The 52,480-nt window shown below is 64.7% G+C and carries 65 protein-coding genes (2 of these 65 cut by a window edge); 54 read left to right on the top strand and 11 right to left on the bottom strand.

Annotation, left to right across the window (positions count from 1 at the left end):
• Positions 1-85, top strand: the end of a protein-coding gene (locus KTQ37_RS12655; RefSeq protein WP_218630883.1) for a 50S ribosomal protein L23. 212 nt of this gene lie to the left of the window's left edge; 85 of the gene's 297 nt are visible here — the last part of the coding sequence; its start codon lies off the left edge, out of view; it ends in the stop codon at positions 83-85.
• Here KTQ37_RS12655 and KTQ37_RS12650 read toward each other — a convergent pair.
• Positions 82-336: a hypothetical protein gene (locus tag KTQ37_RS12650; RefSeq protein ID WP_218630882.1), complete on the bottom strand. Its 255-nt coding sequence runs from the start codon at positions 334-336 to the stop codon at positions 82-84. The genes KTQ37_RS12655 and KTQ37_RS12650 overlap by 4 nt on opposite strands.
• 421 nt (positions 337-757) lie before the next feature.
• On the opposite strand from KTQ37_RS12650, the gene rplB reads away from it, so the two are divergent.
• The 38 genes from rplB (at position 758) to KTQ37_RS12465 (ending at position 25,320) form a co-directional block, all read left to right on the top strand.
• Complete coding sequence (rplB, locus tag KTQ37_RS12645; protein ID WP_218630881.1) at positions 758-1,594, top strand: 50S ribosomal protein L2; 837 nt, start codon at positions 758-760, stop codon at positions 1,592-1,594.
• 3 nt (positions 1,595-1,597) lie between these two features.
• A complete protein-coding gene (gene rpsS / locus KTQ37_RS12640) occupies positions 1,598-1,876 on the top strand; it encodes a 30S ribosomal protein S19 (RefSeq protein WP_218630880.1) in 279 nt (92 codons plus the stop codon).
• 5 nt (positions 1,877-1,881) lie between these two features.
• Positions 1,882-2,262, top strand: coding sequence for a 50S ribosomal protein L22 (gene rplV, locus KTQ37_RS12635; RefSeq protein ID WP_218630879.1), 381 nt, complete (start codon positions 1,882-1,884; stop codon positions 2,260-2,262).
• Positions 2,262-2,972 carry a 30S ribosomal protein S3 gene (rpsC, locus tag KTQ37_RS12630; protein ID WP_218630878.1) on the top strand — a complete coding sequence of 237 codons (711 nt, stop codon included), beginning with the start codon at positions 2,262-2,264 and terminating at the stop codon, positions 2,970-2,972. The genes rplV and rpsC overlap by 1 nt, the downstream gene beginning before the upstream one ends.
• A 12-nt stretch (positions 2,973-2,984) precedes the next feature.
• Positions 2,985-3,398 (top strand): 50S ribosomal protein L16, encoded by a 414-nt coding sequence (gene rplP, locus KTQ37_RS12625; RefSeq protein ID WP_218630877.1) that lies wholly within the window; start codon positions 2,985-2,987, stop codon positions 3,396-3,398.
• Between the two features lie 181 nt (positions 3,399-3,579).
• The gene (rpmC, locus tag KTQ37_RS12620; protein ID WP_038144431.1) at positions 3,580-3,780 is read left to right on the top strand and encodes a 50S ribosomal protein L29; all 201 of its coding nucleotides are present in this window, start codon (positions 3,580-3,582) and stop codon (positions 3,778-3,780) included.
• An 11-nt stretch (positions 3,781-3,791) separates the two neighbouring features.
• Positions 3,792-4,025: a 30S ribosomal protein S17 gene (gene rpsQ, locus KTQ37_RS12615; protein WP_218630876.1), complete on the top strand. Its 234-nt coding sequence runs from the start codon at positions 3,792-3,794 to the stop codon at positions 4,023-4,025.
• A gap of 91 nt (positions 4,026-4,116) precedes the next feature.
• A complete protein-coding gene (rplN, locus tag KTQ37_RS12610) occupies positions 4,117-4,485 on the top strand; it encodes a 50S ribosomal protein L14 (RefSeq protein WP_022705624.1) in 369 nt (122 codons plus the stop codon).
• Positions 4,485-4,790, top strand: a complete 306-nt coding sequence (gene rplX / locus KTQ37_RS12605) for a 50S ribosomal protein L24 (RefSeq protein WP_218630875.1) — start codon at positions 4,485-4,487, stop codon at positions 4,788-4,790. The genes rplN and rplX overlap by 1 nt, the downstream gene beginning before the upstream one ends.
• Entirely contained in the window at positions 4,790-5,347 is a 558-nt protein-coding gene (rplE, locus tag KTQ37_RS12600) for a 50S ribosomal protein L5 (protein ID WP_218630874.1), read from the top strand. The genes rplX and rplE overlap by 1 nt, the downstream gene beginning before the upstream one ends.
• Positions 5,348-5,365: 18 nt before the next feature.
• The gene (gene rpsN / locus KTQ37_RS12595) at positions 5,366-5,671 is read left to right on the top strand and encodes a 30S ribosomal protein S14 (RefSeq protein ID WP_218630873.1); all 306 of its coding nucleotides are present in this window, start codon (positions 5,366-5,368) and stop codon (positions 5,669-5,671) included.
• Between the two features lie 12 nt (positions 5,672-5,683).
• Positions 5,684-6,082, top strand: coding sequence for a 30S ribosomal protein S8 (rpsH, locus tag KTQ37_RS12590; RefSeq protein WP_218630872.1), 399 nt, complete (start codon positions 5,684-5,686; stop codon positions 6,080-6,082).
• 10 nt (positions 6,083-6,092) lie between these two features.
• Positions 6,093-6,626, top strand: coding sequence for a 50S ribosomal protein L6 (gene rplF, locus KTQ37_RS12585; RefSeq protein WP_218630871.1), 534 nt, complete (start codon positions 6,093-6,095; stop codon positions 6,624-6,626).
• Positions 6,627-6,637: 11 nt separating this feature from the next.
• Positions 6,638-6,997, top strand: coding sequence for a 50S ribosomal protein L18 (rplR, locus tag KTQ37_RS12580; RefSeq protein WP_218630870.1), 360 nt, complete (start codon positions 6,638-6,640; stop codon positions 6,995-6,997).
• A gap of 123 nt (positions 6,998-7,120) precedes the next feature.
• Positions 7,121-7,681, top strand: a complete 561-nt coding sequence (gene rpsE, locus KTQ37_RS12575) for a 30S ribosomal protein S5 (protein ID WP_218630869.1) — start codon at positions 7,121-7,123, stop codon at positions 7,679-7,681.
• Between the two features lie 12 nt (positions 7,682-7,693).
• A complete protein-coding gene (gene rpmD / locus KTQ37_RS12570; protein ID WP_218630868.1) occupies positions 7,694-7,882 on the top strand; it encodes a 50S ribosomal protein L30 in 189 nt (62 codons plus the stop codon).
• Positions 7,883-7,962: 80 nt separating this feature from the next.
• Entirely contained in the window at positions 7,963-8,292 is a 330-nt protein-coding gene (locus KTQ37_RS12565) for a ribonuclease E inhibitor RraB (RefSeq protein ID WP_218630867.1), read from the top strand.
• A 151-nt stretch (positions 8,293-8,443) separates the two neighbouring features.
• A complete protein-coding gene (rplO, locus tag KTQ37_RS12560) occupies positions 8,444-8,914 on the top strand; it encodes a 50S ribosomal protein L15 (protein WP_218630866.1) in 471 nt (156 codons plus the stop codon).
• Between the two features lie 103 nt (positions 8,915-9,017).
• Entirely contained in the window at positions 9,018-10,376 is a 1,359-nt protein-coding gene (secY, locus tag KTQ37_RS12555; protein ID WP_218630865.1) for a preprotein translocase subunit SecY, read from the top strand.
• Between the two features lie 14 nt (positions 10,377-10,390).
• On the top strand, positions 10,391-11,047 hold the full coding sequence (locus KTQ37_RS12550) for an adenylate kinase (protein WP_218630864.1): 657 nt from the start codon (positions 10,391-10,393) through the stop codon (positions 11,045-11,047).
• A 171-nt stretch (positions 11,048-11,218) separates the two neighbouring features.
• Positions 11,219-11,587, top strand: a complete 369-nt coding sequence (gene rpsM / locus KTQ37_RS12545; RefSeq protein ID WP_218630863.1) for a 30S ribosomal protein S13 — start codon at positions 11,219-11,221, stop codon at positions 11,585-11,587.
• Positions 11,588-11,602: 15 nt separating this feature from the next.
• Positions 11,603-11,992, top strand: coding sequence for a 30S ribosomal protein S11 (gene rpsK / locus KTQ37_RS12540; RefSeq protein ID WP_068765008.1), 390 nt, complete (start codon positions 11,603-11,605; stop codon positions 11,990-11,992).
• A gap of 120 nt (positions 11,993-12,112) precedes the next feature.
• A complete protein-coding gene (locus KTQ37_RS12535) occupies positions 12,113-13,129 on the top strand; it encodes a DNA-directed RNA polymerase subunit alpha (RefSeq protein WP_218630862.1) in 1,017 nt (338 codons plus the stop codon).
• A gap of 152 nt (positions 13,130-13,281) precedes the next feature.
• Positions 13,282-13,701 carry a 50S ribosomal protein L17 gene (gene rplQ, locus KTQ37_RS12530; RefSeq protein ID WP_218630861.1) on the top strand — a complete coding sequence of 140 codons (420 nt, stop codon included), beginning with the start codon at positions 13,282-13,284 and terminating at the stop codon, positions 13,699-13,701.
• A 294-nt stretch (positions 13,702-13,995) separates the two neighbouring features.
• The gene (locus KTQ37_RS12525) at positions 13,996-14,580 is read left to right on the top strand and encodes a helix-turn-helix transcriptional regulator (protein WP_236021214.1); all 585 of its coding nucleotides are present in this window, start codon (positions 13,996-13,998) and stop codon (positions 14,578-14,580) included.
• Positions 14,581-14,627: 47 nt separating this feature from the next.
• Positions 14,628-15,212, top strand: coding sequence for an acyl-homoserine-lactone synthase (locus KTQ37_RS12520; RefSeq protein ID WP_218630859.1), 585 nt, complete (start codon positions 14,628-14,630; stop codon positions 15,210-15,212).
• On the top strand, positions 15,172-15,888 hold the full coding sequence (locus tag KTQ37_RS16960; RefSeq protein WP_328799729.1) for a GFA family protein: 717 nt from the start codon (positions 15,172-15,174) through the stop codon (positions 15,886-15,888). Before KTQ37_RS12520 ends, KTQ37_RS16960 begins: the two co-directional genes overlap by 41 nt.
• Before the next feature lie 102 nt (positions 15,889-15,990).
• Positions 15,991-16,119 carry a RidA family protein gene (locus KTQ37_RS16905; protein WP_268921083.1) on the top strand — a complete coding sequence of 43 codons (129 nt, stop codon included), beginning with the start codon at positions 15,991-15,993 and terminating at the stop codon, positions 16,117-16,119.
• Positions 16,119-16,310, top strand: a complete 192-nt coding sequence (locus KTQ37_RS16770) for a RidA family protein (RefSeq protein ID WP_236021212.1) — start codon at positions 16,119-16,121, stop codon at positions 16,308-16,310. Before KTQ37_RS16905 ends, KTQ37_RS16770 begins: the two co-directional genes overlap by 1 nt.
• A 107-nt stretch (positions 16,311-16,417) precedes the next feature.
• Positions 16,418-17,725, top strand: coding sequence for a replication-associated recombination protein A (locus KTQ37_RS12505; protein WP_218630857.1), 1,308 nt, complete (start codon positions 16,418-16,420; stop codon positions 17,723-17,725).
• A 44-nt stretch (positions 17,726-17,769) separates the two neighbouring features.
• Positions 17,770-18,150 (top strand): fluoride efflux transporter CrcB, encoded by a 381-nt coding sequence (gene crcB, locus KTQ37_RS12500; RefSeq protein WP_218630856.1) that lies wholly within the window; start codon positions 17,770-17,772, stop codon positions 18,148-18,150.
• Positions 18,147-19,220, top strand: a complete 1,074-nt coding sequence (locus KTQ37_RS12495; RefSeq protein WP_218630855.1) for an RluA family pseudouridine synthase — start codon at positions 18,147-18,149, stop codon at positions 19,218-19,220. Before crcB ends, KTQ37_RS12495 begins: the two co-directional genes overlap by 4 nt.
• Positions 19,217-19,882 carry an HAD-IA family hydrolase gene (locus tag KTQ37_RS12490; RefSeq protein ID WP_218630854.1) on the top strand — a complete coding sequence of 222 codons (666 nt, stop codon included), beginning with the start codon at positions 19,217-19,219 and terminating at the stop codon, positions 19,880-19,882. Before KTQ37_RS12495 ends, KTQ37_RS12490 begins: the two co-directional genes overlap by 4 nt.
• On the top strand, positions 19,879-20,589 hold the full coding sequence (locus tag KTQ37_RS12485) for an ATP12 family chaperone protein (protein ID WP_218630853.1): 711 nt from the start codon (positions 19,879-19,881) through the stop codon (positions 20,587-20,589). The genes KTQ37_RS12490 and KTQ37_RS12485 overlap by 4 nt, the downstream gene beginning before the upstream one ends.
• Positions 20,590-20,798: 209 nt before the next feature.
• Positions 20,799-21,815: an amino acid ABC transporter substrate-binding protein gene (locus tag KTQ37_RS12480; RefSeq protein ID WP_218630852.1), complete on the top strand. Its 1,017-nt coding sequence runs from the start codon at positions 20,799-20,801 to the stop codon at positions 21,813-21,815.
• 125 nt (positions 21,816-21,940) lie between these two features.
• Positions 21,941-23,206, top strand: a complete 1,266-nt coding sequence (locus tag KTQ37_RS12475) for an amino acid ABC transporter permease (protein WP_218630851.1) — start codon at positions 21,941-21,943, stop codon at positions 23,204-23,206.
• A gap of 1 nt (position 23,207) precedes the next feature.
• A complete protein-coding gene (locus KTQ37_RS12470; protein WP_218630850.1) occupies positions 23,208-24,518 on the top strand; it encodes an amino acid ABC transporter permease in 1,311 nt (436 codons plus the stop codon).
• Between the two features lie 10 nt (positions 24,519-24,528).
• Entirely contained in the window at positions 24,529-25,320 is a 792-nt protein-coding gene (locus KTQ37_RS12465; RefSeq protein ID WP_301654574.1) for an amino acid ABC transporter ATP-binding protein, read from the top strand.
• Between the two features lie 78 nt (positions 25,321-25,398).
• On the opposite strand, the gene trpB is transcribed toward KTQ37_RS12465, so the two are convergent.
• The 3 genes from trpB to argB all read right to left on the bottom strand — a co-directional run bounded on the left by trpB (position 25,399) and on the right by argB (position 28,631).
• Positions 25,399-26,598, bottom strand: coding sequence for a tryptophan synthase subunit beta (gene trpB / locus KTQ37_RS12460; RefSeq protein WP_218630849.1), 1,200 nt, complete (start codon positions 26,596-26,598; stop codon positions 25,399-25,401).
• Between the two features lie 22 nt (positions 26,599-26,620).
• Positions 26,621-27,133 carry a SixA phosphatase family protein gene (locus tag KTQ37_RS12455; protein WP_218630848.1) on the bottom strand — a complete coding sequence of 171 codons (513 nt, stop codon included), beginning with the start codon at positions 27,131-27,133 and terminating at the stop codon, positions 26,621-26,623.
• 619 nt (positions 27,134-27,752) lie between these two features.
• Positions 27,753-28,631, bottom strand: a complete 879-nt coding sequence (gene argB / locus KTQ37_RS12450) for an acetylglutamate kinase (RefSeq protein WP_218630909.1) — start codon at positions 28,629-28,631, stop codon at positions 27,753-27,755.
• A 137-nt stretch (positions 28,632-28,768) separates the two neighbouring features.
• On the opposite strand from argB, the gene KTQ37_RS12445 reads away from it, so the two are divergent.
• The gene (locus KTQ37_RS12445; RefSeq protein ID WP_218630847.1) at positions 28,769-29,500 is read left to right on the top strand and encodes an SDR family NAD(P)-dependent oxidoreductase; all 732 of its coding nucleotides are present in this window, start codon (positions 28,769-28,771) and stop codon (positions 29,498-29,500) included.
• Here KTQ37_RS12445 and KTQ37_RS12440 read toward each other — a convergent pair.
• Complete coding sequence (locus KTQ37_RS12440) at positions 29,497-30,192, bottom strand: HAD family hydrolase (RefSeq protein WP_218630846.1); 696 nt, start codon at positions 30,190-30,192, stop codon at positions 29,497-29,499. The genes KTQ37_RS12445 and KTQ37_RS12440 overlap by 4 nt on opposite strands.
• A 152-nt stretch (positions 30,193-30,344) precedes the next feature.
• On the opposite strand from KTQ37_RS12440, the gene clpS reads away from it, so the two are divergent.
• Genes clpS through KTQ37_RS12425 form a run of 3 tightly spaced genes read left to right on the top strand, consistent with a single transcriptional unit; the run spans position 30,345 to position 32,611 of the window.
• Positions 30,345-30,668 carry an ATP-dependent Clp protease adapter ClpS gene (gene clpS, locus KTQ37_RS12435; RefSeq protein ID WP_236021211.1) on the top strand — a complete coding sequence of 108 codons (324 nt, stop codon included), beginning with the start codon at positions 30,345-30,347 and terminating at the stop codon, positions 30,666-30,668.
• A 54-nt stretch (positions 30,669-30,722) separates the two neighbouring features.
• A complete protein-coding gene (locus tag KTQ37_RS12430; protein WP_218630844.1) occupies positions 30,723-31,760 on the top strand; it encodes a class I SAM-dependent methyltransferase in 1,038 nt (345 codons plus the stop codon).
• A 41-nt stretch (positions 31,761-31,801) separates the two neighbouring features.
• Complete coding sequence (locus KTQ37_RS12425; RefSeq protein ID WP_218630843.1) at positions 31,802-32,611, top strand: SDR family NAD(P)-dependent oxidoreductase; 810 nt, start codon at positions 31,802-31,804, stop codon at positions 32,609-32,611.
• Between the two features lie 3 nt (positions 32,612-32,614).
• Here the strand turns inward: KTQ37_RS12425 and KTQ37_RS12420 are convergent, their stop codons facing one another.
• Positions 32,615-33,022 carry a hypothetical protein gene (locus tag KTQ37_RS12420; RefSeq protein WP_218630842.1) on the bottom strand — a complete coding sequence of 136 codons (408 nt, stop codon included), beginning with the start codon at positions 33,020-33,022 and terminating at the stop codon, positions 32,615-32,617.
• Positions 33,023-33,134: 112 nt separating this feature from the next.
• Between KTQ37_RS12420 and hemF the strand changes: the two genes are divergently transcribed.
• The gene (gene hemF, locus KTQ37_RS12415) at positions 33,135-34,016 is read left to right on the top strand and encodes an oxygen-dependent coproporphyrinogen oxidase (RefSeq protein WP_218630841.1); all 882 of its coding nucleotides are present in this window, start codon (positions 33,135-33,137) and stop codon (positions 34,014-34,016) included.
• 118 nt (positions 34,017-34,134) lie between these two features.
• On the top strand, positions 34,135-36,045 hold the full coding sequence (locus KTQ37_RS12410; protein ID WP_218630840.1) for a DEAD/DEAH box helicase: 1,911 nt from the start codon (positions 34,135-34,137) through the stop codon (positions 36,043-36,045).
• Between the two features lie 48 nt (positions 36,046-36,093).
• Here the strand turns inward: KTQ37_RS12410 and hemE are convergent, their stop codons facing one another.
• Complete coding sequence (gene hemE / locus KTQ37_RS12405) at positions 36,094-37,125, bottom strand: uroporphyrinogen decarboxylase (protein ID WP_218630839.1); 1,032 nt, start codon at positions 37,123-37,125, stop codon at positions 36,094-36,096.
• Between the two features lie 106 nt (positions 37,126-37,231).
• Between hemE and hemC the strand changes: the two genes are divergently transcribed.
• Genes hemC through KTQ37_RS12390 form a run of 3 tightly spaced genes read left to right on the top strand, consistent with a single transcriptional unit; the run spans position 37,232 to position 40,813 of the window.
• Positions 37,232-38,176 carry a hydroxymethylbilane synthase gene (gene hemC / locus KTQ37_RS12400; protein ID WP_413243725.1) on the top strand — a complete coding sequence of 315 codons (945 nt, stop codon included), beginning with the start codon at positions 37,232-37,234 and terminating at the stop codon, positions 38,174-38,176.
• Positions 38,173-39,552 carry an FAD-binding oxidoreductase gene (locus KTQ37_RS12395; RefSeq protein ID WP_218630837.1) on the top strand — a complete coding sequence of 460 codons (1,380 nt, stop codon included), beginning with the start codon at positions 38,173-38,175 and terminating at the stop codon, positions 39,550-39,552. Before hemC ends, KTQ37_RS12395 begins: the two co-directional genes overlap by 4 nt.
• A 55-nt stretch (positions 39,553-39,607) precedes the next feature.
• Positions 39,608-40,813 (top strand): MFS transporter, encoded by a 1,206-nt coding sequence (locus KTQ37_RS12390; RefSeq protein WP_218630836.1) that lies wholly within the window; start codon positions 39,608-39,610, stop codon positions 40,811-40,813.
• A gap of 1 nt (position 40,814) precedes the next feature.
• Here the strand turns inward: KTQ37_RS12390 and KTQ37_RS12385 are convergent, their stop codons facing one another.
• Positions 40,815-41,504 (bottom strand): arylesterase, encoded by a 690-nt coding sequence (locus KTQ37_RS12385; protein ID WP_218630835.1) that lies wholly within the window; start codon positions 41,502-41,504, stop codon positions 40,815-40,817.
• Between KTQ37_RS12385 and KTQ37_RS12380 the strand changes: the two genes are divergently transcribed.
• Entirely contained in the window at positions 41,503-42,183 is a 681-nt protein-coding gene (locus tag KTQ37_RS12380) for an ABC transporter ATP-binding protein (protein ID WP_218630834.1), read from the top strand. The genes KTQ37_RS12385 and KTQ37_RS12380 overlap by 2 nt on opposite strands.
• Positions 42,180-44,678: an ABC transporter permease gene (locus KTQ37_RS12375; RefSeq protein ID WP_218630833.1), complete on the top strand. Its 2,499-nt coding sequence runs from the start codon at positions 42,180-42,182 to the stop codon at positions 44,676-44,678. Before KTQ37_RS12380 ends, KTQ37_RS12375 begins: the two co-directional genes overlap by 4 nt.
• Before the next feature lie 14 nt (positions 44,679-44,692).
• On the opposite strand, the gene KTQ37_RS12370 is transcribed toward KTQ37_RS12375, so the two are convergent.
• A complete protein-coding gene (locus KTQ37_RS12370; RefSeq protein ID WP_218630832.1) occupies positions 44,693-45,157 on the bottom strand; it encodes a lytic transglycosylase domain-containing protein in 465 nt (154 codons plus the stop codon).
• Between the two features lie 185 nt (positions 45,158-45,342).
• Here KTQ37_RS12370 and glpD point away from each other — a divergent pair, with 185 nt between their 5' ends.
• Entirely contained in the window at positions 45,343-46,890 is a 1,548-nt protein-coding gene (glpD, locus tag KTQ37_RS12365) for a glycerol-3-phosphate dehydrogenase (RefSeq protein WP_218630908.1), read from the top strand.
• A gap of 8 nt (positions 46,891-46,898) precedes the next feature.
• Here the strand turns inward: glpD and KTQ37_RS12360 are convergent, their stop codons facing one another.
• Complete coding sequence (locus KTQ37_RS12360; RefSeq protein ID WP_218630831.1) at positions 46,899-49,346, bottom strand: heavy metal translocating P-type ATPase; 2,448 nt, start codon at positions 49,344-49,346, stop codon at positions 46,899-46,901.
• Between the two features lie 139 nt (positions 49,347-49,485).
• Between KTQ37_RS12360 and KTQ37_RS12355 the strand changes: the two genes are divergently transcribed.
• From KTQ37_RS12355 to mnmH, 3 genes are all read left to right on the top strand, one after another.
• Complete coding sequence (locus tag KTQ37_RS12355; RefSeq protein ID WP_218630830.1) at positions 49,486-49,695, top strand: YgaP family membrane protein; 210 nt, start codon at positions 49,486-49,488, stop codon at positions 49,693-49,695.
• 101 nt (positions 49,696-49,796) lie between these two features.
• The gene (locus KTQ37_RS12350) at positions 49,797-50,390 is read left to right on the top strand and encodes a L,D-transpeptidase (protein ID WP_218630829.1); all 594 of its coding nucleotides are present in this window, start codon (positions 49,797-49,799) and stop codon (positions 50,388-50,390) included.
• On the top strand, positions 50,390-51,436 hold the full coding sequence (gene mnmH, locus KTQ37_RS12345; protein ID WP_218630828.1) for a tRNA 2-selenouridine(34) synthase MnmH: 1,047 nt from the start codon (positions 50,390-50,392) through the stop codon (positions 51,434-51,436). The genes KTQ37_RS12350 and mnmH overlap by 1 nt, the downstream gene beginning before the upstream one ends.
• Here mnmH and selD read toward each other — a convergent pair.
• Positions 51,426-52,480, bottom strand: partial view of a selenide, water dikinase SelD gene (gene selD, locus KTQ37_RS12340; RefSeq protein ID WP_218630827.1) — the end only. It continues 1,111 nt past the right edge of the window; 1,055 of the gene's 2,166 nt are visible here — the last part of the coding sequence; the start codon falls outside the window, past its right edge; the stop codon is at positions 51,426-51,428. The two genes, mnmH and selD, sit on opposite strands and share 11 nt — an antisense overlap.

Raw genomic sequence — 52,480 nt, 5'->3', positions numbered from 1 at the left:
CCAGCCGGGCGTGCGCTCGGACGTCAAGAAAGCCTACGTGACGCTGGAAGACGGTCAGACGATTGACGTTTCGACCGGCCTCTAAGGCTCGGTTGCATGAATTGGGAAGGCCCTCGCGCGAGCGGGGGCCTTCTCGTTTTGGGGGATTGCGTTGCGCACGCCAAGGCGGTGCAGTCTTTGCCCGATCAGGGCCACGAGTACGGGCTCCATGAATTCGTAGCTGTCGGATATGTCGAGGCAGGTCAGTTTCTTGCCCTTGAGCGACATGCCGAACCGCTGTTTGAGCCGCTCAAACTGGCGCTCTTCCATGACGGCGATCACGTCGGCCCAGAGCAACTCCTCAAGTCCCCGCTGCTCGTCTGCATCGTGGCTGAGCCCCGCGAAGTCGGTCGAGACCTAGAATTGCTGTGCTGCGACTTCGGCGGCTGTCGGGCTCCTTTTGCGTGCTCTGCCACGGATGATAAGGGCATTTGTCATGTCAATGCCGGTGCGAGCTTCGCGTGCATTTTGCTGCCTGAAGCCACACCAACTTGGCGGGCGGGGAGGGCGCCTTTAGCATGCTCGATAGTACTTCGTAACGCAGGGCATTATTCACCGCTTGCCCCTAGACTCGCCCCCCCATCCCTGATACATCGCGCCTGTCTAGCGGCCTCGGATTCGTTCCGGGGCCGGTGACTTTTGCACTTGGGGAGCTTCGGCGCCCTTTACACACAGACAGGCGGGGCAACCCGCCGCAAGCTAACGGAAGACAGAAAGCATGGCACTCAAGTCGTATAAGCCGACGACGCCGGGCCAGCGTGGGCTGGTTCTGATCGACCGTTCGGAGCTTTGGAAAGGCCGTCCGGTCAAAGCCCTCGTCGAGGGTTTGACCAAGACCGGTGGCCGGAACAATACCGGGCGCGTCACGATGTGGCACAAGGGTGGTGGCGCGAAGCGTCTCTACCGCGTCGTTGATTTCAAGCGTCGCAAGTTCGACGTTCCGGCTACGGTCGAGCGTATCGAATACGATCCCAACCGCACCGCCTTCATCGCGCTGGTCAAGTACCAGGACGGCGAGCTGGCCTACATCCTGGCCCCGCAGCGTCTGGCTGTCGGCGACACCGTGATCGCGGGCGCGAAGCAGGACATCAAGCCGGGCAACGCGATGCCGTTCTCGGGCATGCCGATCGGTACGATCGTGCACAACGTCGAGCTGAAGCCCGGCAAGGGCGGTCAGCTGGCGCGTGCCGCGGGCACCTACGCCCAGTTCGTCGGCCGTGACGGTGGCTACGCGCAGATCCGCCTTTCGTCGGGCGAGCTGCGTCTGGTGCGTCAGGAATGCATGGCCACCATCGGTGCCGTGTCGAACGCCGACCACTCGAACCAGAACCTCGGTAAAGCGGGCCGCAAGCGTCACATGGGCATCCGCCCGACCGTCCGCGGCGTCGCGATGAACCCGATCGACCACCCGCATGGTGGTGGTGAAGGCCGCACCTCGGGTGGCCGTCACCCGGTGACCCCGTGGGGCAAGCCCACCAAGGGCAAGCGCACCCGCTCGAACAAGAAGACGGACAAGTACATTCTCCGTTCGCGTCACGCTAAGAAGGGTCGTTAAGATATGGCACGTTCTGTTTGGAAAGGCCCTTTCGTTGACGCCTATCTGCTGAAGAAAGCGGAAAAAGCGCGCGCGTCGGGCAAAGGCGAAGTGATCAAGATCTGGTCGCGTCGCTCCACCATTCTGCCGCAGTTCGTGGGCCTCACCTTCGGGGTCTACAACGGTCAGAAGCACATCCCGGTCGCGGTGACCGAAGAGATGATCGGTCAGAAGTTCGGTGAATACTCGCCGACCCGTACCTACTACGGGCACGCTGCCGACAAGAAAGCCAAGAGGAAGTAAGAGCCATGGGTAAGGAACAGAATCCGCGCCGCGTGGCGGATAACGAAGCAATGGCCAAGACCAAGATGCTTCGCACCTCGCCGCAGAAACTGAATCTCGTCGCCGCCCTGATCCGCGGCAAGAAAGTCGATCGTGCCCTGGCCGATCTGACCTTCTCGAACAAGCGGATCGCTGCTGACGTGAAGAAGTGCCTGCAGTCGGCTATCGCCAACGCTGAAAACAACCACGGCCTGGACGTCGACAGCCTCGTCGTCGCCGAAGCCTGGGTTGGCAAGAACCTCGTGATGAAGCGTGGCCGTCCGCGTGCCCGCGGCCGTTTCGGCAAGATCATGAAGCCGTTTTCGGAAATCACCATCAAGGTGCGTCAAGTCGAGGAGCGTGCGTAATGGGACAGAAGGTTAACCCCATTGGGATGCGTCTCCAGGTCAACCGCACCTGGGACAGCCGCTGGTATGCCGACAGCAAAGAGTACGGCAACCTGCTGCTCGAAGACCTCAAGATGCGTGAATTCATCCACGAGGAAGTCAAGCAGGCGGGCATCTCGCGCGTCATCATCGAGCGTCCGCACAAGAAGTGCCGCGTGACCATTCACGCTGCGCGTCCGGGCGTCATCATCGGCAAGAAAGGCGCGGACATCGAAGTCCTGCGCAAGAAGCTGGCGAACTTCACCGACTCGGAACTGCACCTCAACATCGTCGAGGTCCGCAAGCCCGAGCTGGACGCCCAGCTGGTTGCCGAGTCGATCTGCCAGCAGCTCGAGCGTCGCGTCTCGTTCCGTCGCGCCATGAAGCGCGCGGTGCAGAACGCGATGCGCATGGGTGCCCTGGGTATCCGCGTGAACGTCGCCGGCCGTCTGGGCGGTGCCGAGATCGCGCGTACCGAATGGTACCGTGAAGGCCGTGTGCCGCTGCACACGCTGCGCGCCGACATCGACTACGCCCTGGACGAAGCGACGACCCCCTACGGGATCATCGGCGTGAAAGTCTGGATCTTCAAAGGCGAGATCATGGAACATGATCCGCAAGCACGCGACCGCAAGGCCGCCGAGGCCCAAGAAGGCCCGGCTCCGCGTGGCCCGCGCCGCGACGCTCGCTGAGGAGTATGAAAGATGCTGCAACCGAAACGGACTAAGTTCCGCAAACAGCACAAGGGCCGGATTCACGGTGAGGCCAAAGGCGGCTTCAACCTGAACTTCGGTTCGTTCGCCCTGAAGGCGACCGAGCCGGAGCGCGTGACCGCCCGCCAGATCGAAGCTGCGCGTCGTGCGATCACTCGCCACATGAAGCGTCAGGGCCGTGTCTGGATCCGTATCTTCCCGGATACCCCGGTCACCTCGAAGCCGACCGAAGTCCGTATGGGTAAAGGTAAGGGTTCGGTGGACTTCTGGGCGGCGAAGGTCAAACCGGGCCGCATCATGTTCGAGATCGATGGCGTCTCGGAAGTGATCGCCCGCGAGGCCCTGCGTCTCGGCGCGAACAAGCTGCCGGTGACCACCCGCATCGTCGCTCGCGAAGACTGGTAAGATCCGCGCGTAAGAACACGAACCCCCGGCCTCGTCGCCGGGGGTTCACTTTTTCTTCGAAATCGCTTGCATGATTGGCGCGCCGGTGTTAGAGCGCGCAGGTCCTGCAGGCAGGACAGACATAACCCACCAGACATAGAGTCACCTTCGGGGCTCTCTGGTGCCAAGAAAGGACCATGGGATGAACGCCCAAGAACTCAAGGCGAAAACGCCTGATGAGCTGCGTGATCAGCTCGTCGCGCTCAAGAAGGAAGCCTTCAACCTCCGCTTCCAGCAGGCCACCGGTCAGCTCGAGAACACCGCCCGCATGCGCGCCGTCCGCCGTGACGTTGCCCGCGTGAAGACGGTTCTGAACCAAAAAGCCGCTGAAGCTGCGAAGTAAGGAGCCCTTCCATGCCCAAACGTATCCTCCAAGGCGTCGTGACGTCGGACAAGAACGACCAGACCGTTACCGTTCTCGTCGAGCGCCGCTTCAAGCACCCGCTGCTGCAAAAAACCGTTCGTAAGTCGAAGAAATATCGCGCTCACGATGCGGACAACACTTTCAAGGCCGGTGACACCGTTCGCATCGAAGAGTGCGCGCCGATCTCGAAAACCAAGCGCTGGAAGGTCGTCGTCGAGGCCTGAGTTCTCTCAGGTCCCGGCGATAAACTTTCAGTTTATCGAAACCCTGGGGCGGCTAACTGCATAGGCGTCCCCAAAGGTCGGGAGTAACCAAATGATCCAGATGCAGACCAATCTGGATGTTGCTGACAACTCCGGCGCTCGCCGAGTTCAGTGCATCAAGGTCCTGGGTGGTTCGCACCGTCGCTATGCGTCGGTCGGCGACATCATTGTCGTTTCCGTCAAGGAAGCCATCCCGCGCGGCCGCGTGAAGAAAGGTGACGTCCGCAAGGCCGTCGTCGTGCGCACCGCCAAAGAAGTCCGTCGTGAAGATGGCACCGCCATCCGCTTCGACCGTAACGCCGCCGTCATCCTGAACAACCAGGGCGAACCGGTCGGCACCCGTATATTCGGGCCGGTCGTGCGTGAGCTGCGCGCCAAGAACTTCATGAAGATCATCTCGCTCGCTCCGGAGGTGCTGTGATGGCTGCGAAACTCCGTAAAGGCGACAAGGTCGTCGTGCTCGCCGGCAAGGACAAGGGCAAACAGGGTGAAATCACCACCGTTATGCCCAAGGACAACAAGGCGATCGTGGAAGGCGTGAACACCGCCATCCGTCACCAGCGTCAAACCCAGACCACCCAGGGCGGCCGCGTGTCGAAGGCGATGCCGATCGACCTGTCGAACCTGGCTCTGGTTGATGCCAACGGCAAGGCCACCCGCGTCGGCTTCCGCTTTGAAGACGGCAAGAAGGTGCGTTTCGCCAAGACCACCGGGGAGGCGATCTGATGCTGGATCAAGCGACCTATACCCCGCGCCTCAAGGCGCTCTATCATTCGTCCATCCGCGCCGCTCTGAAAGAGCAGTTCGGCTACAAGAACGACATGATGATCCCGAAGCTCGAGAAGATCGTTCTCAACATGGGCGTCGGCGAAGCTGTCAAGGACACCAAGAAGGTCAAGCAGGCCGCCGAGGAGCTGTCGCTCATCGCTGGTCAGAAGGCTGTCACCACGAAGGCCAAGAAGTCGATCGCCGGCTTCCGCGTTCGTGAGGAAATGCCGCTCGGCTGCAAGGTGACCCTGCGTGGCGACCGCATGTACGAATTCCTGGACCGCCTGATCAACGTGGCGATGCCGCGCGTTCGCGACTTCCGCGGCGTGAAGCCCTCGTTCGATGGCCGTGGCAACTTCGCGATGGGCCTCAAAGAGCACATCGTGTTCCCGGAAATCGACTTCGACAAGGTGGACGAAGTTCTCGGCATGGACATCATCATGGTGACCTCGTCGAAATCGGACGCTGAAGCCAAGGCGCTGTTGAAAGCTTTCAACATGCCCTTCAACGCTTGATCGCGGGAGACAACACTTATGGCTAAGAAATCCATGGTTGCGCGCGAAGTGAAGCGTCAGCGTCTTGTGACCAAGTACGCTGGCAAGCGCGCAGAACTCAAGGCGATCGTCGCCGATCAGGACCGCCCGATGGAAGAGCGCTTCAAGGCGTCTCTGAAACTGGCGGAACTGCCCCGCAACTCGTCGGCCGTGCGTCTGCACAACCGTTGCCAGCTCACCGGCCGTCCCCACGCTTACTACCGTAAGCTCAAACTCTCGCGGATCATGCTGCGCGAACTGGCCTCGTTCGGCCAGATCCCCGGCATGGTGAAGTCGAGCTGGTAAGGGAGTCAGGGAATGTCTGTGAACGATCCCCTCGGCGATATGCTGACCCGCATCCGCAACGCGCAACTGCGCGGCAAGTCCACCGTCCGCACCCCGGCTTCGAAGCTTCGCGCCTGGGTTCTCGACGTGCTTGCAGCGGAAGGCTACATCCGTGGCTATGAGAAAGTGACCTGCGAGAAGGGCCTGCCCCAGCTCGAGATCAGCCTGAAGTATTACGAAGGCACCCCGGTGATCCGCGAACTCAAGCGCGTTTCCACCCCCGGTCGTCGCGTTTACGCTTCGGTGAAGGACATCCCGACGGTCCGTCAGGGCCTGGGCGTGTCGATCGTCTCCACGCCGAAAGGCGTCATGACGGACGCGGCTGCGCGCACTGCCAACGTTGGCGGTGAAGTGCTCTGCACCGTGTTCTAAGGAGGGAAGCATGTCTCGTATTGGTAAGAAACCGGTCGAGCTGCCCGCTGGCACCACTGCCACGCTGGCTGGTCAGACCATCGAAGTGAAGGGCCCGAAAGGGACCCGCAGCTTCACCGCTACCGACGATGTGACCATCGCCATCGACGGCAATACCGTCACTGTTACGCCGCGCGGCACTTCGAAGCGTGCGCGTCAGCAGTGGGGTATGACCCGCTCGATGATCGAGAACCTCGGCGTCGGCGTCACCACCGGCTTCAAGAAAGAGCTCGAAATTCAGGGTGTGGGTTACCGCGCCGCGATGCAGGGCAACGTTCTGAAGCTGTCGCTCGGCTACTCGCACGAGGTCAACTTTGAGGTTCCCGCCGGTGTCACCGTCGTGACCCCGAAGCAGACCGAGATCACCATCGAAGGCATTGACCAGCAGCTGGTCGGCCAGGTGGCGGCGAATATCCGCGAGTGGCGGCAGCCCGAGCCCTACAAGGGCAAAGGTATCCGCTACAAGGGCGAGTATGTCTTCCGCAAAGAAGGCAAGAAGAAGTAAGGGTAGCGAAAATGGCGAACAACAAAAGAGAGCTGTTCCTCAAGCGCCGCCTGCGCGTCCGGAACAAACTGAAAGCAATGGCCAATGGCCGTGCCCGTCTGTCGGTGCATCGCTCGTCGAAGAACATCAGCGTCCAGCTGATCGACGACGTGAACGGCGTGACCCTTGCCTCGGCCTCGACCCTCGAAAAGGATCTGGGTCTGGTTGGCAAGAACAACGTCGAAGCAGCCGCCAAGATCGGTGCTGCCATCGCCGAGCGTGCCAAGAACGCCGGTGTCGAAGAGTGCTACTTCGACCGTGGCGGCTTCCTGTTCCACGGGAAGATCAAGGCTCTGGCCGATGCGGCCCGCGAAGCTGGTCTGAAGTTCTAAGAACCGGCGGGTGGCGTTCGCGCCACCCCGATGATCCGGGGGTTTGCCCAGAACGCAGTTCCGGGCACCCACCAGGATTGGATCTAACGGCGTGAAACCACGCCATCACGAAAGGAATGCCTCATGGCAGAACGTGAGAACCGTCGGGACCGTCGCGCCGAGCGCGAAGAGACCCCGGAATTCGCCGATCGTCTCGTTGCGATCAACCGTGTGTCGAAAACCGTGAAGGGTGGTAAGCGCTTCGGCTTCGCCGCGCTCGTCGTTGTCGGTGACCAGCGTGGTCGCGTCGGCTTCGGCAAGGGCAAGGCGAAAGAAGTGCCGGAAGCGATCCGCAAGGCCACCGAGCAAGCTAAGCGCTCGATGGTTCGCGTCGCTCTCAAGGACGCCCGCACGCTGCACCACGACGTCGAGGGCCGTCACGGCGCTGGCAAGGTCGTGATGCGCACCGCCCCGGCCGGTACCGGTATCATCGCCGGTGGTCCGATGCGTGCCGTTTTCGAAATGCTCGGCGTGCAGGACGTTGTTGCGAAGTCGCTCGGCTCGCAGAACCCCTACAACATGATCCGTGCCACGATCGATGGCCTCAAGAAGGAAGCCTCGCCCCGTCAGGTCGCGCAGCGTCGCGGCAAGAAGGTTGCGGACATCCTCGCCAAGCCCGAAGCTGAAGCTTCGGTTGAAGCCTGAGGAGATTGAACCATGGCAAAAACCATCGTTGTTAAGCAAATCGCCTCGGCAGCCCGCCGTCCGGCCATCCAGGCCGCGACCCTCAAGGGTCTGGGCCTTGGCAAGATCAACCGCACCCGTGAACTCGAGGACACCCCCTCGGTCCGCGGCATGGTCAACAAGATCCCGCATCTGGTGACCATCGTCGAAGAGCGCGGCTGATTTCAGCGAATACGCTTGGGAAAACGCCCCGGTCGCAAGGCCGGGGCGTTTTTCATGATCCCTGTGGAAGGATGAACGCAATGGAACTCGAGGAACTGAAGGCCGAGACGGCGCGGTTTTTCGCGGAATTCGAAGGGCAGGGGGACTTGCCCGCGCTTGCGGTCGCGGTGTTCCGCTTCGCGGCCGAGGGGCCGGATGCCGACTGGGACGCCTTTTCCGAGGCAGCCGAAGACGCGGGCTTCGACGTCTCCTGGTATGACGCCGAGGGCGAGGACGAAGCCTGCATCGAGGTCGAGACGCCGCCCGGCGCCCCGTCGCTCGCCTGGCTCTGGAGCTGGGAAGAGCCCCTGATCCTGCTTGGCGCGCTGCATGGCTTCGCTACCGAGGGCTGGGCGATCGAGCCGGTCTGATCCGGTGGGGGGCGTCTATGTTACTTGACCCCCCGCCAGCACCTCGTCTATACGCCCCCGGTGGCCCCCTGTGGTCAAAAGAATCAATCAAGAAACGCCGCGTGTGCCCCTCTGTCGCTTGTGGGGGCATTTCCGGCAAAGGAGAAGCGACATGAAACTGAATGAACTCCGCGACAACGCGGGCGCCGCCAAGAAATCCAAGCGCGTTGCGCGCGGCCCGGGCTCGGGCAAGGGCAAGACCGCCGGTCGCGGTATCAAGGGTCAGAAATCGCGCTCGGGCGTGGCTCTGAACGGTTACGAAGGCGGCCAGATGCCGCTCTACCGTCGCCTGCCGAAGCGCGGCTTCACCAAGCCGAACCGCCTGTCGTTCGCCGTCGTGAACCTCGGCCTGATCGAGAAGTTCATCGCCGAGGGCAAGCTGAACGCTGCTGAGGCCATCACCGAAGACGCGCTGGTCGCTTCGGGTCTGGTGCGCCGCAAGCTTGATGGCGTGCGCGTTCTGGCCAAGGGCGAGATCACCTCGAAAGTCACCCTGAACGTCACGGGCGCTTCGAAAGCGGCTATCGAAGCCGTCGAAAAGGCCGGTGGCACGCTGACCGTTGCCGCCGCCGCTGCGGAATAAGCGGTTGTGGGCGGGCCTCGGCCCGCTTACATAGGCAATAGTTTTCCAGGCGCCGCCGACCGGGGAACGGTCCGGCGGCGTTTTGCATGAAAGAGACGGGCATATGGCATCTGCTGCAGAGCAAATGGCGGCGAACCTCAGATGGGGCGCCCTGGGCAAGGCCACCGAGCTGCGCCAACGTATTTTCTTCACGATCGGGCTGCTGATCATCTATCGCCTCGGCACCTATATCCCGGTGCCGGGCATCGATACGGTGGCGCTGCGTGAATTCATGGAAGGCGCAGCCTCCGGCATCGGTGGCATCCTGTCGATGTTCACCGGCGGTGCGCTTGGCCGGATGGGTATTTTCGCCCTCGGCATCATGCCTTACATCTCGGCCTCGATTATCGTTCAGCTGCTGACCGCGCTGGTTCCCTCGCTGGAGCAGATGAAGAAAGAGGGCGAGCAGGGCCGCAAGAAGATCAACCAGATCACCCGCTACTCGACCGTGGGTCTGGCGACCTTCCAGGCCTTCGGTCTGGCACGCTCGCTTGAGGCGGGCGACCTGGCGCATAACCCGGGCATGTTCTTCGTGGCTTCCGTGGTGATCACGCTGGTCGGCGGCACCATGTTCCTGATGTGGCTCGGTGAGCAGATCACCGCGCGCGGCATCGGCAACGGCGTTTCGCTGATCATCTTCGTCGGCATCGTCGCCGAGATCCCGGCCGCTCTGGCGCAGTTCTTCGCGCAGGGCCGCGCCGGTGCCATCTCGACCCCGGTGATCCTGGGCGTGATCGTGATGGTGGTCGCCGTGATCGCCTTCGTGGTGTTCATGGAGCGCGCGCTGCGCAAGATCCATATCCAATACCCCCGCCGCCAGGTCGGCATGAAGATCTATGACGGCGGCTCGTCGCACCTGCCGATCAAGGTGAACCCGGCGGGCGTGATCCCGGCGATCTTCGCCTCGTCGCTTCTGCTGCTTCCGACCACGATCTCGACCTTCTCGGGCGCTTCGACCGGCCCGATCATGTCGACGGTTCTGGCCTATTTCGGCCCGGGTCAGCCGCTTTACCTGCTGTTCTTCACGGTCATGATCGTCTTCTTCGCGTATTTCTACACCGCGAACGTGGCGTTCAAGTCGGATGAGGTTGCCGACAACCTCAAGAACCAGGGTGGTTTCATCCCCGGTATCCGCCCCGGCAAGAAGACCGAGGATTACCTCGACTATGTCGTCGCGCGCGTGCTGGTCATCGGTTCGGCCTATCTGGCCGCCGTCTGCCTGCTGCCCGAGATCCTGCGCTCGCAGCTGTCGATCCCGTTCTACTTCGGCGGCACCTCGGTGCTGATCGTCGTGTCGGTGACGATGGACACGATCAACCAGGTGCAGTCGCATCTGCTGGCTCACCAGTATGAGGGCCTGATCGAGAAGTCGCAGTTGCGCGGCAAGAAGAAGACGGGCCGCAAGGCTCCGGCGCGTCGCTGAGAAAAGGGACCGGCATGACGAATATCATTCTTCTGGGCCCGCCCGGCGCTGGCAAAGGCACGCAAGCCCGCAAGCTGGTGGACGAGCGGAACATGGTTCAGCTCTCCACCGGGGACATGCTGCGCGAGGCCATGGCCTCGCGCACCGAGATGGGTCAGAAGGTCGCCGGGGTGATGAGCCGCGGCGAGCTGGTCACCGATGAGATCGTCATCGGCCTGATCGAGGAAAAGATGGCCTCGGCCTCGGGGAACGGCTTCATCTTCGACGGCTTCCCGCGCACCTTGCCGCAGGCCGATGCGCTTGGCGCGCTGCTGGTCAAGACCGGCCAGGCGCTGGATGCGGTGATCGAGATGCGGGTGGACGACGAGGCGCTGGTCAAGCGCATCACCGGCCGCTTCACCTGCGGGAACTGCGGCGAGGTCTATCACGACGAGACCAAACCGACCAAGGTTGCGGGCACCTGCGATGTCTGCGGCAGCCACGACATGAAGCGGCGCGCCGATGACAACGAGGACAGCCTCAAGACCCGGCTGATGGAATATTACAAGAAGACCTCTCCGCTGATCGGCTACTACTACCACGCCGGCGCGCTGAGCACCGTCGATGGGTTGGCCGAGATCGACGAGGTTGCGGGTCAGATCGACACCATTCTGGATGCTGTCTCCAAATAAACGCGAAGGCGCTTGACCCGGTGGGCAAATCCTTCTAGGTCACGGCGTCTCGCTTGAGAATCGCCTGAGTCTGCGATGCAGTCTCAGGCTTTCGTGATCCCGGACATCTGACCGGGGTTGTTGTGAAAAAAGGTTCTGGTGCTACGGAACCGCAACATAAGGAAAGTCGCTTTGGCACGTATTGCTGGCGTCAACATTCCGACCGGGAAACGCGTCCCGATCGCTCTTCAGTACATCCACGGCATCGGTGCGATGTTCGCCAACCAGATCGTCGAAGCCGTTGGCATTGCGCCGACGCGCCGTGTGAATGAACTCTCGGACGCCGAAGTGCTCGCGATCCGCGAATACATCGACGCCAACCTCACGGTTGAGGGCGACCTGCGCCGTGAAGTGTCGATGAACATCAAGCGCCTGATGGACCTTGGCTGCTACCGCGGCCTGCGTCACCGTCGCAACCTGCCGGTTCGCGGTCAGCGCACCCACACCAACGCCCGTACCCGCAAGGGCCCGGCCAAGCCGATCGCCGGCAAGAAGAAGTAAGGGGAGGGTGAACTAATGGCTCGCGATAAAACCCGCGTTAAACGCAAAGAGCGCAAGAACATCGCCGCTGGCGTCGTTCACGTGAACTCGTCGTTCAACAACACCAAGATCCTGATCTCTGACGTTCAGGGCAACGCCATTTCGTGGTCGTCCTCGGGCACCATGGGCTTCAAGGGCTCGCGCAAATCGACCCCTTATGCCGCCCAGATGGCTGCTGAAGATGCTGCCCGCAAGGCGCAGGAGCACGGCCTGAAGACGGTCGACGTTGAAGTGCAAGGCCCGGGTTCGGGCCGCGAGTCGGCGCTGCGCGCGCTGGCCGCTGTTGGTCTCACGATCACCTCGATCCGTGACGTGACCCCGATCGCACACAACGGCTGCCGCCCGCCCAAGCGCCGCCGCGTCTAATCAAAGTTTCGACGGTCGGGCCGTGCGGGGGTTCCTGCACGGCCCGGCTGCTTTCGCATTTTTCCTCGGGCGTTTCGGACTATTGGACATGGGTCCGAAACAAGTATGGAGGCAGAGCGCATGATCCATAAGAATTGGGCCGAACTGATCAAGCCGACGCAGCTTGAAGTCAAAGCCGGCAACGACCCGCAACGTCAGGCTACCGTGATCGCCGAACCGCTTGAGCGCGGCTTCGGTCTGACGCTGGGCAACGCGCTGCGCCGTGTGCTGATGTCGTCGCTCCAGGGCGCCGCCATCACCTCGGTGCAGATCGACAACGTGCTGCACGAGTTCTCCTCGGTCGCCGGTGTGCGTGAGGATGTCACCGACATCATCCTGAACCTCAAGGGCATCTCGCTGAAGATGGAAGTCGAGGGGCCGAAGCGCCTGTCGATCTCGGCCAAGGGCCCAGGCGTTGTCACCGGTGGCGACATCTCGGAATCGAACGGCATTGAGGTCCTGAACAAGGATCACGTGATCTGCCATCTCGACGACGGCGCCGACCTGTTCATGGAACTCACCGTGAACACCGGTAAAGGCTATGTGGCCGCCGACAAGAACAAGCCGGAAGATGCGCCGATCGGCCTGATCGCCATTGATGCGATCTACTCGCCGGTGAAGAAAGTCGCTTACGAAGTTCAGCCCACCCGTGAGGGCCAGGTGCTCGACTACGACAAGCTGACGATGAAGATCGAAACCGACGGTTCGCTGACCCCCGAAGACGCCGTGGCCTATGCCGCGCGCATCCTGCAGGATCAGCTGTCGATCTTCGTGAACTTCGAAGAGCCGGAATCGGCCTCGAAGCAGGATGCCGACGAGGGCCTCGAGTTCAACCCGCTCCTCCTCAAGAAGGTGGACGAGCTGGAACTTTCGGTGCGTTCGGCCAACTGCCTCAAGAACGACAACATCGTCTATATCGGCGACCTCATCCAGAAAACCGAAGCCGAGATGCTCCGCACCCCGAACTTCGGCCGCAAGTCGCTCAACGAGATCAAGGAAGTGCTCTCGGGCATGGGTCTGCACCTCGGCATGGAAGTCGAGGATTGGCCGCCGGAGAACATCGAGGATCTGGCCAAGCGTTTCGAAGATCAGTTCTGATCTTGCGCGCTTGACTCATTCGGGGGGCGTGGGCTAAACGCCCCCCATCCAATGCCGGGACGTCCCGGGAACCATGGGCAAATGCCCCAACGACGCTCCGTCCAACGCAGGCGGCGCAACACAAAGCAAAAACGCAAGACTGGAGAAATACGATGCGTCACGCTCGCGGCTATCGCCGTCTGAACCGTACCCACGAACACCGCAAGGCGCTGTTCGCCAACATGGCTGGCTCGCTCATCGAGCACGAGCAGATCAAGACCACGCTGCCCAAAGCCAAGGAACTGCGCCCGATCATCGAAAAGCTGATCACGCTGGCCAAGCGCGGTGACCTGCACGCGCGCCGTCTGGCCGCTTCGCAGCTGAAGGAAGACCAGTACGTCGCCAAGCTGTTCGACGTGCTCGGCCCGCGCTTCAAAGAGCGCAACGGTGGTTACACCCGCGTTCTGAAAGCCGGCTTCCGCTATGGTGACATGGCTCCGATGGCGATCATCGAACTGGTTGACCGTGACCCCGCCGCCAAAGGCGCTGCCGACAAGGCCCGCCTGGCTGCCGAGGAAGCCGCCGAGGAATAATCCTCCGGCCGCTCGGTCCGACCGAACTGAGAATCCCGCCCTTGGGCGGGATTTTTCTTTTTCGGATCGTGGCGAGAATCGCGCTCGGCCGCTTGGCCCCATCTCCCCCCGCGCTATACGAAATAGAGCACCCTGCGGCGCCCTGGCCGCGCCAATGGGTGTGCAATTCCTGCGCCTTTAAGTTTATACATGGTTAACACCCACCCGGGAAAGTCAGCAAATTCAATTAAAAGTTGACGGACCCCACAGCGACCTGTCTAAAAGGATATGTCTTTTAATCGCGCGACGTCTGAAATGCTGAACGAACTGGCCCAGCTGTCACCTCTCGGATTCACCGTAGGGTTGCACATACGCTTCGCCACGCCGCTGATCTATCACAGCACGTTTCCGCCCGGTTGGGTCCGTCTCTACAACGACAACTCTTACTACCTGCGCGATCCCCTCGTTTTTTGGGGGATTGGCTGCACTGGGGTCACCCGCTGGAGCGAGATTACCTTTCCCGACCCGTTTGATGTCATCAAACAGGCGGCGGCATTCGGCATGAAATTTGGAGCATCGGCCTCTTGTGGGCCGATCTCTTCGCGCTCCATCGTCGGTATCGGTCGGGGGGACCGGGAATTTACCGACGCCGAGTTGGCGAAGCTTCTGGAAATAGCGTTGCGCCTGCATGAGGAGAATACGCCACCGACTGAGCTGACAACCGCTCAGATCGAGGCCCTGCAATGCATTTCGAACGGGGATCGCCACACTGCTGCCGCTGCCAAACTGGGGATATCGGAGAGTGCGCTGAAAGCGAGGTTGAAGTCGGCCCGGATCCGACTTGAGGCCCGCACCACCTCCGAGGCCGTGCGAAAAGCGCGAGAATACAGATTGCTCTGAGCTCTGTGGCGCTTCCTGCCAGGTTTCAACCCCAAGGAGGCACTACTATGGAAGCTACCACTCTTTCTTACGCCAATCTGCACAACCATGGCGAGTTGTTCGCGAATTTCCTTCGCGCACGACACGAAACTTTCATCGGTCGCAAGCGGTGGGATCTGCCGCAGGTCGACGGGATGGAGTTCGACCAATACGACACGGCGGCAAGCCGCTGGGTCGCCGTGCACGAGAATGGCCGGGTTCTGGCCGGGGTGCGGCTGCTGCCCACCACGCACCAGTGCGGCATCTATTCCTACATGATCCGCGACGCACAGCGCGGGCTGCTTGAGGCGATCCCGTCGAACCTGCTCTGGCAGGAAGCGCCGATCGGCGAGCATATCTGGGAATGCTCGCGCATCTTCGTGTCCGAGCACGTCCCCTCGGGGCAGCGGATGCGCGTTCAGTCGCAACTGATCCACGAGATGGTCATCTCGGCGCGCACCTTCGGGGCGACGCAGGTACTGGGTCTGATCCCGGCCCTTGCGCCGCGTCTGGCACGCCGGGTGGGGCTGGACTGCGAGCCGACGGGGCCTGTGCTCGACATCGGCGGCGCGCATGTCTGCGTCGAGATCAGCCTCGCCACCAAGATGCACTGATCCAACATGCGGCCGAAACCAACGTGCCGCAGCCTGTATGACTGACTTGCCCCTGCCAAACGCGGGGGCCTTTTTCTGTTTGGGCCAGCGTTCGTCACGGATCTTTCTGCGTGCAGCCAAGTCCCGTGATAGGCTGGGCCCGAGCGCGGCTGCCGCCGGGTTCATTTCCGGACTAGGAGAATGCGCGATGACACGACACGAGGGGGGCTGCCTGTGCGGGGCCGTTCGCTACGCAACGCTTGCCATGCCGAGCCGGGTTACGGTCTGCCATTGCCGGTTTTGCCAAAGGGCCACCGGATCGGCCTATATGGTAGAGCCGATCTTCGACGAGCGCGATCTGGTCGTGCTTTCGGGCGCTCCCAAGATCTATGATCAGGTCTCTGCGGGCTCCGGCAAGGTTGTCCACGTGCATTTCTGTCCGGATTGCGGAACCAAGCTCTGGCTGAGTTTTGAGCGGTTTCCCGGCGCCGTCGGCATATATGCCGGGACCTTTGATGACCCCTGTTGGTTTCCGCTCGCCCCGGAGAGTTCAAAGCACATCTTTCTTGGGGCGGCTCGTCCGGACACCATCGTGCCCGCCGGGGTTCCGACCTTCACCGAGCATGCGACCACGAACGACGGCACACCACAGCAGGCGACGATCTTCGAAACCTGCCGCCGCACTGGGGACTTGTAAGGCGAGCGCGCGGAGCAACGCGGGTCTTGCGGCGCCTGGAGACAACTTTGGGCAGGGGAAGCCATGGCGCAGGGGTGACCGCATATTTCCAATGGCAGTCCCATGGAAAACCTCGTGGGGTTTAGCCGCGCCGTCGGGGTCGGGAATTTCTTCGCGGTGGGCGGCACCGCGCCGGTCGGACCCGATGGCAACACGGTTGGAGCCGGCGACGTGTTCCTGCAGACCAAGTAATGTTTCGAGATCATCATGGCTGCGCTGGAGCAGGCCGGATCGGACCGCAGGAAGTTGCGCGCACAAGACTGATCCTGACTGACATCGACAACTGGAAAGAGGTCATCGAGGCGCGCAAGCGTTACTGCCTCAATGCGGCCCGTCGATACGATCATGGCGATCAACCGCTTCGTGCCCCCCCAAGTGGCTGATCGAGATCGAGGTAGAACCCGTCGTGCCCGACTAAGGCGTGCCCCGCATCACCGTTTCTTGTGGCGGGGGGCTTTCGCGCCGCTCTTGCGCGGATTACCTATGAGGCATGTCTGACCTGTTCGATAGCCAACCGGCGAAAGAGGCTCCGTCCCATCGCCCCCTCGCGGACCGTATCCGGCCGCAGCACCTTTCGGAGGTGATCGGGCAGGAGCATGTGCTTGGCCCCGAGGGTCCCTTGGGCGCGATGCTGGCGGCGGGGTCGCTGAGTTCGCTGATCCTCTGGGGGCCGCCGGGCGTCGGCAAGACCACCATCGCGAGGCTGCTGGCATCGGAAACCGACCGCAGCTTCGTTCAGATCTCGGCTATCTTCTCGGGGGTGCCGGAACTGCGCAAGGTCTTCGAGGCGGCCAAGCTGCGCTTCCGGCAGGGCAGGGGAACGCTGCTTTTCGTCGACGAGATTCACCGTTTCAACAAGGCGCAGCAGGACAGCTTCCTGCCGCATATGGAGGACGGTACGATCCTTCTGGTCGGCGCCACCACCGAGAACCCGAGCTTTGAGCTGAACGCCGCCGTGCTCAGCCGCGCGCAGGTGATCGTGCTGGAGCGTCTGAACCTCGCCAGCCTCGAACGGCTGGCGCAGCGCGCCGAGCAGACCCTGGGCCGGGCGCTGCCGCTCAAGGCCCCGGCGCGCGAGGCGCTCTTGGAGATGGCCGATGGCGACGGGCGCGCACTGCTCAATCTGATCGAGCAGGTGATGGCGTGGAAGGTCGCGGCGCCGCTTGATACGCAGGCACTTTCGGCGCGACTGATGCGGCGGGCGGCGAAATACGACAAGTCGGGGGATGAGCATTACAATCTGATCTCGGCCCTGCACAAATCGGTGCGCGGGTCTGACCCGGACGCGGCGCTTTACTGGTTCGCCCGGATGCTCGAAGGCGGCGAAGACCCGCGCTACCTCGCGCGGCGCTTCGTGCGTATGGCGGTCGAGGATATCGGCCTTGCCGATCCGCAGGCCCAGACCCACGCGCTGCACGCCTGGGAGATCTATGAGCGGCTTGGCTCGCCCGAGGGCGAGTTGGCACTGGCGCAGACGGTGGTCTATCTGGCCCTCGCGCCGAAATCGAACGCGGGCTACGTTGCCTACAAGGCCGCGCGTGACGGCGCGCGCAAGACGGGGTCAGAGCCGCCGCCCAAGCATATCCTGAACGCGCCGACCCGGCTGATGGAAGAGCAGGGCTATGGCGCGGGCTATGCCTATGACCATGATGCCGAGGATGGCTTTTCGGGGCAGAACTACTTCCCCGACACGATGAAGCGCCCGGTTTATTACAATCCGGTCGAGCGCGGCTTCGAACGTGAGCTGAAAAAGCGTGTCGAATGGTTCGCGAAGCTGCGAGACAAGCGTAACGGTTGACATTTGGCCCCCCCGAGGGTTTCTCGGCGCCAAAGGAGAACTCCATGCTGTCCACCATTCTACAGGTCGCCCTCGGCGGCGCCATCGGGGCTTCGGGCCGCTACCTCTCGGGGGTGGCGATCCTGCGGCTGTTCGGCCCGCAGACCATCCCGCTGGGTGTGATCTTCGTGAATATCGTGGGCTCGTTTGCGATGGGTTGCCTTGTGGTTTTCCTCGGGCAGCGCATGTTGACGCATCTTAATCCGCTTCTCGCGACGGGCGTGCTAGGCGGCTTCACGACCTTCTCGTCCTTCTCGCTTGAGGTCTGGACGCTGATCGAGCGGGGCGATGTGGGCAACGCGGCCTTCTATGTAGCGATATCGGTTCTCGGCGCGCTGTCGGGGCTGATGTTCGGAGTTCATTTCATGCGGTGGGTGTTGGCATGAGCAGCGTACAAATGATCAAGGTGACCGAGAACGAGGGCGAGCAGCGCCTCGATCGCTGGTTGAAGAAACGCTTTCCGCAGCTCACGCAGGGCGCGGTGGAGAAGATGTGCCGGACCGGCCAGCTGCGCGTCGATGGCGGACGGGTCAAGGCAAACAGCCGCGTCGCGCCGGGGCAGGAGGTGCGCGTGCCGCCGCTGCCGCCCGCGACGGCCACCCCCAGGGGGGCTGCCGCCGAGCGTATCCGTGACGGCGGCGGGCCGCAGATCTCGTCCGCCGATGAAGAGATGATCCAGTCCTGCGTGCTGTGGCGTGACGAGCATATCATCGCGCTGAACAAGCCGCCGGGGCTGCCCTCGCAGGGTGGCTCGGGGCAGGGGGATCGGCATGTCGATGGGCTGCTCGATGCGCTGCGTTTTGGCTACAAGGACAAGCCGAAGATGGTGCACCGCCTCGACAAGGACACGTCGGGGGTGCTGCTGATCGCGCGCACAGACCGGATCGCGCGGGCTCTGTCAGAGTCGTTTCGGCACAAGACCACGCGCAAGATCTACTGGTCGGCGGTCGCCGGTGTGCCCAACCCCAAGATGGGAACGGTGCGCTTTGCTCTGATGAAGGCTCCGGGCCATGGTCGGGGCGGCGAGGGCGAGAAGATGATCTGTATCCATCCCGCCAAGATCGGCGATTACCCGGATGCCAAGCGCGCCACGACCGATTACGCGGTGCTCGATGCGCTTGGCTCGCGGGTCAGCTGGGTCGCGCTGGTGCCGATCACCGGGCGCACGCACCAGCTGCGCGCGCATATGGCCGAGCTTGGCCATCCGATCGTGGGGGACGGGAAATACGGCGGCTCGGGGCAGGAGAACCTAGGCGATGGCTGGGGTGCGCAACTGGGCGGTGAGATCAGCCGCAAGCTGCACCTGCACGCCCGGCAGATCAGCTTTGACCACCCGATCACCAAGAAGCGCGTCACCATCAGCGCGCCCTTGCCCGATCACATGAAGCGCACCTGGAAGACGCTGGGTTGGCACGAAAACGAGGTGCCCGCCGATCCGTTCGAGGATCTTCTATGAAGTTGATCGTCTTTGACGTGGACGGCACGATCTCGGACAGCCAGGCGCATATCTGTCACGCGATGGCGTTGGGGTTCGAGGCCGTGGGCCTGCCCGCGCCCTCGCGCGCAGCAACGCTGTCCATCGTCGGGCTGTCTCTGCCCGTGGCCATCGCGCGGCTGGCCCCCGATCAGGACACCGCCACCCAGGCCGCCATCGTCGAGGGCTACAAGGCCAGCTACTTCACCAGCCGTGCGGCCTCGCCCGCGCCGCTCTATCCGGGCGCGGCCGATCTGCTGCGCAAGCTCGCGCAGCGCGACGATCTGTTTCTGGGCGTGGCGACGGGCAAGTCGCGGCGCGGGCTCGATGCGCTTTTGCGCCATCACGGGCTTGAGGGGATTTTCGTGACGCGGCAGGTGGCGGATGACCACCCCTCCAAGCCGAGCCCCGAGATGTTGTTTGCCGCGCTGGCGGATACCGGCGTCAACGCACGCGATGCGGTGATGATCGGCGACACGACCTTTGACATCGAGATGGGGCGCGCGGCGGGCTGCGGCACGATTGCGGTAAGTTGGGGTTACCACCCCGTTTCCGATCTGCTGGCGGCGGGCGCGGATCGGCTTGTGGATACATTCGCGGCGCTTGAGGCCGCGCTGGGCGATTTCGTGGAGATGCATGTATGAGCGGATGGACGGCAAAGCGGTTCTGGAAGGCGGCAACGGTTACTGAGCAGCCCGGTGGCTTCGGCGTGTCGCTCGACGGGCGGGCTCTCAAGACCCCGGCGAAGGCGCTGCTTGAGGTGCCCACCCGCGCCATGGCCGAGGCGATTGCAGCCGAATGGGATGCGCAGGACGAGAAGATCGACCCGACGACGATGCCGGTGACGCGTTCGGCCAATGCCGCCATCGACAAGGTCCGTCATCAGCACGTCGAGGTAGCCGAGCTGATCGCGGCCTACGGTGGTACCGACCTGCTAAGTTACCGCGCCGAGCAGCCCGATGAGCTGGTTGCACGCCAGGCCGAGGCGTGGGACGCACTTCTGGACTGGGCCGAGGCCGAGCTGGGCGCCCGTCTTGTGGTCACCAAAGGGGTAATCCCCGTGGCGCAGCCCGCGCCCGCACTGTCCGCGCTGGCGGCGCGCGTCGCCGCGCTCGACGAATACGAGATGGCCTCGGTGCACGATCTGGTGGGAATCACCGGCTCGCTCGTCTTGGGGTTGGCGGTGGCCATGGGGCGGCTGGATGCGGCGACGGCCTGGGATCTCGCTCGAATCGACGAGACCTGGCAGATCGAGCAATGGGGCGAGGACGAAGAGGCTGCCGAGCAGGCCGCGTTGAAGCGCGAAGCTCTGCTGGAGGCCGAACGATTCTGGGCCCTGCGTCATCTCTAGCGTCTCGGCGCCGCGCAAAACTTATGTTGGCCGAATAAGCGTTTATCGGCAAATTGGACAGGTATTCGGTCCAAAACAGCAATCTCGCTTGACGTTCTTTGATCAAATGGCTCAAACTCGGCCCACTGGGGATCAACCTCAGAGTGTTCCTGCCCGAAAACGGGCGCAAGAACCGCCCCAAGAGGGCGGCAACTCAGGAAGAGGTAAATATGAAAAAATCCGTACTTCTCGGCACGCTGGCTGTGGCCGCGGTCTCTGCGGGTGTGGCTGCTGCCGGCACCCTGGATGACGTAAAGGCCCGTGGCGAGCTGAACTGCGGCGTGAACACCGGTCTTGTCGGCTTTGCCGCGCCGGATGCCAACGGCAACTGGTCGGGCTTCGACGTGGCCGTTTGCAAGGCCGTCGCCGCAGCCGTTCTGGGCGACCCGTCCAAGGTCAAATACGTGCCGACCACCGGCCAGACCCGCTTCACCGCGCTGGCTTCGGGTGAGGTCGACATGCTGTCGCGCAACTCCACCTGGACCTTCTCGCGCGATACCGACCTCAAGCTCGATTTCGTCGGCGTGAACTACTACGACGGTCAGGGCTTCATGGTCCGCAAGGATCTGGGTGTGACCTCGGCGAAAGAGCTCGACGGCGCTTCGGTCTGTATCCAGACCGGCACCACGACCGAACTGAACCTGGCCGACTTCTTCAAGGCCAACAACATGACCTACCAGCCGATCACCATCGACTCGAACGCCGAGGGTGAGCAGCAGTACCTGGCTGGCGCCTGCGATGCCTACACTACCGATATCTCGGGCCTCGCCGCCACCCGCGCCTCCTACGCGGATCCGGAAAACCACATCATCCTTCCGGAAGTCATCTCGAAAGAGCCGCTCGGGCCGGCAGTGCGTCACGGTGACAGCCAGTGGGGCGACGTCGTCCGCTGGACGCTCAACGCGCTCATCGCTGCCGAGGAATACGGCGTGACCTCGGCCAATGTTGATGAACTGGCCAAGGGCACCGAGAACCCGGAAATCAACCGTCTGCTCGGCGTCGAAGGCGAGCTGGGCAAGATGACCGGTCTCGACAACGACTGGGCCGTGCGTGCCATCAAGGCCAGCGGCAACTACGGCGAGATCTTCGCAGCAACCATCGGTGAGGCGACTCCGATCGCTCTGGCGCGCGGTCTGAACGCGCAATGGACCCAGGGCGGCCTGCTGTACGCTCCGCCGTTCCGCTAAGAAACAGGAAGGGCGCGCCGACAGGTCGGCGCGCCCTCTCATCAAATAATATCCTGCGCGCGGAGGCATGACCTCGCAACATGGGCCTAAGCCCAGGACGCGTGTCTGGAACAGGGGAAACACGAATGACAAGCGCATCGGATGCGCCGGAACAAGGTTTCCGGCTCAGTCAGCTTATCTACGATACCCGCTATCGCTCTCTGACCATTCAGGTCGTGACCTTCATTTTGGTGATGGCAGGGGTCGCCTGGCTTGTGGACAACACGATCCAGAACCTCAATCAACTAGGGAAAGATTTCAACTTTGGCTTCCTGAGTAACCGTGCAGGTTACGATATCGGCCAGCAGTTGATCCCCTATACCAACGACAATACGCATGCCCGCGCGATGCTGGTCGGGCTGCTGAACACCCTTTGGGTGTCGGTCCTGGGCTGTGCGGCGGCGACCGTTCTGGGGATCATCATTGGCGTTCTGCGCCTGTCGCACAACTGGCTGGTGGCGCGGCTGATGACCTCCTACGTCGAGATGTTCCGCAACATCCCGGTCCTGCTGTGGATCCTCGTCTGCATCGCACTGCTGTCTGAAGTCACGCCCTCTCCGAACGCCTACAAGATCAACCCGGAGACCGGAGAGTCCGCAGTTTCCATGCTGCTCTTCGACTCTGTGGCGGTGACGAACCGCTACACCGCGATACCGGCGATCGAGTTTACCAACTCGCTTGGGACGATCGACACCGCCTTTGCACCGATTTCGCTGAACTTCCTTCTGATCGCGGTCGTCTTGATCGTTTCGATCTGGGGGAATCGCCGGCTTAAGGCCCATGCGCACAAGGTGCAGAATGAAACCGGCGTGCGCCCGGTAACCTGGTGGAAAAGCCTTCTGATCCTGTTCGGCCCGCTTCTTGTGGTGCTGGTGGCCTTGGGCTTCCATCTGGTTTCGCCGACGCTCAAGGGCTTCAACTTTACTGGCGGCAACAACGTGTCGAACGCCTTTGTGGCGCTTTGGCTGGGGCTGACGCTCTACACGGCGGCCTTCATCGCCGAGATCGTCCGCGCGGGCATCCTGGCTATCTCGAAGGGTCAGAGCGAGGCCGCCTATGCGTTGGGCCTGCGCCCGAACCGTACGATGAAGCTGGTGATCCTGCCGCAGGCGCTGCGGGTGATCATCCCGCCGCTGATCTCGCAATATCTGAACCTGACCAAGAACTCGTCGCTGGCGATCGCCGTGGGTTACATGGACCTGCGCGGCACCCTGGGGGGGGTCACGCTCAACCAGACGGGGCGAGAGCTCGAGGCTATCTTGTTGATGATGCTTATCTACCTCGCGATCTCTCTGACAATCTCGGGGCTGATGAACGTCTACAACAAATCCGTCAAACTGAAGGAGCGGTAAGATGAGCACTTCGCAAACCGCCGCCTTCGTGCGCAAGGACATGCTGCCGCCGCAAGATCCGCCGACCTCACAGGCCGGTCTGGTGAAATGGCTGCGCGAAAACCTGTTCGCAAGCTGGTTCAATGCCATCCTGACCCTGTCCAGCGTGTTCGTGATCTACCTGCTGGTGACGCATTTCTACCCGTGGTTCCGCCACTCGGTCTGGAATGCCAACTCGCTCGCCGAGTGCCGCACGATCATCGCGGCGAATTGGGGCGAGGGCGCCAGCGGCGCCTGCTGGGCCATGCTGCGTGAGCGCTGGCACCAGTTCATCTTCGGGTTCTATCCGCCCGAGCTTTACTGGCGCCCGATTGCGGTCTTCCTGGGCCTGCTGCTTGCAGTCGCCCCGGTGCTGTTCACCCAACTGCCCCGGCAGATGCTGCTGTTCAGCCTGGCTTATCCGCTCTTGGCAATCTGGTTGCTCTGGGGCGGTTCGGCCTGGCCGGTCATCATGATCGCCGCGGGTTTCGGGATCGGCTTCCTTGCCCTGCGCTTTCTGGATGAAGTCAGCTCGATCCTGGCAATCGTGGCCGCGATTGTCGCGCCGATCCTGTTCTGGCTGTTCGCCGTGGGGCCGCTGGATGATGTTCTGAGCAAGGCGATCCCCCTGGCGATCGAGCCTGTGGCCTCGGACCGCTTCGGTGGTTTCCTGCTGGCGATCACCATTGGGGCCGGGGGCATCGCGCTGTCGCTGCCGCTCGGGATCATCCTCGCGCTTGGCCGTCAGTCGAACATGTTCCTGATCAAGAGCTGCTCGGTGATGTTCATCGAGTTCATCCGCGGCGTGCCGCTGATCACGCTCCTGTTCGTGGCCTCACTGCTCTTGAACTACTTCCTGCCGCCGGGGACGAACTTCGACATCATCTTGCGTGTCATGATCCTGGTGACGATGTTCGCCGCAGCCTATATCGCCGAGGTGATCCGCGGCGGTCTCGCGGCGCTTCCGCGCGGGCAGTATGAGGCGGCTGACGCCCTGGGTCTGGATTACTGGAAAGCGCAGCGGCTGATCATTCTGCCGCAGGCGCTCAAGATCTCGATCCCGGGGATCGTGTCGACCTTCATCGGCATGTTCAAGGACACAACGCTTGTGACCTTCGTGGGCCTGTTCGATCCGCTCAAGGGCATCCCCGACTTCATCCGCGCCGACTTCAACTGGAAAGGTATCTACTGGGAACCTTTCGTCTTCGTCGGCGCCATTTTCTTCATCCTGAACTTCAGCATGTCGCGGTACGCAATGTATCTTGAGCGCAAGCTGAAGCGTGACCACCGTTAAGGAGCGACCCATGACGGAGCCGCATTTCGAACGTGACATCGACCGCAGCCACATGCAGGTCAGCGACGAGGTCGCCATCCAGATCGAGAACATGAACAAGTGGTACGGCCAGTTCCATGTTCTGCGCGACATCAACCTGACCGTGAACCAGGGCGAGCGGATCGTTATCGCCGGACCTTCGGGTTCGGGCAAATCGACGATGATCCGCTGCATCAACCGTCTGGAAGAGCACCAGTCGGGCAGGATCATCGTGGATGGAACCGAGCTGACCTCGGACCTCAAGAACATCGACAAGGTGCGCTCGGAAGTGGGGATGGTGTTCCAGCACTTCAACCTCTTCCCGCATCTGACCATCCTCGAGAACTGCACGCTGGCCCCGATCTGGGTGCGCAAGATCCCGAAGAAGGAAGCCGAGGAAACGGCGATGTATTTCCTTGAGAAGGTGAAGATCCCGGATCAGGCGCTAAAATATCCGGGGCAGCTTTCGGGCGGTCAGCAGCAGCGTGTGGCCATTGCACGCTCGCTGTGCATGAAGCCGCGGATCATGCTGTTCGACGAGCCGACCTCGGCGCTTGATCCCGAGATGATCAAGGAGGTGCTCGACACCATGATCGAGCTGGCCGAAGAGGGGATGACGATGCTCTGCGTGACCCACGAGATGGGCTTTGCCCAGGCCGTGGCGAACCGCGTGATCTTCATGGACCAGGGGCAGATCGTCGAGCAGAACAACCCGCACGACTTCTTCAACAACCCGCAGTCCGAACGTACCAAGCTGTTCCTGAGCCAGATCCTGGGACACTGAGGCCAAGGCCGGGGGCGCCGCCCCCGGACCCCCGAGGTATTTGTACCAAGAAGAAGGGGCCCCGCAGGGCCCCTTTTGTCATGCGCCGAAGCCGTAGGTTTCGGTCACATAGTCGATATCCTTGTCGCCCCGTCCTGAAAGGTTGATCAGGATCGATTTGCCAGGATGGGCCTTGGCCTCGCGGATCGCGAAGGCCACCGCATGGGCGCTTTCGAGTGCCGGGATGATGCCTTCATGGCGCGAGAGCTTGTAGAAGGCGTCGAGCGCCTCCTTGTCGCTGGCGGCCGTGTAGGTGACGCGGCCGGTGCGGTGCAGATGCGCGTGCTCGGGGCCGACGCCGGGATAGTCGAGGCCCGAGGCCACGGTGTGGACCGGGGCCGGGTTGCCCTCGGCGTCCTTCAGCACAATGGTGCGGAAACCGTGGATGTCGCCATCCTCGCCATAGGTGATGGTGGCGGCGTGATCGCCCAGTTTCGAGGAGGTGCCGAGCGGCTCCACCCCGTAAAGCGCCACGTCTTTGTCCTCGATGAAGCCCGAGAAGAGGCCCATCGCGTTCGACCCGCCGCCGACGCAGGCAGCCACGATGTCAGGCAGCTCGCCGGTCATTTCCAGGAACTGCTCGCGCGCCTCGACGCCGATCACGTGCTGGAAGTCGCGCACCATGCGCGGGAACGGGTGCGGCCCGACGACCGAGCCGATCGCGAAGAGCGCCGTGTCGGCCTGCGACACGTAGCTTTGGAAGCAGCTGTCCACAGCCTCCTTGAGCGAGCGCCCGCCGAAGCCCACCGGCACCACGGTCGCACCCAGAAGCTTCATCCGGGTGACGTTCGGCGCCTCCTTGGCGATGTCGATCTCGCCCATGTGGATCTCGCACTCGAGCCCGAAATAGGCGGCCGCCGTGGCCAGCGCCACGCCGTGCTGACCCGCGCCGGTCTCGGCCATCAGCTTCTTCTTGCCCATGTATTTGGCCAGAAGCCCCTCGGCCATGCAGTGGTTGAGCTTATGCGCGCCGGTGTGGTTCAGATCCTCGCGCTTGGCGTAGATCTGGGCACCGCTGCACAGATCGGAGAGGTTCTTGAGATGGCTGACCGGGGTCGGGCGGCCCTGGAAATGCTTGCGGATATAGCGCAGCTCGGCGATGAAATCGGCCGATTTCGACAGGCGCAGATAGGCGTCCGTGATTTCCTTGAAATGCGGGACGAGCGGCGGCGGCAGATCCGCGCCGCCATATTCACCGAAGAAACCTTCGGCGTTGGGTGTCGATTTCAGATACCCCATGAAAAATCCTCACTTCTGATAGTCATCGCGTTGGGCGGAAGAATTCCAGCATCGAGCCGAAGCCGGGTTTGACCTGTGACCAGTCTTCGATCTGGAAGTCGACGATCAGCGTGGCGCAGGTCGGGTATTTGCGGAACTCGGGGTCGAAGACCGGGCGAGAGGGCAGCCGCGCGGCGAACTCGGCGATGCCGGGGTTGTGCCCGATCATCATCACACAGGGCTGCGTGGCGGTCTTCAGCACCTCAAGCATGGTGTCGGCCGAGGCGTGGTAGAGCGCGTCGAGGTAATGCACCTCGGGGCGCGTTTCGATCACGGCGGCGGCCACGCGATCCCAGGTTTCGCGGGTGCGTTTGGCTGTGGAGCACAGAACCTCTTCGGGTTCGAGCCCGCGCGAGGCCAGAAAGTCGCCCAGCTCCCGCGCGGCGGCATTGCCCCGGGCGTTCAGGGGGCGGTCGTGATCCTCCATCAGCGGGTCGTCCCAGCTGGATTTCGCGTGACGCGTCAGGATCAGGCGGCGGTGGCCGAGCGGTGTCATTTGTGGAAGTGCCTCATATGCCAAGCGGACTGCTCGTCGAGCCTGCCATAGCTTCGCCCTGCGGGGCAAGCGCGCCGAACGACACAGCCCCGAGAAAGACAGTCTATGCCTTCGGGTTTATTGAGGAAATCGTGGCAGGCGGGCACATCATAGGGTGCGCCCTCACGCAGTGCGCCGACCGGGCAGGCCGTAAGGCAGGGGGCAGGGCAGCCCGCGCAGGGGCTTGGGGCGGCGGGCAGGGGGGCACAGGGCAAGGCGTCAAACAGGATGGCGCCACGCAGGCTGGCCCAAAGCCCCATCTGCGGATGTACCAGCAATTGCACCGGCGAGCGGTGGAACCGCCCCGAGCGCAGTGCCCAGTCGAAGAACGGCGGGTAGGGTGGCCCGTCGGACGGAAAGACCGCTGCGTCGCCATGGCGTTGCGCAAGCGCGCCGATAACACGCGCCGACCAGCGATCGATCGGATCGGGGGTGCCGTCGCGAAACTCGGGGCTCGCCGTCAGATGTGCCCAGAAGCCGGGCTCTGCGGGGGCGATGAGGGCGATGTGCCTGCCCGCATCCTCAAGGGTGCCGGCGACGAAGAGCCGCTCGGCATCCAGGTCCTTGAGGAAATCGGTGCTTATCCGCGACGTGGCTTCACCTTTGGCATGGTGGAGCGGATCATCGAGCCCGCGCCATGTTCAGTGAACAGCTCCAGCAGGCAGGCATTCGCCACGCGGCCATCCAGAATGACCACGGCGCGCACGCCCTCCTTGACCGCCTTCAGCGCGGTCTCGACTTTGGGGATCATGCCGCCCGAGATCGTGCCGTCGGCGATCAAGCCCTGCACCTCGTCGGGGGTCATGTTGGTGATGACCTCGCCAGCCTTGTCCTTGACGCCGGCGACATCGGTCAACAGCAGCAGGCGGTCGGCCTGCAGCGCGCCCGCGATGGCGCCCGCAGCGGTGTCGCCGTTGACGTTGAAGGTCTCGTTGTCGTTCACGCCGGTCGCGACCGGGGCGATCACCGGGATCATGCCCGCGCTGTAAAGGTCGCGGATCACCTGCACGTTCATCTCGACCGGGCGGCCCACGAAACCCAGTTCCGGGTCGTCGGCCTCGCAGACCATCAGGTCATCGTCCTTGCCCGAGATACCGACCGCACGTCCGCCCTGATCGTTGATCGCCTGCACGATGCGCTTGTTCACAAGACCCGACAGGATCATCTCGACCACCTCGACGGTGGCCTTGTCGGTCACGCGCTTGCCGCGCACCCAGTCCGATTTGATGCCGAGCTTGGCCAGCATCTCGTTGATCATCGGGCCGCCGCCATGCACGACGACCGGGTTCATGCCGACCTGCTTCATCAGCACGATGTCGCGGGCAAACTCGGCCATGGCGTCATCGTCGCCCATCGCGTTGCCGCCGAATTTCACGACGACAACGGCCCCCGTGTAGCGTTGCAGGTAGGGAAGCGCCTCGGAGAGCGTCCGGGCGGTGGCGATCCAGTCACGGTCCATGGTCTGCTTTCTCATGTCTTGCCCCCGGGAAAAGTCGGCGCTCAGTGTTACGGCCAAACTTGCCCCATGCCAAGGGCATTGCCATTGCCGCGCAGGGGATTAGGTTCACGGACAAGCGCGAAGGACAGGGGGCCGGAATGGACGACCGCAAGGTGATGCTGCTGACGGGGGCGAGCCGGGGGATCGGCCATGCCACGGTGAAACGATTCGCCCGCGAGGGGTGGCGCATCATCACCTGCTCGCGCCAGCCCTTCCCCGAGCAATGCCCCTGGGGCGGCGGGCGCGAGGATCATATCGTGATCGACCTCGCCGACCCCAAGAAGACGATCGAGTCGATTTCCGAGATCCGTGCGCGGCTGGATGGCAAGCTGCACGCGCTGGTCAACAACGCGGGGATCTCGCCGAAGGGGCCGGGGGGCAGCCGCCTCAACACGCTCGACACCGACCTCAGCGCCTGGGGGCAGGTGTTCCATGTCAACTTCTTCGCCTCGATCGTGCTGGCGCGCGGGCTGAAGGAGGAATTGTCGGCGGCCAAGGGTGCGGTGGTCAACGTCACCTCGATCGCGGGCAGCCGGGTGCATCCTTTCGCGGGCGCGGCCTATGCCACCTCGAAAGCCGCGCTGAAGGCGCTGACGCGCGAGATGGCGCATGACTTCGGGCCGCTTGGCGTGCGCGTCAACGCCATCGCGCCGGGTGAGATCGAGACCTCGATCCTCTCCCCCGGCACCGAGAAGATCGTCGAGAACCTGCCGCTGCGGCGCCTTGGCCAGCCGCGCGAGGTGGCCGATGTGATCTGGTTCCTGTGCTCGGATGCCTCAAGCTATGTCACCGGGACCGAGATTGAGGTGAACGCGGGCCAGCACGTCTAGGCCAGACGCGCCACCAGATCGGGCAGGGCGCCCAGATCGGGCAGTTCGGCGAAATGCGGATCGGCGGTTGGCGGATCGGCGTGTTCCAACGCCCAGGTCAGGTCATGGGGGACATGCACGCCATAGCCCCCGGCCTCGATCATCGGGATCACGTCGGATTTCAGCGAATTGCCCACCATCATACCCTCGGACGGGCCGGTGCCATGGCGGGCGAAGACAGAGCGGTAGATCTCGGGCTTCTTGTCCGAGACGATCTCGACCGCGTTGAACAACTCCCCTAGCCCCGATTGCGCCAGCTTACGCTCTTGGTCCAGCAGATCGCCCTTGGTGACCAGCACGATTCGGTAATGCCCCGCTAAGGCCTCGATCGCCTCGCGGGCATGGGGCAGCAATTCGATCGGATGCGCCAGCATCTCGCGCCCGGCGGCCATGATTTCACTGATGACCGAGGCGGGTACGCGCCCCTCGCTGACCTCGATGGCAGTCTCGATCATCGACAGAGTGAAGCCCTTCACGCCAAAGCCGTAATGGCCGATGTTGCGCCGCTCCGCCGCCAGCAGCCGTTCGGCCAGATGCTCGCGCGGGGCATGATCGGCCAGCAGGTCGTGAAACCGCTCCTGCGTGAGGTGAAAGAACCGCTCGTTGTGCCAGAGCGTGTCATCGGCATCGAAGCCAATCGTCGTCAGGGTCATGGGCGCCTCCCGGGCCGCGAGAGTGGCCCGACGCGAGGGCAAAAGGCAATTCCCTTTCCGCAAAAGGCTTTTCATATGGGCAGATGCGCCTATATTCGCCGGACAGAAAGATCCGATTCCTGCGAGAGAGCGACTTGCGCGAGCCCATTCACATGATGGCCGACCGAAAGGACGACGCCGAAGGCGAAGCCGGCGTCGCGCTCAAGACGCGTCCCAAGACGCAGCGCCCGCCCATGTACAAGGTTCTGCTGCTGAACGACGATTACACGCCGATGGAATTCGTCGTGCATATCCTCGAGCGGTTCTTCGGCATGTCCCATGCGCAGGCCTTCGAGATCATGCTGACCGTGCACAAGAAGGGGCTTGCCGTCGTCGGCGTCTTCTCGTTCGAAGTGGCCGAGACCAAGGTGGCCCAGGTGATGGATTTCGCCCGCCGCCACCAGCACCCGCTGCAATGCACGATGGAAAAGGAATGACGCATCGCGCCTGCGCGCCGATGCCAGCCCCCATTGCCAGACCCGAAGGTCCCCATGAGCCATCCCCGAGTTTCCCTCGCGCTTGCCGCGCCTGATGCCCTGCCCGCCGAGGGCCGTATCGCCGTCTGGCGCGCCACCCGCGACACCGATCTGTCCGACCTGCCGCGCGAACGTGTGCAGGTCATTCAGGGCTTCGCGCCCGATTTCGATGCGTTGAGGGCGCGTGGCTTCGATGTCGTGGCCGAACCTGGCGCCGAGTACACGGGCGCTATCGTGTTCCTGCCCCGCGCCAAGGCCGAGGCCCGTGCGATCCTGTTCGAGGCCAATGCGCGTATTGCCGCCGGAGGCCCGGTCTGGGTCGATGGCGCCAAGCATGATGGCGTGGATTCGGTGCTGAAGGATCTACGCTCCTGGGCCGTGGTGACCCCGCCGCTGGCCAAGGCGCATGGCAAGATCTTTGCCTTCGCCGCGGGCGCGGCCGCCCCGGCCGAGTGGCAGGCCCGCCCGGGCACGCCCGCGCCGGGCTTTGTCACCGCACCCGGCGTCTTTTCCGCCGATGGCATCGACCGCGGCTCTGCGCTGCTGGCCGAGGCGCTCCCGGCCAAGCTGCCCGCCCGGATGGCCGATCTGGGCGCGGGGTGGGGCTGGCTTGCCGCGCAGGTTCTCGCCCGCGAGGGCGTCGAAAGCATCGACCTGATCGAGGCCGAACATGCCGCGCTTGACTGCGCGCGGCGCAATGTGACCGATCCGCGCGCGCGTTTCATCTGGGCCGATGCCACCACTTACGCGCCCGAGGCGCGCTATTCGGGCATCGTGATGAACCCGCCCTTCCACACGTCGCGCGCGGCCGACCCGGCCTTGGGTGCGGCCTTCATCCGTGCGGCGGCCTCGATGCTGTCGCTCTCGGGGACGCTTTGGATGGTCGCGAATCGCCACCTGCCCTATGAGGAGGCCCTGCGTGCCAGCTTCCACGAGATCGAGGAGTTGGCCGGGGATGGCGGCTTCAAGATCATCCGCGCGGCCAAGCCCATCGTCGGCGGATCCAAGCCGGTCGCCGCGTCACGCACGCGCATGGCTCGTCCGCGCCGTTAAAATCGGGTAAAAGCCCGCAAACCAATCTCAGGGGACAGCCCATGTCGCTTTCCATCACCGGCAAGACTGCGATCATCACCGGCGCCGCCCATGGCATCGGCCTGGCCATCGCGCGCCACTTTCTGGACCGTGGCGCCTATGTCATGTGCGCCGATATCGACGAGGCCAAGCTGATCGCGGAACTGGGCGAGAACGCCAAGACCGAAGGCCCTGCGCGCTATTTCGCGGGCGACCTGTGCGAGAAGCTGACGGTGAACAACCTGCTCTCGGCCACCATCGACGCGTTCGACAAGATCGACATTCTGGTGAACGCGGCGCGGGCGGTGACGCCCTGCGATCCGCTCGATCCCGCGCAGGATATCCTCGACGACATGATGCGCCAGAACATGCGCGGTGCGCTGCGCCTGTCGCAGATGACCGCGAAGCGGATGATGAGCCAGGCCGAGAAGGAGCGCCGGACCGAGGGCGAGGTGGGCTGCATCATCAACGTCTCGACCCAGGCATCGCTGCACGCGCAGCCCGAACTGCTGGCCTATTCGATTGCCTGCGCAGCGCAGGATCAGGCGACGCGCAGCCTTGCTGTCGCGCTGGCGCCGCACCGCATCCGGGTGAACGGGGTCTCGTTCGGCTCGGTCATGAGCGCTTCTTTGCTCGCAGGCATCAAGGAGAACCCCGAGTGGCGCGCCGCCATCACCGAGGGTACCCCCCTTGGCCGCATCGCCCCCGCCACGGAACTGGCCGAGGCGGTGCAGTTCCTCGCCTCGCCGGGCGCGTCGTTCATGACCGGCCAGATCATTCAGGTCGATGGCGGGCGCAGCGTGGTCGATCCGATCTCGGTGCCGATGTTCTAAGGCTTACTCGGGATAGGTCGTGCGGCAGGCGGCGATATTGGCCTCGACCTGCGGCATGAGCGCCGCAATCTTGGCCTTCAGCGCATCGCGCTTGCGGGCCTCTTGCGCAGGGTCGATCGACTTGATGCGACGCTTTGTCTCGGTGTCGCGCACAAGGCAGTAGCGCGGTCTCTCGACGGGTCCACCTGTGCCGGGCACCAGTTGCGTGCCGCAAATCTCACGCCGCCAGGTGGGGACCTCATATTCCTCCCAGGCGTAGCCGCGCGCAAGGTTCTCTTCGGTTTCCTTCAGCAGGTACTCAAGATTGCGTACTTCGCGCGTTGATCGGCTGATGCATTGTTCCTGCGGGGTGCCGCAGGCGCCCAGAAGCATCACTCCGCCAAGAACTGCCAGGGTCACGCGCGAAAACATAGCTACCTCCTGAAATCCACGGCCCATCCTGCGACGGCGCGGTGCAAAAGGCAATTCCGCCCGCGGGCTGCGCCTGTTAATGAACCCAAAAAGTGATCAGGAGGAGCCGCGTATGACCGACACCGATTTCACCGAGCGCAAGGCGCAGGCCAGCCAGTGGTTCTCGGATCTGCGCGACCGCATCGTCGCGGCTTTCGAGGATCTGGAGGATCGCGGTCCGGGTAGCGCCGCGCCGGGCCGCTTCGAGGTCACCCCCACCACCCGCACCGGCCCCGCAGGCGAGGATCACGGCGGCGGCAAGATGAGCGTGATGCGCGGCGGGCGCGTCTTCGAGAAGGTCGGGGTGAATATCTCGACCGTCTGGGGCGAGTTGGCCCCGCGCGCGCAAAAGGCGATGGCGGCACGCGGCGTCCCGGGGATGGAGCAGGACCCGCGCTTCTGGGCCTCGGGGATCAGCCTCGTCGCGCATATGCAAAACCCGCACACCCCCGCTGTGCACATGAACACCCGCATGTTCTGGACGCCCAATGCCTGGTGGTTCGGCGGCGGCGCAGACCTCAACCCCTGCATCGAATACCCCGAGGATACCGCGCATTTCCATGCGCAGATGCAGGGCGCCTGCGACGCGCATGACGCAGAGTATTACCCCCGCTTCAAGGCCTGGGCGGATGAGTATTTCTTTGTCCCGCACCGGGGCCGCGCGCGCGGCGTGGGCGGCATCTTCTACGACGATCTGAATACCGGCGACTGGGAGGCGGATTTCGCCTTCACCCGCTCGGTCGGTGCGGCCTTCCTGCCCGCCTTCATCCCGGTGACCGAACGCCGCCTTGGCACGCCCGCGTCGGAGGCTGATCGCGACACTCAGCTGATCCATCGCGGACTCTATGCCGAATACAACCTCGTCTATGATCGGGGCACCAAGTTCGGGCTTGAGACCGGGCACAATGCCGATGCGGTTCTGATGAGCTTGCCGCCGCTGGCCAAGTGGCCGTAAAACGCACGACAACGCAGTAAACGCTTGGCGGGGTTGCCCTCTGCGCAGGCGATTCGCCCTATACACCCGGCGGGGTTTGGACTAGAACGCGGCCTTCGTGTTTTCAGAAGGCCCCGACATGACCCAGTTTCCGCACCTTCCCGACGCCCTTTCTGCGGCGTTGTCCGAGAAGGGATACACCACTCTGACCCCGGTGCAGGAGGCGGTCTCGGACCCCGCGCTGGCAGGGGCAGACCTGCTGGTGTCCGCGCAGACCGGCTCGGGCAAGACGGTGGCCTTCGGTCTCGCGATGGCGTCAGAGCTTCTGGCCGACGGCGCCTTTGCGCCCTATGCCGATCTGCCGCATGCGCTGATCATCGCCCCCACCCGTGAACTGGCCCAACAGGTCAGCCGCGAGCTGTCGTGGCTTTATGCCAAGGCCGGCGCGGTGATCACCGGTGCCGTTGGCGGGATGGACGCCCGCAGTGAGCGCCGCGCGCTCGAACGCGGCTGCCACATCGTTGTCGGCACGCCGGGCCGGATCTGCGACCACATTCGCCGCGGCGCGCTCGATCTGTCTGACCTGCAGGTCGTGGTGATGGACGAGGCCGACGAGATGCTCGACCTCGGTTTCCGCGAAGATCTCGAATTCATCCTTGAATCGGCCCCGGAAGAGCGTCGCACGCTGATGTTCTCGGCGACCGTTTCCCCGCCGATCGCCAAGCTGGCGGCGACCTATCAGAAAGACGCGCAGCGCATTTCGACCATCGCCGCGCGCGAACAGCACGCCGATATCGACTACCGCGCGCTGATGGTGGACAAATCCGACCGCGAGAACGCCATCGTCAACGTGCTGCGCTTCTACGAGGCCGAGCGCGCCATCGTCTTCTGTTCGACCCGCGCGGCGGTGACGCACCTGACCGGGCGCCTTTTGAACCGTGGCCTTTCGGTCGTGGCACTCTCGGGTGAGCTGTCGCAGGACGAACGCTCGCGCGCGCTGCAGATGATGCGCGACGGCCGGGCACGGGTCTGTATCGCCACCGACGTGGCCGCGCGCGGCATCGACCTGCCGGGCTTGGAACTGGTGATCCACGCCGATCTGCCGGTCAACCGCGAGGGGCTTTTGCACCGCTCGGGCCGCACTGGGCGGGCTGGCTCGAAAGGCGTTTCGGCGCTGATCGTTCCCTTGAACGTGCGTGCCAAGGCCGAGCGCCTTCTGCGCGAGGCCCAGGTCACCGCAACCTGGGACAGCGCACCTGGCCCCGAGGAAATTCTGGCTAAAGATCAACAGCGTATCCTGCAAGATCCGGCATTGACCGCTGCGGCGACTGCAGAGGAATTCGACGGGATCGCGCAGCTTCTCGAAGCATTCGAGCCGCGCCAGCTTGCCGCTGCCGTACTGCGCAACTTCCGCGCCGCGCGTTCGGCGCCGGAGGATCTGACGCCGGTGACGGTCGATGGCCCGAAGCCGCGCGCCCGCGCCGAGTTCGACCGCGCTACCTGGCTGCGTCTTGGCATGGGCCATGACGAATGGGTCGATCCCAAGTGGCTTCTGCCGATGCTGTGCCGTGCGGGTGATCTGACCCGCCGCGACATCGGCGCGATCCGCGTGATGCAGGACCACACATTCGTGCAGATCCATGAAGACGCCGCCGCGCGCTTCATGACCGGCCTTGGCCCCGCGATGCGGCTTGAGGACAAGTGCAAGGTTGAGGTTCTCGCCGAAGCGCCCGAGGGGCTAGACCGTCCCGCGCCCAAGCCCGCGCGCTGGAGCAAGGGCGGCGATGATCGCGGCCCGAAAAAGCCCCATCGCAAGGGTCCGGCGCGTGACCGCGACGAGGACTTCGGTGCCCCCAAGGGCCGCAAGGCTGCCCCCTGGGCCCGCGAAGGCGGTCATGGCGCTGCACAGAAAACCGATAAACCCAAGGCGAAATACGGCAAGCCGGGCGAGAAACCTGCAGGCAAGCCGTTCGGTAAGCCCGGTGGCAAGCCCTTCGGTAAGCCGGGCGCCAAGACCGGCAAGCCTGGCCCGAAGAAGTTCAAGGGATAAGAAAAGGGGCCGCGAGGCCCCTTTTTTCATGGTTCATGGGGGCGATGTTCAGCCCTTGCGGATCGTCTCGATCATCAGCGCGACATTCTCGGGGTCGGCGTCGGGCGTGATGCCATGCCCGAGGTTGAAGATATGCGGCCCTTTCGAGAAGGCGCGCACCACCTCGCGCGTGGCGTCGATCAGCGGCCGGCCGCCGGTGACCATGTGGCGCGGGTCAAGGTTGCCCTGCACACAGCCGTCTTTTTGCACATTCGCCGCCGCCCATTCGGCCGAGACCGAGTTGTCGATGGCCACGCAATCCGCGCCGGTCTTTTTGGCAAAGCCGATATAGCCCTCGCCCGCCTCGCGCGGGAAGGCGATGATCGGCAGGCCGGGGAAGCGTGCTTTCAGTTCCGCGATGATGCGGCGGGCGGGCTCGACGGCGAAATCCTCGAAATCCTGGCCCTTGAGGCTGCCCGCCCAGCTGTCGAAGATCTTGATGACCTCGGCGCCGGCCTCGACCTGCTTCGAGAGATATTCGATGGTCGAAGTGGTCAGCAGGTCGATCAGCCCGGCGAAGGTCGCGCGGTCGGCGGCTTTGAGCGCATGGGCCGGGCCCTGATCCTTGGTGCCGCGTCCGGCGATCATATAGGTGGCCACCGTCCAAGGCGCGCCGGCAAAACCTATCAGCGTGGTTTCCTTGGGCAGTTCGCGCGACAGGATACGCACGGTCTCATAGATCGGGCCAAGCGTGTCGTGGATGTCGTCCTTGCCCTTCAGGGCTGCCAGTTCGGCGGGCGTGGTGACCGTGCTCATACGCGGGCCTTCGCCGGTCTCGAACCACAGATCGACGCCAAGCGCCTGCGGCAGCAGCAAGATGTCGGCGAACAGGATCGCCGCGTCGAAGCCGTAACGGCGGATCGGTTGCAGCGTGACCTCGGCGGCAAGCTCGGGGTTGTAGCACAGCGACAGGAAATCGCCTGCCTCGGCGCGAGTCGCGCGGTATTCCGGCAGATAGCGGCCCGCCTGCCGCATCATCCAGACCGGCGGGGTGGGCAGAACCTCGCCCCGCAGGGCACGAAGGATGGTCTTGTCGGTCATCGCTGTCTCCTCAATTGTCCCCCACAAGCCCGCCCTGCGGCGCGATGTCAAGCGTTCGGCGCTTGCGCGGGCCGATTGCCGCAGTTATCGCTTGGCCATGACCAAGATGCCTTCCATTACGGACCCGCTGAAGATCGGCACGCGTGGCAGCCCGCTGGCGCTGGCGCAGGCCCATGAAACCCGCGCGCGGCTGATGGCCGCCCATGATCTGCCCGAGGCGGCCTTCGAGATCGTGGTGATCAAGACGACCGGCGACAATGCCGCGCTGATCGCAGCCGACAAGCCGCTGAAGGAGCTTGGCGGCAAGGGCCTTTTCACCAAGGAAATCGAAGAGGCCATGCTGGAGGGCCGCATCGACATTGCGGTCCATTCGATGAAGGACATGCCGGTCGCGCAGCCCGAGGGGCTGGTGCTTGATTGCTACCTCCCGCGCGAGGATGTGCGCGATGCTTTCGTCAGCCCCGGTGTCGCGCGTCTGGCCGATCTGCCGCAGGGTGCGACGGTGGGCTCCTCGAGCCTGCGCCGCCGCGCGCAGCTGGCCAACAAGCGCCCCGATCTGAAGCTGGTCGAGTTCCGCGGCAATGTGCAGACCCGGCTGAAAAAGCTGGATGAGGGCGTGGCGGTTGCCACCTTCCTCGCGATGGCGGGTCTGAACCGTCTGGGCATGAGCCACGTCGCGCGCTCGGCCATCGAGGTCGATGAGATGCTGCCCGCCGTGGCGCAGGGCTGCATCGGGATCGAGCGGCGTCTGGCCGATCCGATGACCGAACGTCTGCTGGCGGCGATCCATGACGCGCCCGCAGGCCATCGTCTGACGGCCGAACGCAGCTATCTGGCGACGCTTGACGGCTCGTGCGAGACGCCGATCGCCGGGCTTGCGATGCTTGAGGGCGACCAGCTCTGGCTGCGCGGCGAGATCCTGCGCCCCGATGGCTCCGAGGCGATCTCGGGCGAAGCACGGGGCTCGATTGCCGATGCGGCGGAACTCGGCACGGATCTTGCGCGACGCTTGCTGGCGCAGGCGCCCAAGGGCTTCTTCGACTGGCGATGAGCGACCTGCCCGCCCGCCTGCGTGACCTGATCGGGCCGACGCATGTGCTGAGCGGCGCCGATGCGGCGGCCTTTGGGCGCGAGTGGACGGGCCACTATCACTGGACCCCGCTGGCGGTTCTGCGCCCCGCGACGGTGGCCGAGGTTTCGGCCATCCTGCGCCTTGCGCATGAGACCGGCACCCCGGTCGTGCCGGTGGGCGGCAATACCGGGCTGAATGGCGGAACCTTCGCCGAGGGCGCGTTGATGCTGTCGCTTGCGCGCCTCAACCGTGTGCGCGAGATCAACCCCGCCGCCCGCACCGTAGTTGCCGAGGCGGGCGTGGTACTTGAGGCGCTGCACGGGATTGCGGCCGAGCACGGTCTGGCCTTTCCGCTGACCTTCGGTGCCAAGGGCTCGGCCATGGTGGGGGGCTTTTTGTCCACCAATGCCGGGGGTTCGAATGTCATCCGCTACGGCTCGGCCCGCGCGCTATGTCTGGGGCTGGAGGTCGTTCTGGCCGATGGGCGGGTGCTGAACCTGCTTACGCAGCTGCACAAGGACAACACCGGCTACGACCTGCGTGACCTGATCATCGGCGCCGAGGGGACGCTCGGTATCATCACTGCGGCGGTGCTACGGCTGGTGCCCGCGCCGGTGGCCTATGGCACGGCGCTTCTGGGCGTTGAAAGCCTTGGCGTCGCGCTCGATCTGCTCAACCGCGTGCAGGCGGCGACGGGTGGCGCGGTCGAGGCTTTTGAGTATATGCCCGCCCATTACATGGCGCGTCTGGCCCGTCTGCGTCCTGAATTTGCCTGCCCCTTTCCGCCGCAGCCAGTGAATATCCTGCTGGAGATCGCGACAACCCGCACGGGCGATGACCCTACGGCGCTGCTCGAAGAGGTGCTCGGCGCGGCGCTTGAGGCAGGGCAGGTGGCCGAGGCTGTCATCGCCACCTCCGAGGCACAGCGCCGCAAGCTGTGGCAGATGCGCGAATCGGCAGCCGAGATCACCTTCACCACCCCCGATCTGGTGGATTGCGATGTGGCCTTCCCGCTCGATCGGCTTGAGGCTTTCCTGCACCGGATGACGGCGCGGCTGGCCACCATCGACCCCGGCGCCGAAGAGCTGGTGATCGCCCATCTCGGCGACGGCAATATCCATTACACCGCCTATCCGACGCGCACCGATCCTGCGCTGAACGACACGATCCGCGCCGCAGTGGCCGAGGAGGCCGTGGCTCTGGGCGGCACCTTCAGCGCCGAGCATGGCGTGGGGCTGTCGAAGCGCGCTACCATGGCTGCGCACAAGGACCCTGTTGCGCTGGATGTGATGCGCGCGATCAAGGCGGCCCTTGATCCCAAGGGCATCCTGAACCCTGGCAAGACCATTCCCTGACCCTTGCATTCGGGGCGTTGGCAGAGCACAGATTGCCTTCACCCATAGGTAAGTCATGGCGCTCCCGTCTTCCCTTCGTCCGATCCTGCGCGACCCGATGCTGATGCTCTCGGGGGCGCTCTTGATCCTGTTCGGAGCCTACGCCGCGACGCTGGCGCCCTATGCCTCGGCGCTGGCGGTGACGGTGTTCGGCCTGTCGGACGGTGCCTATTCGGCGCTTTTGGTGGTCGCCTCGGTGCTTTCGGTTTCGGCCTCGGTGGGGTTTGGTATCCTGGCTGATCAGCGCGCGAACCGCAGGGTGATCGCGCTGGTGTCGGGCGGGTTTCTGGTGGCGGGAACGGGGCTGATGACCTTCGGCCCCTCGGTCACCAGCTTCGTTCTGGCCCATGCGCTGATCCTGCCGCTGTCTGGCTCGCTCTTCGGGCAGTTCTTCGCGCTGGCGCGGCTGGCCGCCACCCTGCACCCCGAGCGCGACCGCCCCGGTATTCAGGCGACCCTGCGCGCGGCCTTCGCGCTGCCCTGGGTTTGCGTGCTGCCGATCTGGTCGGTGGTCTTCGGGGCGGGTGTGCCGCTGATCACGATCTACCCGGTGTCGCTGGTGGTGGCCGGGATCCTGCTGGCGCTGGTCTGGCGGTTCTGGCCGCGCGACGGGGCAACCCGCTGGCCTGACCCGAAATCGGGCCTCAGCTTTGCCCAATCGCTGCGCGAGATGGCCGAGGTGCGCGTGCTGATCCGGGTGCTGGCGCTTGGAACGATCCACGGGGCGGTGACGCTTTATCTCGTGGTGATCGGCCTTGTCTTCGCCGGGATCGCGCATCGCGGCGCGGGCGATACCGCGCTTTACGCGGGTATTCTGGCGGGGCTGGAGGTGCCCTTCATGCTCGCGCTGCCGATGGTGTTGGGCCGGGTGTCGCAGACCGGGCTGATCTGGTGGGGCATGGCGCTGTATGGCGTGCATCTGGCGGGCCTGCCGATCCTGGCCGAGACGCCCTATGTCTGGCTGCTGACCGTCCCCGGAGCGGCGGGCGGCGCCATCGTGCTGACCCAGCCGATGGCCTATCTGCAAGAGCTTCTGGCCGCGCGGCCGGGGGCGGGGGCCTCGCTCATGGCGCTGCAAAAGCTCGCGGGGGATGCGATCTGCGCAGGTGTCTTCGCGATCGGGGCCATGCTTGGCGGTTACGGCCTTGCGGCGATCCTGGGGGCCGGGCTGGGGCTCGTGGGGGCCGGGGCGCTTTGGGCGCTCGACCGCCGCCGCGACTAGGTCAGCCCGCAGGCACTTTCGCCAGCAGTTCCAGCACCTTCGGCCCTAGCGCATCAATCACCAGCGCGACCCCGGCGGGGGCAGGGTGGATATTGTCATCCTGCATCAGGTTGCGCCCGGCGCGGTCCTTGGGCGACAGTTCCGCAATCGGTGCTAGCAGGTCGGGCAGCAGCACCGCATCGTATTTCGCCGCCAACTCGGGCCAGATCGCGTCGAAATCCGCCTTGTAGCGCGGCCCGTAATTGCCCGGCGCGGGCAATCCGACCAGAAGCGTGGGCAGACCGCGACCGCTGACCTCAGAGAGGATTGCGTCTAGGTTAGCCCGCGCCTCCTCGGGCGGCAGGCCACGCAGCAGATCATTGCCGCCAAGCTCGACGATCACGGCATCGACCTCGGGAGTCAGCGACCAGGCAACGCGCGCCCGCCCACCCGCCGTGGTGTCGCCCGACACACCAGCGTTGATCAGCTCGACTTCGGCGCCGTTTTCCGCCAGCCAACGCCCGAGCGCGGGCACCAGCCCCTCCTCCGGGGCCAGCCCGTAACCCTGCGTCAGGCTGTCGCCAAGCGCCAGAACGGTGACCGGTGCGGCCATCGCGGGCAGCGGTGCGGCAATAAATGCCGCAACTACAAGCTTGCTGAGGGCGCCGCGCACCCCATATGCGAAGGAAAGACATTTCCGGAAGATCCGCATGACCCCTACCATTTTGTCGCTGACCGATGCCCGCCTGACGCTAGATGGAAACGCGGGGCCGGTCGAGATCCTTAGGGGCATTACCCTCGATATCGAGCGCGGCGAAAGCGTGGGGCTTACGGGGCCTTCGGGGTCTGGCAAGTCGTCGCTCCTGATGCTGATGGGTGGGCTGGAACGCGCCACCGGGGGATCGGTGCAGGCACTGTCGCAGGACCTGTCCGCGATGGACGAGGACCAGCTTGCGCGCTTCCGCAGGGGGAATATGGGGATCGTTTTCCAATCCTTCCACCTGATCCCGACGATGACCGCGCTGGAAAACGTTGCTCTCCCGCTGGAAATCGCCGGGCATGGCGATGCGTTTGCGCGCGCAGAGGCCGAACTGGAGGCGGTAGGCCTTGGCCATCGCCGGGGGCACTACCCGTCCGAGATGTCGGGGGGGGAGCAGCAGCGCGTGGCGCTGGCCCGCGCCGTTGCGCCGCGCCCGGCGATCCTGCTGGCCGATGAGCCGACGGGCAATCTCGATGCGGCCAATGGTGAGGCCATCATGGATCTGCTCTTTGGTCTGCAAGAGCGCCACGGCGCCACACTGATCATGGTCACCCACGCCCCCGAACTGGCCGAGCGGTGCAATCGCGTGGTGCAGCTTTTCGACGGCAAGATCGTCGGAGCGGCCGAATGAGCGCAGCCCTGACCATCGCCCGGCGCGAGTTGCGCGGGGGCGTGCGCGGCTTTCGCGTCTTCCTGCTCTGCCTGATGCTGGGTGTGGCGGCCATTGCCGCCGTGGGTCTTGTGCGCGGGGCGATCCGAGCGGGCCTTGCCGATCAGGGCGCGACCCTGCTGGGGGGCGATGCGCAATACGAGTTCACCTATCGCCAGGCCACCCCGGAGGAGCGCGACTGGATCGCCTCCCGCGCCGAGGCGCTGTCCGAGGTGGTTGATTTCCGCTCGATGGTTTCGGTCGGGGATGAACGCGCGCTGACGCAGGCCAAGGCGGTCGATGGCGCTTACCCCTTGTTGGGCGAGCTGGAGCTTGATCCGCCCGTCGGCATGGACGCGCTGGCGGGGCAGGGCGGGCTGCCCGGCGCCTTTCTGGACCCGGTTCTGGCCGATCGTCTGGGCCTTGCCCCCGGCGACCGGTTCGAGCTGGGCGGCACGCCCTTCGTGATGATGGCGCGCATCCTGCGCGAGCCGGATTCGACCGGCATGGGTATGGCCTTTGGCCCGCGCACGCTGATCGCGCTGGATGCGCTGGAGGGGTCCGGCCTCTTGGCGCCCGGCGCCCTCTTTGAAAGCGAATATCGCGTGTTGCTGCCGGTGGGCACCGATCTGGAGGCCGCCAAAGCCGCCGCAGAGGACCGCTTTGAAAACGCTGGCCTGCGCTGGTCCGACAGCCGTCGCGCCAGCCCCGGTGCCGAGCGTTTCGTGGACCGGCTTGGATCGTTCCTCGTGCTTGTCGGCCTTGCGGGACTGGCCGTAGGCGGCGTGGGCATCTCGGCCACCGTCGCAGGCTGGCTGGAGCGCAAGGCAGAGACCATCGCGACGCTGCGCGCCCTTGGCGCCGAGGGGGGCACGATCCGCGCGGCCTTCCTGATCCAACTGGCGGCCCTAGGGCTCGTCGGCATTCTGGCGGGTCTTGGGCTGGGGGCCGGGGTCGTGCTCGCCGCAGCCGGCGTGATCGAGCGGCTGATGCCGATCCCGGTCGAGGTGCGGCTGAGCGCCCTGCCGATGCTTGAGGCTGCGCTCTACGGCGCGCTTGTGGCCGCGATCTTCGCGCTTTGGCCCTTGTCGCGCATGTCGCAGATGCGCGCGGCGCTGCTCTATCGTGAGACGCAGGGCGGGCGGCGCCTGCCCTCATGGCGGGCCTTTGGGCTGGTGACCGGGCTGGTCGCGGTGCTTGTGGCGGCGGCAGTCTGGTTCTCGGGGCTTTGGCAGCTGACGCTTGGCACCTTTGGCGGCGTCGCCTTCGCCCTTATGATCCTTGCCGGTGCGGCCTTGCTGGTGCGATGGGCCGCGCGGGCCAGTGCGCATCTTGTGCGCGGGCGGCCCGCCCTGCGCGCGGCACTTGCGGCCATTGGCGCCCCGCGCTCCGAGGCGACGGCGGTGATCCTCTCGCTCGGGCTGGGGCTGTCGGTGCTGGCGGCGGTGGGGCAGGTCGATGCGGGCCTGCGCGGGGCGATCCAGCGCGATCTGCCAAGCGAGGCGCCCGCCTATTTCGTGATCGACATCCAGCCCGACCAATTGCAGCCCTTCCTGAGTACGCTCGATGCCATGCCCGAGGTCGGGCGGGTCGAGACCGTGACGATGCTGCGCGGGGTCGTCACCCGTATCAACGGCCAGAACGCGCGCGAGGTGGCGGGCGAGCATTGGGTTCTGCGGGGGGATCGCGGTGTAACCTATGCCGAAACCCCGCGCGAGACCCTCACAGAGGGCGAATGGTGGCCCGCCGATTACGCGGGGGAGCCGCTGGTTTCCGTTTCGGCCGAGGAGGGAGCGGAACTGGGCCTGAAGCTCGGTGACCGGCTGACCGTCAATATCCTGGGGCGCGATATCGAGGCGCGGATCGCCTCGTTCCGCAATGTCGATTTCTCGACGATGGGGATTGGCTTCGTGTTGACCTTCAACCCCGCTGCGCTATCGGGCGCGCCGCATACCATGCTGGCCACGATCTACGCCCCGCCAAGCGCCGAGGCGCAGATCCTGCGCGATCTGGCGCGGGCGTTTCCCAATATCACCGCGATTCGGGTGCGCGATGCCATCGACCGCGTGACCGAGGCGCTTGGCGCTATCGCGCGGGCCACCTCGCTTGCGGCGGGGGTTACCTTGCTGACGGGCCTCGTCGTGCTAATCGGCGCCGCCGCGGCGGGCGAGCGCACCCGCGCCTGGGAGGCCGCGCTGCTCAAGACGCTTGGCGCCAAGCGCGCGACGATCCTTGCGTCCTTCGCCTTGCGAGCCGCGCTGATGGGGGCTGCCGCGGGCCTAGTGGCGATCCTGTTCGGCGCGATCGCGGGTTGGGCCGTGGTCGATCTGGTGATGGAGGCCGAGTTCCGCTTTGCGCCGCTGCCGGCGCTGGCGATTGTGGCCGGGGGCGTCCTGGCGACCCTGATCGCGGGCCTCATCTTTGCCCTGCGACCGCTGGCCGAGCGCCCCGCCGGCGTGCTGCGCGATCGGGAATAGGCGTGCGGCGATGATCAGGCGCGCAGGCCGGTTTCTCGCAGGATGCCACGGCGCTTGGCTTCGTAGTAATAGCCGCTCGCGTACCACTTGACGGCGGCGTCCTGCGAGCCATCGGCGCAAAGCCACGCGCCGCGCAGGTATTTCACCGCGTATTTGAGGTTGGTTTCAGCATCCAGAAGATCGGTTGGCTTGCCGTCGAAACCCATCCCGCGCGCGGTCTGCGGCAGAATCTGCATCAGGCCGTAATAGGGACCGTTGCGTGCGCCGGGGTTGTAGTCGCTTTCGCGCTGGATGACGCGATGCACCAGGCTGCGCGGAACCTCGTATTCGTCGGCGTAGCGGTTGATCAGTCGGCGCAGTTCCGGGGTCTCGCCCGGATGCAGGTCAAACTCGACCGATTTCGAGGATTCGCGCGGGGCGGAGCCACAGGCGGCCAGTGCGATCAGCGACAAAAGCGCGGAACGGCGGGTCAGTTGCATCGCTACCTCGGAGCAATTCGGATCGAGAGATTGATACCCTTCGCGGCGTCATGCGCATAGCGCGTTGGCTGAACGTAAGCGGAGCTTTGCCGATCTCCTCGCGAAATTTCGTTTTGACAAGAGCGCGGTAAAGGCGCCCACTGAAATCAAGGGCATGATGTCAAAGGAGGTTTTCCTTGTCAGATATGGCCGGGAACCCAGTGGATCTGTTCATCATAGGTGGCGGCGTCAACGGCTGCGGGATTGCACGTGACGCGGCGGGGCGGGGTCTGTCCGTTACGCTGGCGGAGAAGGGAGATCTGGCGCAGGGGACCTCTTCGGCCTCGACCAAGCTGTTCCACGGTGGGTTGCGCTATCTTGAGTATCTCGAATTGCGGCTTGTGCATGAAGCTCTGGCCGAGCGCGAGGTGCTGCTGAAAGCGATGCCCCATATCGCGCGGCCGATGCGCTTCGTGTTGCCCTTGCATCCGCAGATGCGCTTCGAGCCGACATCGCCCGTCAGCCGTCTGGCGGGGCTGGCGATGCCGTGGTTGCGCGGGCGACGGCCCGGCTGGATGATCCGGGCGGGGTTGTTTCTCTACGACCATCTTGGCGGGCGGCGACTGTTGCCGGGCACGCGTGCGCTTGATCTGCGCCGCGATCCGGCCGGGCGCGAGTTGAAGGCAGATTTCGCCCATGCCTACGAATATTCCGATTGCTGGGTCGATGATGCGCGGCTCGTGGTGCTCAACGCGCGCGATGCGCGGGCGCGCGGCGCGACGATCCTGACCCGCTGCAAGGTGCTTGAGGCGCATCGCGAGGGCGACCTGTGGCGCATCGAGACCGAAGAGGGAACTCATCTCGCGCGTGCCCTGATCAATGCTGCGGGCCCCTGGGTGGGCGAGGTGATCCGTGACACGATCCATATCCCCTCGCGCGACGGGGTGCGGCTGGTGCGCGGCTCGCATATCGTCACGCGCAAGCTGTTCGACCATGAACGCGCCTATTTCTTTCAGGGTCGCGACGGGCGGATCTGCTTCGCCATCCCCTTTGAATGCGACTTCACCCTGATCGGCACCACCGATCAGGACCACCTCGGCGCGCCCGATGCACCGGTCTGCACCGAGGCCGAGCAGGAATATCTTTGTGCCTTCGCATCCGAGTATTTCGCCCGCCCGGTGACGCAGGCGGATATCGTCTGGACGTTCTCGGGGGTGCGGCCGCTCTATGATGACGGGGCAAGCTCGGCCACGGCGGCCACGCGCGATTACGTCTTGCGGCTCGATGATCGCGGCGCGCCGCTTCTGAATATCTTCGGCGGCAAGATCACGACCTATCGGCGTTTGGCGCAGGCCGCACTGGCAGCGCTGGCCCCGAGTTTCCCGCAGATGACGGGGGACTGGACGGCAGGCGTGCCCTTGCCGGGGGGAGATTTCTCGGCGCTCAAGGTTGCCGCCCTGCGCGAGGCGCTCTGCGGCGACTACCCGTTCCTGACCATGCCCTGGGCCGCGCGTCTGGTTCGAACCTATGGTGCCGAGGCGCGCACGATCCTCGGGCGGGCGACCTCGGCGGCCGATCTCGGGCGCGATTTCGGCGCGACGCTGACCGAGACCGAGATCCTCTGGCAGATCGAGAAGGAATGGGCGCGCACCGCAGAAGACGTGCTGTGGCGGCGCACCAAGCTGGGTCTGCGCCTGACGCAGGACCAAACGACCGCGCTGGCGGCCTTCATGGCCGAGGCGCAGGCTGGCTAAATGCCCCCTCAGGCACCCGCGCGGCGCAGACGCAGCGCGTTCGTCACCACGAAAACCGATGAAAACGCCATCGCCCCGGCCGCCAGCATCGGCGAGAGGCCGGGACCGCCGAAGGGCACCAGAATGCCCATGGCCACCGGGATCAGCGCGGTGTTGTAGGCGAAGGCCCAGAACAGGTTTTGCTTGATATTGCGCATGGTTGCGCGCGACAGGGCAAAGGCGCGCGCCACGCCTTGCGGGTCGCCATGCATCAACACGACCTCGGCCGCCTCAATGGCCACATCGGTGCCGGTGCCGATGGCGATCCCCACATCTGCCGCCGCCAGCGCGGGGGCGTCGTTGATCCCGTCGCCCACGAAGGCCGTCGGCCCGCGCTCGCGCAGCGAGTTGACCGCCTCGACCTTGCCCTCGGGCAGCACGCCTGCGATGACGCGCAGGATGCCAAGCTGGCGCCCTACGGCCTCGACCGTGGCTTTGGTGTCGCCCGAAATCAACGCGACCTCGGCCCCGTCAAATTGCAGCGCGGCTACCGCGTCATGGGCGTATTTCTTGAGCGGGTCCGACACCGCCATCAGCGCGGCCAGCGTGCCATCGACCGCCAGCCAGACCGGGGTCTTGCCCTCGCTCGCCAGCGCTTGCGCGGCGGGGGCCAGCATGGCGCAATCGACGCCTGCCTCTTCCATCGCGCGGGCGTTGCCCAGAAGCACCTCGCGCCCGTCCACCTTGGCCGAGAGGCCCCGGCCGGGCAGCGCCTTGGCGCCGCGCGCCTTCGCGGGCGTGATGGCGCGCGCCTCCGCCTCGGTCAGGATCGCCTGCGCCAGCGGGTGTTCGGAGCGCGCCTCGGCCCCGGCGGCCATCGCGATGATCTCGTCGGGGGTGAAAAGGGGGCTCGCGGGCAGCAGGTCGGTCAGGGCGGGATGGCCCTCGGTCAGGGTGCCTGTCTTGTCGAAGGCGACGATCTCGACCTCGGAGAGGCGTTGCAGCGCGTCGCCGCGGCGGAAGAGCAGCCCGAGTTCCGCACCTCGCCCGGTGCCGACGAGGATCGAGACCGGCGTGGCCAGACCCATCGCGCAGGGGCAGGCGATGATCATCACCGAGATTGCCGCGACCAGAGCATGGGTGAAGCCCTGACCGGCCAGCATCCAGATCGCGAAGGTCAGCACCGAGAGCGCCATGACCACCGGCACGAAAACCCGCGTGACCTTGTCTACCAGCGCCTGCACCGGCAGCTTGCCGCCCTGCGCCTCCTCGACCAAGGCGATGATGCGCGACAGCACCGTGTCGCCGCCCGTGGCCGTGACGCGGAAGCTAAGCGCCGAGGGGCCGTTGACCGTGCCGCCAGTGACCTTGGCGCCCGGGGTTTTCTCGACCGGGGCGGGTTCGCCCGTCAGCATGGATTCGTCGATCCAGCCGTGGCCCTCGATCACCTCGCCATCGACCGCGACACGTTCGCCCGGCGCCAGCTGGATGATGTCGCCCGGCGCGAGTTCCTCGACCGGCAGTTCGATTACGCCCGAGGCGCGCTCGACCTTCGCGGTCGTCGGGCGCAGGCCCACAAGGCGTGAGATCGCCTGACCCGCGCGGCCCTTGGCCCGGGCCTCTAGCCAGCGGCCCAGAAGGATCAGGGTCACGATGACGGCGGCGGCCTCGAAATAGACCTCGCGCGCCGAGGCGGGCAGCAGCGTGGGTGCGATGGTAACGACGGCGGAATAGAGAAATGCCGCCAGTGAGCCGAGCGCTACGAGCGAGTTCATCTCGGGCGCGCCGCGCAGCAGGGCGGGGATGCCGATGCGCAGGAAGACGCGGCCCGGGAAGGCCAGCACCAGCGCGGTCAGCACGAACTGGATCCACCAACTCGTGCGCTCGCCGATCGTGCCGGCGACCCAGTGGTGGAAGGCCGGGATCATGTGCACGCCCATCGCCAGAACGAAGACCGGCAGCGTCAGCACGCCCGAAATCAGGACGTTGCGCTTGATCTGTTCGGCCTCGGCGGCCTGACGGTCAGCGACCGGGGCGGGGGCCTCGGCCTGCGAATGGACGCGCGCGTGATAGCCCGCGCCTTCAACCGCGCGCACCAGTTCCGAGGGCGCCACGGCGCCCTGCGCATAGGTGACGGCGGCGCTTTGCGTGGCAAGGTTGACCGAGGCCGCGATGACGCCCGGGGTGCTTGCCAGTGCACGCTCGACCCGGCCGGTGCAGGTGGCGCAGGTCATCCCCTCGATCTCCAGCCGCGCCTCGGCCTGGTTGACCGGGTATCCCGCCTTGGACAGGGCCTCTGCTAGTGTGGCGGGCGTGGCCGGTGCGGCAAACTCGACCCGCGCCGAGCGCGCCATCAGGTTGGCAGACGCGGCCGTTACGCCCTCTTCGGCTTCCAGCGCACGCTCGACCCGCCCGGTGCAGGCGCCGCAATGCATTCCGTCGATGATGAAAGTCGTGTGGGAGATTGCCTGGTTCATCTTGCACCCCTTTGCCCTTCACTTGGCGCGAAGCGGGATCGGGGTCAAGTAACGCTTAAATATTCGAGATCTTGAATTTGATTGGCGGGGATGCTACGTGAAGGGCTAGACACAACAACCTCTTGAACGGAGTCCTCCCATGTCTCTCGACCGCATCATGTTCGCCTTCGCCGGCACGATGGTTCTGCTCAGCGTTCTGCTGACTCAGTTCGTCTCGCCTTATTTCATGTGGTTCACCGTGTTCATCGGCGCGAACATGTTCCAGTCCGCCTTCACCGGCTTCTGCCCGGCCGCGATGATCTTCGGCAAGCTCGGGTTCAAGACCGGCTGCGCCTTCCAGGCGAAGTAAGCCCCACGGAATTGATCGGGCGGGGGAACCCGCCCGGCCCTTTCCCGGTTGAGGGCCAAAGGCGCCTTTGCTAGCCTTTCCCCAAGCAACCGGAGAACGCGATGTATCGCCGCACCTTTCTGAGCACCCTCGCCGCGCTGACCCTGCCCACCCTGGCCGTGGCCGAAGTGGTCAAATCCACCGTCAGCGCACAGATCGAGACCGGTGCGCAGCCCAAATGGCCCATTGCCTCGCAGTATTACCCGACTCAGGTGCGCGTGAAGCCGGATCTGGCCGTGGGTTCGATCATCATCGTGTCGGACAAATTCTTCCTTTATCACATCACCGCCCCGGGCAAGGCGATGCGCTATGGCGTGGCCGTCGGCCGAGAAGAGCTGAAATTCCGCGGCCAGGCCGTGGTGGGCCGCAAGGTCGAGTGGCCGAGCTGGAAACCCACCCCCGAGATGATCCAGCGCAGCCCCGAGAAATACGCGAAATATGCCGACGGGATGCCGGGCGGCCCGCAGAACCCGCTCGGCGCGCGGGCGCTCTATCTTTACCAGAACGGCCGTGATACGGCGATCCGCATCCATGGCACGACCGAGCCCTCGTCGATCGGGCACGCGGTTTCGAACGGCTGTCTGCGCATGGTCAACGATCATGTCATCGCCCTGTTCGATCAGGTCGCGGTGGGAACCCCTGTAACGGTCTACTGATGCAACTTGCCTCTTTGGCGCAGGTGGCGGCGCTCGATTTCGACACCGTCATCGACGTCCGCTCGCCTTCCGAATTCGCCGAGGATCACATCCCCGGCGCGATCAACCTGCCGGTCCTGGATGATGAGGAACGTGCCCGCGTCGGTACGATCTACAAGCAGGTTTCGCCTTTTGACGCGCGCAAGATCGGTGCGGCGCTGGTGGCGCAGAATGCCGCGCGGCATCTGCAAGGCCCGCTTTCGGGCATGTCGGGCGGCTGGCGGCCCTTGGTCTATTGCTGGCGGGGCGGGCAGCGCTCGGGCTCTTTCGCGACGATCCTGCGGCAGGTCGGCTGGCGGGCCGAGCTTGTCGAGGGCGGCTACAAAACCTGGCGCGGGCTGGTCGTCGAGGCCCTGACGCAGACCCCGGTTTCGCCTTTCGTCGTGCTTGATGGCAATACCGGCTCAGCCAAGACCGAGATCTTGCTGGAAGCCCGCAGGCAGGGCGCTCAGGTGCTCGACCTTGAAGGGTTGGCAAACCATCGCGGCTCGATCTTCGGGGCGATGCCGGGCGGTCAGCCCGCGCAGAAGGGCTTCGAGGGGCGGCTGGCGATGGAACTGGCGGTGCTGGACCCGGCGCGGCCCGTTCTGGTTGAGGCGGAGAGCTCTCGCATCGGGAATATCATGCTGCCCAAGGGCGTGTGGTCGGCGCTGTGCGCGGCGCCGCGCCTGAGGATCGCGGCCTCGTTGCCCGAGCGCGCAGGCTACCTCGCGCGGGCCTATGCCGATATCGCGGATGATCACTCGGGCCTCTTGGCCCTGATCGACAAGCTGCGGCCGTTCCAGTCTGCCGAGGTGATCGAGCGATGGCAGGCGCTGGCACGGCAGGGCGCGCATCGCGAGCTGGCCGAGGGGTTGATGGCGCTGCATTATGACCCGCGCTACGAAAAGCACCGCGCCCGCCATGCGCAGGCCGAGGCGATGCTGCCCGTCGAAAGCCTCGCCCCTGAGGCGCTGGAGAACGTGGCCGCGCGCGTGATCGCGGCGGCTGCCGCGATCAGCCGCTGATCCGCAATAGGGGCGCGCCAGCCACAACTCGCCCGATGGCCGCAGCGCCGTAACCTGCCTCACGCAGGGCCTCGATCACCTCTAGCGCGCGCGCCTGCGGCACGACCGCCAGCAGCCCGCCCGCCGTCTGCGGATCATAGAGCAGTTCGCTGCGCGGCCCGGGCGGCGCGATGATCGCCCCGGCGCAGGCCGCGATATTCTGCGCAAGCAGGCTGGAGCCATGCCCCGCCGCTGAGAGCGCCTCGGCCCCCGGCAGCAGGGGAATGTCGGCCAGAGCAAGCTCGGCCCCCACGCCCGAGGCGCGGCACAGCCCGAGCAGGTGGCCTGCAAGCCCGAAGCCCGTCACATCGGTCATCGCATGGGCCACCGGCGCCAGAACCGCCGCCGCGCGGGCCGAGGATGTGGCCATCGACGCCCAGGCCCCGGCCACGATCTCACCCGGTGCGGCCTTGAGCATCTCGGCGGCAAGGATGACACCCGTCCCGAGCGGCTTGGTCAGGATCAAGACATCGCCGGGCTTCGCGGTATCCTGCCCCACGGGGCGCTCGGCGAGGCCGGTGATCGAAAAACCCAGCATGACCTCGGCGCCAAGGCTCGTGTGGCCGCCGACCAAATCGGCGCCAGCCTCGCGCAGCACCTCGCCCGCAGCCGCCAGAATCTCGGCCAGGCTGCGCGCGGCCATCCCCTCGGCCATGCGCGGCAGGGTGACCTGCGCCAGCGCCGCCTGTGGCTGTCCGCCCGCCGCCCAGATATCGCCAAGCGCGTGAATAGCGACCGCGCGGCCAAGCAGCCATGGGTCCTCGCTAAAGGCGCGCACGTGATCGGTGGTGAACATCTGCACACCCGAGCCATGCGCCAGCACCGCCGCATCGCCACCCGCGCCAAGCCGCACATCGCCCCGCTGCGGCGGCGGCAGATCGGCCAGCACCTCGCGCAAGGCGGCAGCCCCAAGCTTGCCACCGCAGCCGCCACAAAGCGGCTTGGCGCCCAGAACTTCCTCGATCCCCTGTGCTCGCTCGGGCGGCAGCACGGGCGGGGGCATGG

The organism is Sedimentimonas flavescens (assembly GCF_019264375.1).
In the GTDB taxonomy this organism is placed as follows: domain Bacteria; phylum Pseudomonadota; class Alphaproteobacteria; order Rhodobacterales; family Rhodobacteraceae; genus Rhodobacter; species Rhodobacter flavescens.
The sequence above is the reverse complement of the archived record's forward strand: the minus strand, read 5'-3'. Positions and strand labels throughout refer to the sequence as shown.

Excerpts from the sequence above, each read along its gene's own strand:
- KTQ37_RS12360 (WP_218630831.1), bottom strand. The coding sequence starts at position 49,346 with ATGAACCAGGCAATCTCCCACACGACTTTCATCATCGACGGAATGCAT.
- KTQ37_RS12445 (WP_218630847.1), top strand. The coding sequence starts at position 28,769 with ATGGACGACCGCAAGGTGATGCTGCTGACGGGGGCGAGCCGGGGGATC.
- rplP (WP_218630877.1), top strand. The coding sequence starts at position 2,985 with ATGCTGCAACCGAAACGGACTAAGTTCCGCAAACAGCACAAGGGCCGG.
- rplO (WP_218630866.1), top strand. The coding sequence starts at position 8,444 with ATGAAACTGAATGAACTCCGCGACAACGCGGGCGCCGCCAAGAAATCC.
- rpsN (WP_218630873.1), top strand. The coding sequence starts at position 5,366 with ATGGCTAAGAAATCCATGGTTGCGCGCGAAGTGAAGCGTCAGCGTCTT.
- rplB (WP_218630881.1), top strand. The coding sequence starts at position 758 with ATGGCACTCAAGTCGTATAAGCCGACGACGCCGGGCCAGCGTGGGCTG.
- KTQ37_RS12495 (WP_218630855.1), top strand. The coding sequence starts at position 18,147 with ATGAGCAGCGTACAAATGATCAAGGTGACCGAGAACGAGGGCGAGCAG.
- rplQ (WP_218630861.1), top strand. The coding sequence starts at position 13,282 with ATGCGTCACGCTCGCGGCTATCGCCGTCTGAACCGTACCCACGAACAC.
- rplF (WP_218630871.1), top strand. The coding sequence starts at position 6,093 with ATGTCTCGTATTGGTAAGAAACCGGTCGAGCTGCCCGCTGGCACCACT.
- KTQ37_RS12525 (WP_236021214.1), top strand. The coding sequence starts at position 13,996 with ATGCTGAACGAACTGGCCCAGCTGTCACCTCTCGGATTCACCGTAGGG.
- rpmD (WP_218630868.1), top strand. The coding sequence starts at position 7,694 with ATGGCAAAAACCATCGTTGTTAAGCAAATCGCCTCGGCAGCCCGCCGT.
- rplX (WP_218630875.1), top strand. The coding sequence starts at position 4,485 with ATGGCTGCGAAACTCCGTAAAGGCGACAAGGTCGTCGTGCTCGCCGGC.
- rplV (WP_218630879.1), top strand. The coding sequence starts at position 1,882 with ATGGGTAAGGAACAGAATCCGCGCCGCGTGGCGGATAACGAAGCAATG.
- clpS (WP_236021211.1), top strand. The coding sequence starts at position 30,345 with ATGATGGCCGACCGAAAGGACGACGCCGAAGGCGAAGCCGGCGTCGCG.
- KTQ37_RS16770 (WP_236021212.1), top strand. The coding sequence starts at position 16,119 with ATGTTTCGAGATCATCATGGCTGCGCTGGAGCAGGCCGGATCGGACCG.
- glpD (WP_218630908.1), top strand. The coding sequence starts at position 45,343 with ATGGCCGGGAACCCAGTGGATCTGTTCATCATAGGTGGCGGCGTCAAC.
- KTQ37_RS16960 (WP_328799729.1), top strand. The coding sequence starts at position 15,172 with ATGTCTGCGTCGAGATCAGCCTCGCCACCAAGATGCACTGATCCAACA.
- KTQ37_RS12430 (WP_218630844.1), top strand. The coding sequence starts at position 30,723 with ATGAGCCATCCCCGAGTTTCCCTCGCGCTTGCCGCGCCTGATGCCCTG.
- KTQ37_RS12390 (WP_218630836.1), top strand. The coding sequence starts at position 39,608 with ATGGCGCTCCCGTCTTCCCTTCGTCCGATCCTGCGCGACCCGATGCTG.
- crcB (WP_218630856.1), top strand. The coding sequence starts at position 17,770 with ATGCTGTCCACCATTCTACAGGTCGCCCTCGGCGGCGCCATCGGGGCT.
- KTQ37_RS12380 (WP_218630834.1), top strand. The coding sequence starts at position 41,503 with ATGACCCCTACCATTTTGTCGCTGACCGATGCCCGCCTGACGCTAGAT.
- rpsH (WP_218630872.1), top strand. The coding sequence starts at position 5,684 with ATGTCTGTGAACGATCCCCTCGGCGATATGCTGACCCGCATCCGCAAC.
- rplN (WP_022705624.1), top strand. The coding sequence starts at position 4,117 with ATGATCCAGATGCAGACCAATCTGGATGTTGCTGACAACTCCGGCGCT.
- KTQ37_RS12535 (WP_218630862.1), top strand. The coding sequence starts at position 12,113 with ATGATCCATAAGAATTGGGCCGAACTGATCAAGCCGACGCAGCTTGAA.
- KTQ37_RS12455 (WP_218630848.1), bottom strand. The coding sequence starts at position 27,133 with ATGACACCGCTCGGCCACCGCCGCCTGATCCTGACGCGTCACGCGAAA.
- KTQ37_RS12485 (WP_218630853.1), top strand. The coding sequence starts at position 19,879 with ATGAGCGGATGGACGGCAAAGCGGTTCTGGAAGGCGGCAACGGTTACT.
- KTQ37_RS12420 (WP_218630842.1), bottom strand. The coding sequence starts at position 33,022 with ATGTTTTCGCGCGTGACCCTGGCAGTTCTTGGCGGAGTGATGCTTCTG.
- KTQ37_RS12475 (WP_218630851.1), top strand. The coding sequence starts at position 21,941 with ATGACAAGCGCATCGGATGCGCCGGAACAAGGTTTCCGGCTCAGTCAG.
- KTQ37_RS12375 (WP_218630833.1), top strand. The coding sequence starts at position 42,180 with ATGAGCGCAGCCCTGACCATCGCCCGGCGCGAGTTGCGCGGGGGCGTG.
- rplR (WP_218630870.1), top strand. The coding sequence starts at position 6,638 with ATGGCGAACAACAAAAGAGAGCTGTTCCTCAAGCGCCGCCTGCGCGTC.
- KTQ37_RS12355 (WP_218630830.1), top strand. The coding sequence starts at position 49,486 with ATGTCTCTCGACCGCATCATGTTCGCCTTCGCCGGCACGATGGTTCTG.
- mnmH (WP_218630828.1), top strand. The coding sequence starts at position 50,390 with ATGCAACTTGCCTCTTTGGCGCAGGTGGCGGCGCTCGATTTCGACACC.
- rpsS (WP_218630880.1), top strand. The coding sequence starts at position 1,598 with ATGGCACGTTCTGTTTGGAAAGGCCCTTTCGTTGACGCCTATCTGCTG.
- rpsQ (WP_218630876.1), top strand. The coding sequence starts at position 3,792 with ATGCCCAAACGTATCCTCCAAGGCGTCGTGACGTCGGACAAGAACGAC.
- trpB (WP_218630849.1), bottom strand. The coding sequence starts at position 26,598 with ATGGGGTATCTGAAATCGACACCCAACGCCGAAGGTTTCTTCGGTGAA.
- argB (WP_218630909.1), bottom strand. The coding sequence starts at position 28,631 with ATGGACCGTGACTGGATCGCCACCGCCCGGACGCTCTCCGAGGCGCTT.
- KTQ37_RS12465 (WP_301654574.1), top strand. The coding sequence starts at position 24,529 with ATGACGGAGCCGCATTTCGAACGTGACATCGACCGCAGCCACATGCAG.
- rpsK (WP_068765008.1), top strand. The coding sequence starts at position 11,603 with ATGGCTCGCGATAAAACCCGCGTTAAACGCAAAGAGCGCAAGAACATC.
- KTQ37_RS12370 (WP_218630832.1), bottom strand. The coding sequence starts at position 45,157 with ATGCAACTGACCCGCCGTTCCGCGCTTTTGTCGCTGATCGCACTGGCC.
- rpsC (WP_218630878.1), top strand. The coding sequence starts at position 2,262 with ATGGGACAGAAGGTTAACCCCATTGGGATGCGTCTCCAGGTCAACCGC.
- KTQ37_RS12350 (WP_218630829.1), top strand. The coding sequence starts at position 49,797 with ATGTATCGCCGCACCTTTCTGAGCACCCTCGCCGCGCTGACCCTGCCC.
- KTQ37_RS12520 (WP_218630859.1), top strand. The coding sequence starts at position 14,628 with ATGGAAGCTACCACTCTTTCTTACGCCAATCTGCACAACCATGGCGAG.
- hemC (WP_413243725.1), top strand. The coding sequence starts at position 37,232 with ATGCCTTCCATTACGGACCCGCTGAAGATCGGCACGCGTGGCAGCCCG.
- KTQ37_RS12490 (WP_218630854.1), top strand. The coding sequence starts at position 19,217 with ATGAAGTTGATCGTCTTTGACGTGGACGGCACGATCTCGGACAGCCAG.
- KTQ37_RS12410 (WP_218630840.1), top strand. The coding sequence starts at position 34,135 with ATGACCCAGTTTCCGCACCTTCCCGACGCCCTTTCTGCGGCGTTGTCC.
- KTQ37_RS12565 (WP_218630867.1), top strand. The coding sequence starts at position 7,963 with ATGGAACTCGAGGAACTGAAGGCCGAGACGGCGCGGTTTTTCGCGGAA.
- rpmC (WP_038144431.1), top strand. The coding sequence starts at position 3,580 with ATGAACGCCCAAGAACTCAAGGCGAAAACGCCTGATGAGCTGCGTGAT.
- KTQ37_RS12505 (WP_218630857.1), top strand. The coding sequence starts at position 16,418 with ATGTCTGACCTGTTCGATAGCCAACCGGCGAAAGAGGCTCCGTCCCAT.
- KTQ37_RS12480 (WP_218630852.1), top strand. The coding sequence starts at position 20,799 with ATGAAAAAATCCGTACTTCTCGGCACGCTGGCTGTGGCCGCGGTCTCT.
- KTQ37_RS12470 (WP_218630850.1), top strand. The coding sequence starts at position 23,208 with ATGAGCACTTCGCAAACCGCCGCCTTCGTGCGCAAGGACATGCTGCCG.
- hemE (WP_218630839.1), bottom strand. The coding sequence starts at position 37,125 with ATGACCGACAAGACCATCCTTCGTGCCCTGCGGGGCGAGGTTCTGCCC.
- rpsE (WP_218630869.1), top strand. The coding sequence starts at position 7,121 with ATGGCAGAACGTGAGAACCGTCGGGACCGTCGCGCCGAGCGCGAAGAG.
- KTQ37_RS12440 (WP_218630846.1), bottom strand. The coding sequence starts at position 30,192 with ATGACCCTGACGACGATTGGCTTCGATGCCGATGACACGCTCTGGCAC.
- KTQ37_RS16905 (WP_268921083.1), top strand. The coding sequence starts at position 15,991 with ATGGAAAACCTCGTGGGGTTTAGCCGCGCCGTCGGGGTCGGGAATTTC.
- KTQ37_RS12425 (WP_218630843.1), top strand. The coding sequence starts at position 31,802 with ATGTCGCTTTCCATCACCGGCAAGACTGCGATCATCACCGGCGCCGCC.
- hemF (WP_218630841.1), top strand. The coding sequence starts at position 33,135 with ATGACCGACACCGATTTCACCGAGCGCAAGGCGCAGGCCAGCCAGTGG.
- KTQ37_RS12550 (WP_218630864.1), top strand. The coding sequence starts at position 10,391 with ATGACGAATATCATTCTTCTGGGCCCGCCCGGCGCTGGCAAAGGCACG.
- KTQ37_RS12385 (WP_218630835.1), bottom strand. The coding sequence starts at position 41,504 with ATGCGGATCTTCCGGAAATGTCTTTCCTTCGCATATGGGGTGCGCGGC.
- rplE (WP_218630874.1), top strand. The coding sequence starts at position 4,790 with ATGCTGGATCAAGCGACCTATACCCCGCGCCTCAAGGCGCTCTATCAT.
- secY (WP_218630865.1), top strand. The coding sequence starts at position 9,018 with ATGGCATCTGCTGCAGAGCAAATGGCGGCGAACCTCAGATGGGGCGCC.
- KTQ37_RS12395 (WP_218630837.1), top strand. The coding sequence starts at position 38,173 with ATGAGCGACCTGCCCGCCCGCCTGCGTGACCTGATCGGGCCGACGCAT.